General features: G+C 44.4%; 42 protein-coding genes. 18 read left to right on the top strand and 24 right to left on the bottom strand.

Translation table 11 applies throughout. From position 1 onward, the window contains the following. Window positions 1-164: 164 nt before the first annotated feature. Window positions 165-1667 (bottom strand): hypothetical protein, encoded by a 1503-nt coding sequence (locus P5674_RS00170; protein ID WP_014273959.1) that lies wholly within the window; start codon window positions 1665-1667, stop codon window positions 165-167. 73 nt (window positions 1668-1740) lie between these two features. Here P5674_RS00170 and sfsA point away from each other — a divergent pair, with 73 nt between their 5' ends. Next, window positions 1741-2472 carry a DNA/RNA nuclease SfsA gene (gene sfsA, locus P5674_RS00175; protein ID WP_006618568.1) on the top strand — a complete coding sequence of 244 codons (732 nt, stop codon included), beginning with the start codon at window positions 1741-1743 and terminating at the stop codon, window positions 2470-2472. 51 nt (window positions 2473-2523) lie between these two features. Here the strand turns inward: sfsA and P5674_RS00180 are convergent, their stop codons facing one another. From P5674_RS00180 to tilS, 9 genes are all read right to left on the bottom strand, one after another. After that, window positions 2524-5670 carry a HEAT repeat domain-containing protein gene (locus P5674_RS00180; RefSeq protein WP_014273961.1) on the bottom strand — a complete coding sequence of 1049 codons (3147 nt, stop codon included), beginning with the start codon at window positions 5668-5670 and terminating at the stop codon, window positions 2524-2526. 131 nt (window positions 5671-5801) lie between these two features. Then, on the bottom strand, window positions 5802-7064 hold the full coding sequence (locus P5674_RS00185) for an L-lactate MFS transporter (RefSeq protein WP_315669701.1): 1263 nt from the start codon (window positions 7062-7064) through the stop codon (window positions 5802-5804). Between the two features lie 66 nt (window positions 7065-7130). Further along, window positions 7131-8804, bottom strand: a complete 1674-nt coding sequence (locus P5674_RS00190; RefSeq protein WP_014273963.1) for a CocE/NonD family hydrolase — start codon at window positions 8802-8804, stop codon at window positions 7131-7133. Window positions 8805-9255: 451 nt separating this feature from the next. Continuing rightward, window positions 9256-9672 (bottom strand): AbrB family transcriptional regulator, encoded by a 417-nt coding sequence (locus P5674_RS00195; protein ID WP_014273964.1) that lies wholly within the window; start codon window positions 9670-9672, stop codon window positions 9256-9258. A gap of 621 nt (window positions 9673-10293) precedes the next feature. Next, the gene (locus tag P5674_RS00200; protein WP_014273965.1) at window positions 10294-11697 is read right to left on the bottom strand and encodes a protein adenylyltransferase SelO; all 1404 of its coding nucleotides are present in this window, start codon (window positions 11695-11697) and stop codon (window positions 10294-10296) included. A 116-nt stretch (window positions 11698-11813) separates the two neighbouring features. Beyond that, window positions 11814-12665, bottom strand: coding sequence for a mechanosensitive ion channel family protein (locus P5674_RS00205; protein ID WP_014273966.1), 852 nt, complete (start codon window positions 12663-12665; stop codon window positions 11814-11816). Window positions 12666-12667: 2 nt separating this feature from the next. Then, window positions 12668-13945, bottom strand: coding sequence for a MarR family transcriptional regulator (locus P5674_RS00210; protein WP_006618561.1), 1278 nt, complete (start codon window positions 13943-13945; stop codon window positions 12668-12670). Between the two features lie 32 nt (window positions 13946-13977). Beyond that, entirely contained in the window at window positions 13978-16101 is a 2124-nt protein-coding gene (gene glgX / locus P5674_RS00215; protein WP_315669702.1) for a glycogen debranching protein GlgX, read from the bottom strand. Window positions 16102-16126: 25 nt separating this feature from the next. Continuing rightward, window positions 16127-17161 carry a tRNA lysidine(34) synthetase TilS gene (tilS, locus tag P5674_RS00220; protein ID WP_315669703.1) on the bottom strand — a complete coding sequence of 345 codons (1035 nt, stop codon included), beginning with the start codon at window positions 17159-17161 and terminating at the stop codon, window positions 16127-16129. Between the two features lie 101 nt (window positions 17162-17262). Between tilS and P5674_RS00225 the strand changes: the two genes are divergently transcribed. After that, the gene (locus P5674_RS00225; RefSeq protein WP_006618558.1) at window positions 17263-18303 is read left to right on the top strand and encodes a glycosyltransferase family 2 protein; all 1041 of its coding nucleotides are present in this window, start codon (window positions 17263-17265) and stop codon (window positions 18301-18303) included. Between the two features lie 712 nt (window positions 18304-19015). On the opposite strand, the gene P5674_RS00230 is transcribed toward P5674_RS00225, so the two are convergent. The 5 genes from P5674_RS00230 to P5674_RS00250 all read right to left on the bottom strand — a co-directional run bounded on the left by P5674_RS00230 (window position 19016) and on the right by P5674_RS00250 (window position 23677). Beyond that, window positions 19016-19405: a hypothetical protein gene (locus P5674_RS00230; protein WP_006618369.1), complete on the bottom strand. Its 390-nt coding sequence runs from the start codon at window positions 19403-19405 to the stop codon at window positions 19016-19018. 160 nt (window positions 19406-19565) lie between these two features. Then, window positions 19566-21182, bottom strand: coding sequence for a 2-isopropylmalate synthase (locus tag P5674_RS00235; protein WP_006618368.1), 1617 nt, complete (start codon window positions 21180-21182; stop codon window positions 19566-19568). Window positions 21183-21215: 33 nt separating this feature from the next. Then, window positions 21216-21737 (bottom strand): LabA-like NYN domain-containing protein, encoded by a 522-nt coding sequence (locus P5674_RS00240; protein WP_006618367.1) that lies wholly within the window; start codon window positions 21735-21737, stop codon window positions 21216-21218. A 682-nt stretch (window positions 21738-22419) separates the two neighbouring features. Then, complete coding sequence (locus P5674_RS00245; protein ID WP_014273969.1) at window positions 22420-23070, bottom strand: response regulator transcription factor; 651 nt, start codon at window positions 23068-23070, stop codon at window positions 22420-22422. A 154-nt stretch (window positions 23071-23224) separates the two neighbouring features. Next, complete coding sequence (locus tag P5674_RS00250; RefSeq protein ID WP_434475118.1) at window positions 23225-23677, bottom strand: (2Fe-2S) ferredoxin domain-containing protein; 453 nt, start codon at window positions 23675-23677, stop codon at window positions 23225-23227. A gap of 327 nt (window positions 23678-24004) precedes the next feature. On the opposite strand from P5674_RS00250, the gene groES reads away from it, so the two are divergent. The 9 genes from groES (at window position 24005) to P5674_RS00295 (ending at window position 33941) form a co-directional block, all read left to right on the top strand. Next, a complete protein-coding gene (gene groES, locus P5674_RS00255; protein ID WP_006618364.1) occupies window positions 24005-24316 on the top strand; it encodes a co-chaperone GroES in 312 nt (103 codons plus the stop codon). A gap of 110 nt (window positions 24317-24426) precedes the next feature. Next, complete coding sequence (gene groL, locus P5674_RS00260) at window positions 24427-26064, top strand: chaperonin GroEL (RefSeq protein ID WP_006618363.1); 1638 nt, start codon at window positions 24427-24429, stop codon at window positions 26062-26064. Window positions 26065-26403: 339 nt separating this feature from the next. Then, entirely contained in the window at window positions 26404-27432 is a 1029-nt protein-coding gene (locus tag P5674_RS00265) for a chlorophyll a/b binding light-harvesting protein (RefSeq protein WP_006618362.1), read from the top strand. A gap of 341 nt (window positions 27433-27773) precedes the next feature. Beyond that, window positions 27774-28523, top strand: coding sequence for an alpha/beta fold hydrolase (locus P5674_RS00270; protein ID WP_006618361.1), 750 nt, complete (start codon window positions 27774-27776; stop codon window positions 28521-28523). A gap of 84 nt (window positions 28524-28607) precedes the next feature. Further along, entirely contained in the window at window positions 28608-28892 is a 285-nt protein-coding gene (locus P5674_RS00275) for a hypothetical protein (RefSeq protein ID WP_006618360.1), read from the top strand. 280 nt (window positions 28893-29172) lie between these two features. Next, window positions 29173-31734, top strand: coding sequence for an exonuclease domain-containing protein (locus tag P5674_RS00280; RefSeq protein ID WP_035737161.1), 2562 nt, complete (start codon window positions 29173-29175; stop codon window positions 31732-31734). Window positions 31735-31885: 151 nt separating this feature from the next. Continuing rightward, the gene (gene bchI, locus P5674_RS00285; RefSeq protein WP_315669705.1) at window positions 31886-32983 is read left to right on the top strand and encodes a magnesium chelatase ATPase subunit I; all 1098 of its coding nucleotides are present in this window, start codon (window positions 31886-31888) and stop codon (window positions 32981-32983) included. A 45-nt stretch (window positions 32984-33028) separates the two neighbouring features. Continuing rightward, window positions 33029-33541, top strand: coding sequence for a crossover junction endodeoxyribonuclease RuvC (gene ruvC, locus P5674_RS00290; RefSeq protein ID WP_315669715.1), 513 nt, complete (start codon window positions 33029-33031; stop codon window positions 33539-33541). A 16-nt stretch (window positions 33542-33557) separates the two neighbouring features. Continuing rightward, on the top strand, window positions 33558-33941 hold the full coding sequence (locus P5674_RS00295; protein ID WP_006618356.1) for a hypothetical protein: 384 nt from the start codon (window positions 33558-33560) through the stop codon (window positions 33939-33941). Between the two features lie 53 nt (window positions 33942-33994). Here P5674_RS00295 and P5674_RS00300 read toward each other — a convergent pair whose 3' ends face one another. Both P5674_RS00300 and def read right to left on the bottom strand, forming a co-directional pair. Continuing rightward, complete coding sequence (locus P5674_RS00300) at window positions 33995-34195, bottom strand: hypothetical protein (RefSeq protein ID WP_006618355.1); 201 nt, start codon at window positions 34193-34195, stop codon at window positions 33995-33997. A 45-nt stretch (window positions 34196-34240) separates the two neighbouring features. After that, on the bottom strand, window positions 34241-34804 hold the full coding sequence (gene def / locus P5674_RS00305) for a peptide deformylase (protein ID WP_006618354.1): 564 nt from the start codon (window positions 34802-34804) through the stop codon (window positions 34241-34243). Here def and P5674_RS00310 point away from each other — a divergent pair. Then, on the top strand, window positions 34803-34991 hold the full coding sequence (locus P5674_RS00310; protein WP_006618353.1) for a hypothetical protein: 189 nt from the start codon (window positions 34803-34805) through the stop codon (window positions 34989-34991). The two genes, def and P5674_RS00310, sit on opposite strands and share 2 nt — an antisense overlap. A 419-nt stretch (window positions 34992-35410) precedes the next feature. Next, window positions 35411-35737, top strand: a complete 327-nt coding sequence (locus P5674_RS00315; RefSeq protein ID WP_006618352.1) for a hypothetical protein — start codon at window positions 35411-35413, stop codon at window positions 35735-35737. Here P5674_RS00315 and P5674_RS00320 read toward each other — a convergent pair whose 3' ends face one another. After that, on the bottom strand, window positions 35738-36190 hold the full coding sequence (locus P5674_RS00320) for a hypothetical protein (RefSeq protein ID WP_014273973.1): 453 nt from the start codon (window positions 36188-36190) through the stop codon (window positions 35738-35740). 204 nt (window positions 36191-36394) lie between these two features. Between P5674_RS00320 and P5674_RS00325 the strand changes: the two genes are divergently transcribed. The 3 genes from P5674_RS00325 to P5674_RS00335 all read left to right on the top strand — a co-directional run bounded on the left by P5674_RS00325 (window position 36395) and on the right by P5674_RS00335 (window position 38710). Next, the gene (locus P5674_RS00325; protein WP_006617419.1) at window positions 36395-37018 is read left to right on the top strand and encodes an esterase/lipase family protein; all 624 of its coding nucleotides are present in this window, start codon (window positions 36395-36397) and stop codon (window positions 37016-37018) included. Between the two features lie 6 nt (window positions 37019-37024). Continuing rightward, entirely contained in the window at window positions 37025-37822 is a 798-nt protein-coding gene (locus P5674_RS00330) for a TIGR00297 family protein (protein WP_006617418.1), read from the top strand. Between the two features lie 123 nt (window positions 37823-37945). Further along, window positions 37946-38710, top strand: coding sequence for a peptidylprolyl isomerase (locus P5674_RS00335; RefSeq protein WP_014273974.1), 765 nt, complete (start codon window positions 37946-37948; stop codon window positions 38708-38710). Window position 38711: 1 nt separating this feature from the next. Here the strand turns inward: P5674_RS00335 and P5674_RS00340 are convergent, their stop codons facing one another. The 6 genes from P5674_RS00340 to P5674_RS00365 form a co-directional block, all read right to left on the bottom strand. After that, a complete protein-coding gene (locus tag P5674_RS00340; protein ID WP_006617416.1) occupies window positions 38712-40370 on the bottom strand; it encodes an alpha/beta hydrolase in 1659 nt (552 codons plus the stop codon). 367 nt (window positions 40371-40737) lie between these two features. Beyond that, entirely contained in the window at window positions 40738-41088 is a 351-nt protein-coding gene (psb28, locus tag P5674_RS00345) for a photosystem II reaction center protein Psb28 (RefSeq protein WP_006617415.1), read from the bottom strand. An 80-nt stretch (window positions 41089-41168) separates the two neighbouring features. Continuing rightward, a complete protein-coding gene (locus P5674_RS00350; RefSeq protein ID WP_315669706.1) occupies window positions 41169-42428 on the bottom strand; it encodes a hypothetical protein in 1260 nt (419 codons plus the stop codon). A gap of 31 nt (window positions 42429-42459) precedes the next feature. Continuing rightward, complete coding sequence (locus P5674_RS00355; protein ID WP_006617413.1) at window positions 42460-42888, bottom strand: NUDIX hydrolase; 429 nt, start codon at window positions 42886-42888, stop codon at window positions 42460-42462. 38 nt (window positions 42889-42926) lie between these two features. Next, window positions 42927-43385, bottom strand: coding sequence for a DUF3531 family protein (locus P5674_RS00360; RefSeq protein ID WP_006617412.1), 459 nt, complete (start codon window positions 43383-43385; stop codon window positions 42927-42929). 132 nt (window positions 43386-43517) lie between these two features. Then, window positions 43518-44516, bottom strand: a complete 999-nt coding sequence (locus P5674_RS00365; RefSeq protein WP_152088567.1) for a Sll0314/Alr1548 family TPR repeat-containing protein — start codon at window positions 44514-44516, stop codon at window positions 43518-43520. A gap of 137 nt (window positions 44517-44653) precedes the next feature. Between P5674_RS00365 and P5674_RS00370 the strand changes: the two genes are divergently transcribed. Beyond that, window positions 44654-45322 carry an ABC transporter ATP-binding protein gene (locus tag P5674_RS00370; protein WP_008056377.1) on the top strand — a complete coding sequence of 223 codons (669 nt, stop codon included), beginning with the start codon at window positions 44654-44656 and terminating at the stop codon, window positions 45320-45322. Beyond that, window positions 45319-46083 carry a 16S rRNA (guanine(527)-N(7))-methyltransferase RsmG gene (gene rsmG, locus P5674_RS00375; RefSeq protein WP_014273976.1) on the top strand — a complete coding sequence of 255 codons (765 nt, stop codon included), beginning with the start codon at window positions 45319-45321 and terminating at the stop codon, window positions 46081-46083. Before P5674_RS00370 ends, rsmG begins: the two co-directional genes overlap by 4 nt. The last annotated feature ends 131 nt before the right edge of the window (window positions 46084-46214 follow it).

Consider the following 46214-nt stretch of genomic DNA (forward strand, 5'->3'; position numbering starts at 1 on the left):
ACCGTGGAACCCGCCCCTACATATTGGTAATGATAATTGATAATGGTGATAATGGTGGGTGGGGGCGGGTTTATTTATCCCCTGGTGGTCCGATTTAATTGACCGTGGAACCCGCCCCTACATATTGGTAATGGTGGGTTTATTAAATGATAAATGATAAATTATCAATTAACTAACTGTTGACCTCTGTGGTAAATTTCCCTGGCGTAGTCCGTCCACATTCCCTGTCCCCAATAGCGAAAACAACTGGTTTGTAATAGTAGGTTATATAACAAGGCTTGCTGATAGTCTGGTTGGCGGGTTGTGGTGGGGTCTTGCTTAACTAGGGGGTCATATTTGCGGTGAAAATCAGCACTAAGTTGGTTCATGGGTTCCAATACGTTTTCATATCCTTTTACCCAGCTTAGATGATTAGTCCACGATGCACCATCTATATGAAATTGGGGGTCTGTTTCCTGTAAATGAGCGATCGCATTTTCCACAGCTTCCGGCGTAATAGAATCTACCTTTTCCCAAATTCGATGCTGTTGTATCGCCTGACAAGTCGGGTAGTCTTCTGGCTGCACTCCCGCCGCTTCTAACACTTCTAAATATTCCGTACCATTTAAACCTACAACCCCAGGAGTTCCCCGACCATTATTTTTAATCTGAGACCAGAGAGGGATAAAATCCCTAGGGTATTCATTCATCATCACGCCGCCATTTTCCCCGTCAGCAATTTGAGTCACACAACTGGGAACCATGTATTCCCCTAATTTTTGTAATCCCCGACCATTGGCTTCATGATAGGGTTGCATTTGTGCCACTAATTTGGTATCAGAACCCTGGGTTTTAATTAAGGCAATTATACTAACTGTTTCTCCCTGCGAATTGCGGGCGATTAAACGATTGGGAATATATTTATCATCATGATGCAGTGGGGAACCGTCTAGGCGTTCTACCGAATGTTCCTGCACCATTAACCATTTATAACCACATTCTTTGAGGGATTTAATATATTCATAGAGTGTATCAGGATGGTTGGGGAGGTGCATTTCTGGGGGTGAAAAACCTTTGACTCTGGCTAAAGCATCCTTGCCAAAAATAGCGGCAAAATGATGTTGCCAAGCCTGAATATGTAATTTGATATCACGAATTGGAGTGGAGGGAATGACTGCATGACTCCACATAGTGCCCAACCATTCCACATTCACCCAGTATTGGGGGTTACAGGTAATATTTTTGAGGGTGTCTAGGATATCATTTCGCCCGATTTGTTGCAGTCCCCATAGCAAGTTACCGGAATAGTCTAACATAATCCGAGGATGACAGCCATTGGCTACTAATTCGGGGATAAATTCCCCCATACGTTTATAACACCAAGCGAAGGGTTCGGCGTTATGATTATCGCCTTGGTGGGGGTGTTCAAACATATATTGCAGGTTGCTAATTAATGCGCCATTTTCGCCCGCTGGAATGGTGGGTTGGTGCATATGGAGGGCGCAAGCAAATCCGGCGGTAGTTTGGTCTAGGTTGAGGTAGCTAAGGGGTTGAAAAAGGCGATCGCTATGATTCACTACGGCGGTGATATCTGCTTCCCAACCGCAAATATTAGGTAATCCATATCGGATGGCTTCTAAAGTGGGGAAATGATTGGGCTGGGAGGGCGACTGGGCGGTAGTGGTCATATTTGGTCTATCCTAATTTCGCCAATTTACTGTTAAAATTATAACTCAGTTTAGGATTATTTTGCAAGTCATCATGAGCGAATCTTTGATTTATTCATTAGGGGAACTTTATGGAGGGGTGTTAATTAAGCGCTATAAACGACTTATAGCAGATATTAAGTTAAATTCTGGGGAGGTGATTGTCGCCCATTGTCCCAATACTGGCCCGATGACGGGGGTTTGTATTCCCGAAAATCCGGTGATGGTGTCGAAGAGTGATAACCCTAAGCGCAAATTAGCCTACACTTGGGAATTAATCCAAGTGGGAGATCATCAACCTACTTGGGTGGGAATTAATACGAGTCTTCCTAATCGAATTGTGGCGATCGCTTTGCAAAAACACTTATTTTCTCAGTTGGGGGGATATACAAATGTGAGGCGAGAAGTTAAATATGGCGTGGGGGGTAAAAGTCGGGTTGATTTTCTGTTAGAAGGAGACGACCAACTGATTTATCTGGAGGTCAAAAATACTACCTGGTGTCAGGGGGATTTGGCTTTATTTCCTGATACGGTAACTGAGAGAGGACAAAAACATTTAAGGGAGTTAATTGATATTGTGAAGGGTGGCGATCGGGCGGTAATGTTGTATTTTATTAATCGTGGAGATTGTCCGAAATTCGCGCCCGGAGATGCAGCAGACCCGGTTTATGGGAGTTTATTTAAGGAGGCGATCGCGGCGGGAGTCGAAATTCTGCCCTGTCGTTTTGATGTGACTCCCCAAGGGGTTAAATATTTGGGATTAGCGGAGTTATTGACGGCTAATTAAAGGGGATAATTATCAGGGGTTTTGATGTATAATCACCCCTGATAGGGCTATTTAACGGGCGGTTAAGTTGACATCCCGCAGGCGCTGGCTGAGGAATTTACAAATTTCCCAAAGAATTTGGGGGCGCTGGGTTACTAAACTTACAAAACGGGTTTTTTCTAAGGTGAGTAATACACAATGTTCAGCAGCGATCGCATTAGCTGATCGCAAAAAGTCTTCAAACAAAGAAATCTCGCCAAAATGTTGACCTGCTTCTAATAGGGCTAACTCTTTTTCCTCCCCTTCAACTTCTCGGACAATGCGGACTTTTCCCTGGACAATAATATAAAAACGTTCTCCCAAAGTTCCCTCGGAAAAGATAATTTCTCCGGGTAAATATTCGGCGGACTCCAAAGCATTATCAATTAGCAAAATTTCATCTAAGGACAAGGTTTGAAATAGGGAAACATTTTTGAGTAACAGTAAGCGGTCAATCATAAAATTCTCCGAAATTGATAACTGCTGAGGTTTTAATACTAAAGATTGGGCGATTTTACTGATAATCGGGTCAGGGTCAGATTGAGCGATCGCCCCAGGAATACCCGCAAAAGCCATCAAAGCCCCCATTTTTAACCAATGATTGTTGGTCTCTAAAACCTCCAATAAAACCGAGTATTTTTTAATATTAGAAATTCCCTGAGAAGCGGTGAGATTTTCTCCGGTTGCCATTTTTTCTAACAGTGGCATTAGAGGACGAAGAAACCGCCCTTGTTTCAAAGAAACCAAGGTTTCCACGGCATGAGAACGCGCTCTTTTATCAGAACTTGATAACAAAACTTTAGCAGCATTGACAGTTGATTCTTGTCCCAAACTAGAGAGGATATAAAATACTCGTTCAATTATAGAATTTTGGTAGTCTATGATAGCGACTTGCAACATTTCAAAAAGGGAGTTATCAGCATCAATATGTTGTTGCCATATCCGGGTGCGATTAATCAATTTTAAGTCGGACTGGATAAAATTATAAAGAATATTCTCAGCGGTTTTTGTCCGCACCAAACCAATAGCTAAAATCGCGGATTTCACGACTTCAGGACGGGATGATAAAAGGTAATATCGCGATACTGCTAATCCTTGATTACCATAACAACTCAGAGTTTTAGCCGCCTGTTGTCTGACGGCGATATCCTCATCTTCCAAATAGCGAGAAACTGTAATTAACCATTGTTGATCATCAATTTTCTGGAAAACCTGTAAAGCTGCTATCCTCACGGAAGGGCTATTGTGATTAAGTTCATATGCGGCAATTTGTCCGCATTTAAGAGGTTCATAATCGCACAATTCAACCAAAGCCAATAAACCCTTACGCTTAATATCTGGGGGGGCATTTTTCAGGACTTCTGTTAACAGAGGAATTAGTTTAGGGTTACGACTTTCTCCCGCCGCCCTTAATAATGCTCTCCGGGTAGGAATATCGGGTTGAGTGGGACAAACTTGGTGATAAAGTTCTTGAATTGAACCATCAATTTCAATCTGAGAAATAGCCACACAAGCCAAGGCGCGCACTTCGGAACTTTCATCCTGTAATAAGGTTTGTAGGCGACTCGCAGACAGGGGGGAACCTGTGGCGATATACAATTCTAAAGCCATACTGCGGACTTTCGGTTTGGGGGAAGATAGGAGGCTTTTAAATTCCAGGTTATTGCCCATATTTTTAGTGGTAAATAACCGAATGACAGCCCGACGCACTTGGTCATCAGCATTGACCCAAATATTTTCAATATCAGATGAAAAATCCCTGGGGTTTTCGAGATAAGGAAGTAACTCTAATCCTAACACTTGATTTTGCGGGTTCTTATCTTGGAGAAGCTGGCGCACTTCTGGGCGATATTTATTGGAGAGATACAACCCATCTTCCACTCTACTTAGGTTAACTGACCCTGACCGTAACATTCCCAAAAGTGATTGGACATAGCTTTTTCCGGTGAAGTAACCAATAACTACTAAGAAACCACTGAGAATTACTCCTACCCACACGACTTGATAGGGGTTAATCCATCCTAAAAATACCATTAGAATTATGCCAGCTATAGATTGTCCTAATGGGGAAAATAAACCCTCTCCCCACACGCGCAACCTACCGCCAAACCTAGTCGGAACGGCATTATAATTAAGGTTGGTGAGAGGCAGGAAAATACTATAAAATAGGGTTCTATAGGTAAGCTGCATTCCGACGGCGGCGGTGAGATTATAGCTAAATAAGAGTCCGATAAAACTGCCTAATAACATGACAGGATAGACTAAGTTAGTCCGAGGAACTCCTAATTTTTTGATTAGGGGAGTTGTCCCTACAGAAATAATCAGAAATTGAATGGCGGTTAGGGCGGCGGTAATATACCCTAAAAAGGTGGCGAGTTCCTGTTTATCGGGGAATTCTTGTCTATAAATAGTGGAATATTGAAATTCTCCAATACCTCGGACTAGGGCGGTTCCAAATACGTTAGCAATTAGAAAAATAATAATGGGATAGTGGCGGGAGAGTTTGCTTAAAGTCTGCCAGGTTTCTGACCAATTGGAAGTCTGGGTTTTGGGTTTTTGATATTCGGTAGGTAGGGGGTTTTGATGGGATTCTAAATAATAAATTTGACCGATGGATATACCATAACAAATAGGGAGCAATAATAGCTGATTTTCTAGGGTAACTATATCGGATATGAGGGCGACCAAAATACTGCCAAATAAATATCCTGCGGTGGTTCCCAGGTAGATAATAGCTGTGTATTGTTTAAGTTCTAAGTTGGTGAAATAGTCTGATAAAAGTGTCCAAAACTCGATGCGGAATTGCAGAATATAGATTAACCAAATGAAAATGTATAGGGTGAAATAAATGGGGATTAAGTCGAGGTTGATAAATAGCCGAATACCGATGATTAAGACGGCCGCGACGGCTAAGACAATGCGAAACAGTCGCGGACGGTTGAAGCGGTCTATGATGGCGGTAAAACCACCGGAAACTACCATTAAAATTAATGGCATGATGATGAAAAATAAAGGGAGACTTTCGGCGCCGGCTTTGGCTAAAAATAGCGATCGCCCTAAGGTCATACCAATGGCTTGGGCGACCATTATGGTAAATCCTAACAGGACAAAATGGATTAGCAATTCAGTCTGAGACCCGGACTTGATCAGCTTTTGTCTAATTAATCTAATTAGCCTCATATATGACCCGAAGTAGATGCCGATCGCATTTTAGCCTACCCGATTAGTTAATCTGGTTAAATTTAACACAAATTTAACTGCGCTACCCAACCCTCTCCCAGACCGAGAGGGAGTCGGAGGGAGTTTGATTATCAATTATTGGTTGGTTTACTCTTGTCTGGTTTCAGCATAAAAGTAGCTACTATGGTGCCGATAATGGCTAATATTCCCATGGGATAAAAGGCATAAGTATAGCTACCAAACCAGTCGCGAATACTACCGGCTACCAAGGTTCCTAATAAAGCGCCTATACCGTAAGCGGTGAAGACAATACCGTAATTTTGGGCGTAGTCATCAGGGTTAAATAATCGCAGGGTGGTAGTAGGCGCAAGGGCTAACCAACCTCCTAAGCAAAACCAAAATAGACAGAAAGCAATTAAATAGGTAACTATCTGTCCGGACTGGGCATTAACCATTAAAATGCAGGCGATTAAAATCAGGGTATAAGAAGCGATCGCCACATACCGAGGAGGAAAGCGATCGCTTAACCAGCCAAACAGGGGACGACTCACGCCATTAAACAAGGCAAAAAGGGAAACACTCCCCGCAGCCCATCTTGGGTCGATTTCAATAATTTCTTCTCCCACGGGGCTAGAAATACCAATGGCACTCAACCCGACAAAAGCGCCAATAATATAACATATCCATAGCCCATAAAAAGAACGACTTTTCAGCATCTTAGGCGGGTAGACGACGGGGGTGGGAATGACGGATGTTGTGGCTACTTTTTGAGTGGGTTGCCAATCTTGGGGGGGCAATTTCATTATATTAGCAATCGCCAAAATAATCACCATAAAAGCGATACCCAAAACCCGCAAGGTTGGTCGGACGGTATAACTATCAATCAAGGCTTTAGCGAGGGGGGCGGTGATTAATGGAGACAAGCCAAAACCAATAATTGTCAGCCCGACGGCTAATCCTTTTTTATCGGGAAACCAGCGGGCGGAAACGACCATGGGCACTCCGTAAGTAATGCCGACACCAGTCCCAGCAATCACGCCATAGGCGATCGTCATGGTGATGATATTGTCAGCAAAACTAGACAGAATATAACCCAACCCAACAACAAACCCACCAACTGCTGTAATGGCGCGAGTCCCAAATTTAGGTATATAAAAACCTGTAATTGGCATCATCAGGGCATAAAACACTAGCGCCACTGTATAGGGTAATAGGCTTTCGGTGGCGGTGAGGTTTAACTCATTTTCTAGGGGAGTCCTAAAAATACTCCAAGAGTAAACGGTCCCCAAACACAGTAAAACGGTGATTCCCAAAGGAATGAGTAGCCATCTTCCTTGGTCTGATGGTAGTCCTAACACCCGCAATTCTGAATCATTTTGATGGTCAGCTTTCATGAATTTAGGCCAAAATCCGTGCTAAATTTGCGCTAAACTTTTGCGATCGCAATGATAAACCCTATCTCACTCAGCATCAACTGACAAAATGATACGGGACAGAAAACTATTGCCGCTTTTCAGGGATATAGTAATAATGCGACCATCAATGAGTCGAGTTTGACTAGGGGGCTGTCCCGTCCCTGGATTGACAGGATAAGCGGGAAAACAAGCCCCACTCAAACTTAAACGAATTTGGTGGGATTGAGGAATACAAATGCAGGTAGGCTGTAAATTAATTCGGATCGGGGTGGCTGGCTGATTAACTCTGACATAACCCTGAGTAAAATTCCACACACTCCCATCGGGTCGCACTTCTGACAAAATTGCACACAAGTCAAAACTAGGGCTATCAGCTTCACAGTAAACCTCAACAAATACATTTCCGACTAAATGCAAATCCTCATGTAAAGCATCAGAAGTGTAGGTAAGTACATCAGCGCGACAGTCCAAAGCGCGACGATCAAAAGATCCAGGAGTTAATGTAGCATGACCCCCAAGGGCTGGGACTGGACGGAAAGGATCATGAACAAACACATCCACAGTATCGGGTAAAATGTGTTCGTCTTCTTCGTCTTCCTCGTCTTCTTCGGCAGCCATAGAAGCGATTATATCCTCTGGTAAAAGTAAACCAGAATCTGGTCGAATTGCGGCTAGACCTGTACTGGTGAGAAAATAAGATTGACTAGACCCTTGCGGCCATTGGTCAAACTCTCGCCAGCAATTATCCCCCATGGAAAACAGAGTGACAGGTTTTTCCTGCAAAAGTCCGGTATCAATACCTTTAAGAAAATGGTTAAACCAGCGGATCTGTAACTCATCAATGGGATTAACCGCCTCTGGACCATAATCAACACCACCCACCTGTCGGCCCCAGGGTAAATGCGGCCAAGGTCCAATAATCAAATACTGAGGAGATGAACTACGATTAGCCATATCCCGATAGAAATTAACCGTCCCCCGCAGATAGGTGTCAAACCATCCGCCAATGTGCAGCATGGGTAAATCCAGATTATCTGTGGAGGGGGAAAGATCCCGCCAATAGTCTCCCGGCTGATCCTGCTGTAGCCAATCATGATAGAAAGAATCAGCAGCCAGGTTTGTAAAGGTTTCAGGAGAGGCAGGAATTTCGCCGTATAAGGGCAGATGCCGGGAAAGATTATATAAACCCCTATAGGCTGGTTCATCCCGCCGCAAGCGCGCGGTTTCGGTGGCTAATTGAATTCCCCAAGCTAGGTTAACCTGCCAACAAAAAGCCCCCCCTTCATAAGCCCAATCCTGATACAGGTCACAGGCGACCATGGCGGGACAGAGGGTTTTAAGGGCCTGTGGGTAGCCACTGGCAGCATAAATTTGAGTCATCCCCTGATAGGAAAACCCATACATCCCCACATAGCCATTGCTATGGGGTAAATTAGCAGCCCAGTTGACGGTATCAACGCCATCTTCTAATTCATGGGCGAATAGTTGAAACACTCCCTCAGAGGTTCCCCTTCCGCGCACATCTTGAATTACTACGATATAACCCTGTTGGGCGTACCATTGGGGATGGGCGTAAACTACGGTGGATGCGATCGCCCTTCCATAGGGTTGTCGCATTAATAATACCGGAAATTCCCCTGACTGTTCTGGGCGATAAATATCAGCATCCAAACGCACCCCATCTCTGGTTAGCATGGATGCTGTTTCTTGAACTATCATAGATCACAAGAACTCCATAGCAGAACCTGTGGGGTAAGGATGCCCAACACAATATGATTCACCCTATCACTAGGTGAGCAATCCTAAACCACCACATTATCAAAATTAATGAGTCCTTGATGAATTTTCCACTACCTCGAATCAGAACCCGTCGCGATCGCATTCCGTCGAGTTCAAAGAGTGGAAAAGGTTGCCAACTGTCGGCATTATAGAGAAGCCCACAGTGGTGGACTAATACGGATTCCTAGCTAGGTTTTGATCGCCATCTATCTGGTAGGCGATCGATTATGACATTCTTGGCGAACCGCAGGCGGTGATCACTGATGCCAACCGAATTTTACTCCCGCCGCATTGTCTTGATTAAGCCATCCCAGAAACACCACTCGCGCCCATAGACAACCTGAGTCATGCTTCACTGGTGATCAGCAAGACAGATGAGCCTGATATTTATTTATTCTTCGTCATCTTCATCAACCATGCCCTTTGGTTCAACTTGAATCAGGTGAATATGTTTAGATCCCAGGCGAATTTCAAATTGATCACCGGGTTTCAAACCCATTTCCTGGGTATAGTTAGCACCAATTACCAAGGAGCCATTTTTATGAACGCAAGCGCGGTAACTAGCTTCCCGGCCACGTCCATCTTTAGAACGACCCGGATCTAAGGCAATTCCTTTAGCTGCCAGCAGTGCATCATAAAACTCGGTCATGTTCGCACGAGTTTGGTTGTCTTTTGTGCGGGTGTAATAGCCACACTGCTTGGCTGTCTCACGACGAGAGTAGCTGGGTCCGAGTGATTTGACTTTTTGCAGTAAAGTCTTTCCGGTCATCGGTTCTTCAGGAAGTTTTTCTGCTGTAGTTTTTGCCATTGATCTACTCCATTTCTAATTTAGTCAATCCTAACATATTTGTTGGATATTTTATAGATCATATAACTTAAATGTCGCTGAGGAGTAATTTTTTTTATGGGAACTCCTGACATAGACTTGCTGACTGCGATCAAATCAGAACCACTGGACTGAAAATGCCCAGGAAATGGACAAAGCAAATTCCCCAATCTTTCCTTTTCCCTGGGGAAGCCATCTATGACAGAACCTAAGTAGATTTGACTGCTAAGATCCCGACAACCAATAAATATGGTCCCCCCCATCAAGGCAAAATATATTAGTTTTAAATAATACAGTTACCGTGGGTCTGATAACAGTGGAGACAAACCATGACGAGATTTGACATAAACTAGACCAAAACCTATCTGAAAAACGCCATATCCGGTGGTTGTGAGTATCCCCGACTCGGACAATTAAGCGATCGCCAATGGGGGGATGTATAACCTAACCTAATAGCGGATAACAGCGATTTGAGGGGATAGGGTATCATAGACAGGCTGAGGAGATCAACAGCTTTGACGGTCTCCCCCTCCAGCTACCCAGAGACATCTGTTGGCAGTGAGCAAATGCTATAGCTTAAAAGGCGATCGCACCAACCCGAAATTATTCTGATCTGATCTGATTGAGTAATTGATAAAACGCCTCCCAATCATCAGCGGCCGCAATGGGTTCCCAAACCGCCTCAATAGCTGGTCTGAGCAAAATCGTAGTCGGGTTATATTGTTTGAGGGTCTGTTTCATTTGTTCCATTTCGGCCCTCGACTTTGACTGCAAATGGTGATAGTACAGATGTCGCCAGGGGACTAAGTGTTTAAGATCTCCTATATCCTTGAGAATCTCGGTTTCATCATCTCGCCAGAGGGGAGTAAAGCCTTCCCTGAGTTGGGAGAAGAAGTCATGATATCCCACTGTATTGTCTTTGAGCAAATCAATAGTCAACTTAATCAATTCTTCGGGTTCAGAGACCTGTGCTTCTGGAAAGCCCAATTTTTTTAAGATCAATTGCTGGTAAGCCTGACCATAGTAGTCAAAGAAATTGTCTAAAGCCTGTTTGAGGCTATCTGAGTCTGCCACCATTGATAGAGGTTTTTGCAACAACTCGAGATTACCCCGACAAATCAAAGGCTGATTACCATAACAGTAAAGCCTACCATAGTCAAAATAGGCAGCGGTGAAACTCCGATCATAAGTCGGCATAAATGCGTAGGGACCATAATCAAAACTCTCCCCTGTAATCGACATATTATCGGTATTTAAGACACCATGACAAAACCCAGCAGCCATCCACTGAGCGGCTAAAGTGGCTACCCGTTGCACCAATTCCCCATAAAAAGCGACGAAGCGATCGCCAGAGTCTAATAAATGGGGGTAATAAATCTCAACCACATGATCTAAGAGTTTTTTGATCAGATCTGGGCGACCAAAATAGTGCAATCGTTCAAAAGTTCCGAACCGAATATGCGATCGACTCATTCGCACCATTACCGAAGACCGGGTAGGGGAAGGTTCATCCCCCCGCCATAACTTTTCTCCGGTTTCAATTAAACTTAAACATCGAGAAGTCCTCACCCCTTGTCTATGGAGTGCTTCTGCTGCTAATACTTCCCGGACTCCCCCCTTTAAAGTCAGGCGGCCATCGGCATGGCGAGAGTAGGGAGTTGTACCCGATCCTTTAGTACCAAAATCATACAATTCTCCATCTATTCCGCGCACCTGTCCATAGAGAAACCCACGACCATCTCCCAAACCGGGATTATATTCTCCAAACTGATAGCCGTGGTAACGCATCGCCAAAAACCGCGTCACACTTTCAAATTTACCAAAAGCCTCTATAAAATCGAGATCTTGGGTTTCTTGTGGGTCAATTCCCAATTTGAGCAGCAATTCATCATTACGGAAACGCAAAATATGCAGCGGGAAGGAGGCGGCCGCTACGACATCATAATAATCATCCCCCAAGCTCTCAAAAGCGGGTTCATATTCGAGAAACAGAAAAGGATTGGACATGAAGGCTAAAATTCCAATTCTCGATTATTTTATAGGTAAAAATTGGAATTGACAACCCCTTATCCGATCGCATAATCGCCCATCGCCAATTTTCCAGCCTGATAGCTATTTGGGGATTAATCAGTAATTATCGCGGGTAAGACGGGGTAAGGAATGCCTAACTCCCCAAAAGTCTTTTTAGCGCGGCGAATTAGGTCAGTTTTAAAAATAAACTCATCCCTAACATCCATGGGATAGCATCTCAGCTTCACCAAAGTTCCCCAAGGCTTCTCATTTACCACCACCACAATGGGGAGGTTAAGTTGTGTATATTTGCTGGTCTGAGCCACTCTATATAGTATAGGGATAATGCGATCGATATCGGCATCATGGGCAAAATAAAAATCAACCGCCGTCTGTGCTTCTACTTCACCCTTATTAGCATTGATGATCGGCTCTGTCCACATTTTATTATGGGGAATGGTGACAATATCATCATCAGGGCTTTGCAGTTGGATCGCACGGAGTCCATAGCTGATGATTTCCCCATACTGACCATCAATAGTGACGCGATCGCCGACTTGATAAGGTCTTTCAAATAAAGCAATCATCCCAGAGATCACCGAACTGGCATAATCTTTAAAGGCAAAACCCACCGCCACCGCAGCCGTCCCAGTTATCGCCAACAGATTAGTCGAGGATAGGTCCAGAAACAAATTAATCAAGATCACCCCCGCCAACCCAAAAATAAAGGCTCGCCAGAAGGGTACAGACTCTTTGATCAATAAACGAAACCGCAGCGGGACCTGTTCGGAAAACCAGTAAAGAGACTTTTCGGTAACGATAACACCGCCATAGGTCAGCATAAAAATCACCACCCCCAAGACAATTTTCCCAAAGGTGATATCCGCCCAAATTTGATTAGGGTTAGTCGTCGCTTCCCCGTTGGTTTCAGCCAATAACTGATATAGCCAAATGTCGATTAACATTTCTAATCCTCACCCACCATAAATTTATTGTTATCGAGATATCGCTTGAGACGAGGGTAGTAAATACCATTGATCGTAAACCGTGGCGCTGCACCACTGTTTCCCGGACGGCGGACAATTAAGCCATCACGGATGAGTTTCTGAACCTGAGTTTGAGTTGCACTCTCTCCCTCCCCTAAAGTCATACACAAGTGAGGCAAAGAGATGGAACCATGTAATATTAAGGAAAACAGCAAAAAGCGATCGCTTTTAGTCAAACTGGGCAATTCTGGTATACTAGGGCGATCGACCAACCAAGGTTGATCAGGATTTTCTCCGGTCTGGTTTTCCCCTTCTTCCTCCTCTTCCTCTTCTGGCGGCGGGGAAATACCCAAAGAATTTAGCCAAGCGTCAGCAGCGATCGCACGATTACCCTCAGACACATCTTCTAGCTGCTCAAAATATCGTTTTTCCTCACTACAACACCAGTTGTCATCTGGTTTTTCCTCCTCACCCTCGGATTTTTCACCCCATTGTAGATCTACAGTTTCCCATACCGGAGTTAACCATTCCTTGAGTTCGATCGCACTGAGAGGCGGAATTGATGTTTTCACACCCACCAAATTTCCCAGTTGACAAACTCGATCTAAATATAGCCAACTCCAATGGTTACAACCAATCAGCCAAAACCGTGAGCGATCGCTAAAAATCGCATCTGCTAACCTTTCAATTCCCAGCAAACCATCGACACACCGCAAAAAACACCAACTCAAATCAGGAATTACCACCAGCGATCGCTCTTCCTGAGTCGGTTGTAAAATACTCTCTTCTAGTTGTGATATAATAATAGTATGGTTTCCCGGTCGCTCTGACCAAGGCAGCCATTGGCGAGTCAAACCATCCATTGGTTCTGAGGAACTCAAAGTATCCCAAAACACAGTAGATATAGCCTCTACCGGACTAGCCAAAACCACCATAGCATTATCACATTCTGCCCCCTCAGACCAGGAATTAATCGCTTGCGACAATTGTGCGCGCAATAACTCTTGGTGAGGTGATGGTGTCTTTAAATCAGCCACAGCTTGTTTGAGGCGCAGTAAATTCTGGGGTGGAATTGGGTCAAGTTCTATTCCCTTAAATTTGTCCCCCAACTCATCAGCCTGGGCTTTAATTTTTTGATGTGCGCTGGGAAACCAAGCCCCAAACTGTTGAAAAATTTGAGCGATCGCCATTGGGAGTAGTTTAGTAAATCGGGAATTGACTAACAGACAAGGAAAAGACAATTGACAATCATCAATCATCAATTGTCCCTCCCCAAATTTTCCATTAATTCCTAACGCATTTGCATAACGATCACTGATCGCGCTTCAGTTAGGATAGGTTGATTACCAGAGTAATAAGGTCCTTGTGGCAGCAATAAAGATTCTTTGGTATCAATAATAACTTGCCAATGTCGAGCCTGTAAACCTTCTGGTAAAACAAATTCGATTTCCTCATAGTGAGCATTAAATAATAGCATAAAGCTATCATCCATCACCCGTTCACCCTTAGGACCACGGGCGGGAATTTCCTCACCATTAATAAAAACAGCGATCGCCTTAGCATATCCAGCATTCCATTGTTCCTCAGTCATTTCGCCGCCGTCTGGATTAAACCAGCCCAGATCATTAACTCCCGAACCATGAATAGCTTGTCCTTGGAACCACTTACGGCGGCGGAAAACCGGATGTTGGCGGCGGAAATAAATCAACTGACGGGTAAAATCCAACAGAGTCGCATTAGACCCAGGTAGATCCCAATCGAGCCAAGAAATTTCATTATCTTGACAGTAGGCATTATTATTGCCTTTTTGAGTCCGTCCCAACTCATCACCGCTGACCATCATCGGCACCCCTTGGGATAACATTAATGTCACCAAGAAATTACGACGCTGGCGGTTTCGCAACTCTAAAATATCAGGATCATCTGTTTCGCCTTCTTCCCCACAATTCCAAGAGCGGTTATGGCTTTCCCCGTCGTTGTTATCCTCCCCATTCTCTTCGTTGTGTTTTTCGTTGTAACTCACCAAGTCATTGAGAGTAAATCCATCATGGGCGGTGACAAAATTAATACTAGCGTGAGGTTGTCGTCCATTATCCTCATACAGGTCAGAACTCCCAGTAAACCGATAAGCAAATTCCGCCAAAGAACTATCCTCACCGCGCCAGAAGTCCCGCACCGTATCCCTATATTTGCCATTCCATTCCGACCATAACAGGGGGAATTTACCCACCTGATAGCCACCTTCTCCCACGTCCCAAGGTTCAGCGATCAACTTGACATTAGAAAGCACCGGATCTTGGTGGATAATATCAAAAAATGCCGCTAGACTATTGACCTCATAGAGTTCTCGCGCCAAAGCCGAGGCTAGGTCAAAGCGGAAGCCATCAACGTGCATTTCCAAAACCCAATAGCGGAGGCTATCCATAATCAGTTTCAGAACTTGGGGCTGGCTAACATTGAGGGAATTACCGCAGCCAGTAAAGTCCATATAATAGCGGCGATCGTCTTCCACTAACCGATAATAACTAGCATTATCAATCCCCCGCAGGGATAGAGTAGGACCGCAATGGTTGCCTTCTCCGGTGTGGTTATAGACAACATCTAAGATGACCTCGATACCCCCAGCATGGAGGGCTTTTACCATTTCCTTAAATTCCCGGACTTGGTTGCCAGGGGTGGGGTCAGCACTATAGTTATACTGTGGCGCAAAATAGCCAATTGAGTCATAACCCCAATAATTTCTTAACCCCTTATCTACCAAGTGTCCCGGTTGAGATAGGAAATGATGAACAGGCATCAATTCGACTGCTGTAATTCCTAGGGATTGTAAATAGGCGATCGCCGCCGGATGTCCCAAACCCGCATAAGTTCCCCGTAACTCTTCCGGGATATCCGGGTGTAGTTTGGTAAATCCCCGCACGTGCATTTCATAAATAATTGTCTCATGTTGGGGAATATCCAGGGGCTGATCATCTTCCCAGTCGAAGGACTCATCTACAACCACTGCTTTCGGCACTAAATGAGCATCATCCAATTCCGAATAGCCTAAATCTAATTCGGGATCTTCCCATCGATAGCCAAAAATCTCCTCACCATAACCAATTTCACCATCCAAGGCTTTGGCATAGGGATCAATCAGCAGTTTATGAGGATTAAAACGATGCCCTTCATTCGGTGCAAAAGGACCATGCACCCGGAAACCATATCGTTGACCGGGGGCTATTCCCGGTACATAACCATGCCAGACAAAGTTTTCTACTTCGGTTAGGGGAATGCGAGTCTCTTGGTCTTTACTATCAAATAAGCACAGTTCAACTGCTGTGGCATTTTCACTGAATAATGCAAAGTTAGTCCCTTTACCGTCCCAGGTAGCACCATTAGTCTTAGCATTACCCGGCCAAATAGGTATATACATCGTGAAAAATTCCTGTTGTGAATGATTAATTAGCTTCATCACCCACTTGGGGCGGAAATTTTAACCAGATCCATTCTCCCTCAACTTGGGCGATCGCACCACCGGGAAAAGGATCACTTTGCGATCGGTTTGGGGCATAAATTAAGCGGGTCAGTTTTTCGACTTGTTCAAAGTTAGTCCCTTTCCTCAGTACCTCCTCTAAAAACCTTCTCATCACCCGACGTTGCAGGGCTAAAGGGGCTGATTTCAATTTGTGGCGATTTACTCCATAGCTATTATTACACGGCGCAGGAGCCATAGCCAAACTATATAATTCATCAGCTTCTTGTTCCAAATATTCTACATCAGCCCGCAATAATTCAGCCGTTTGGGCTAAGGCTTGTTCAACCTTGGGGTTAAACTTATTTGCCAACTCCGGTATCAGTTGATGTCGAATACGGTTTCTAGCATAACTCACATCTGTATTAGTGCTATCTTCCCAAATTTGCAAATCTCGCTGTTGACAAAATTCTCCCGTTTCCTGACGAGTTATCTCTAGTAAAGGACGCACTAATATTGGCTTTGTTTCTGCCTCCCTCCCGAATATAGGACGACTCCACACTAAAGAAGTTAATCCATCGGCACCACTACCACGAATTAGATTATATAATAACGTCTCAGCCCGATCGCTTTTCGTATGACCTGTTACTACATAACCATAATTATCTGTTTGGGCAATTTCCCCCAACACTTGATAACGCCACTCCCGCGCCGCCGCTTCTGTTTTCGGTATTTGTGGGGCTGTTAATCGGTAACATGGGACCTGCCAAATTTTACCCAACTCCTCAATATAATCAGCATTAGCTACCGAGTCGCGCCGCCACTGATGATCACAATGGGCGATCGCCATTCGCCAATTCCATTTCCCTTGCAAGTCTAATAATAGTCTGATTAAACACATCGAATCTTGACCCCCAGACACAGCCACCAACAGGGCCTCTCCACAGGGTAAAAGATTTCGGCTTCTCAGAGATCTATGTACCTTAGCATGAACATCAGTCCAGGGTGTTTGACTAGCCATCAACCGAACCACGAACCCGCACCAATTGGCTTACTCCCCTGTCAACTATACCCCGAATGTTGTAGGATTTCTAGGAATTGCTAAACGCTCACATATACCACATGGATATTTTACCAGGAAAATCTGGCTGCGTCAGGGTTGATGATAGGTCGGACAAGCACACCAGCTTCACCGTTTCTGTGGTCGTACCTGTTTATAACGAATTAGAAAGTTTACCCACTCTCATCACTTCCATTCACCAGAGTTTCACCGATGCGGCGATCGCCTATGAATTAATTTGCGTCGATGATGGTTCTGTAGACGGTTCCGCCGAATTACTCAAACAACAGGTCTTAACCAATCCTCACCTACGGGTAATTATCCTCCGTCGCAACTACGGTCAAACCCCCGCTATGTCTGCCGGTTTTAACCACGCCAAAGGTCAAGTCATTGTCACCCTCGACGGAGACCTACAAAATGATCCCGCTGATATACCCCATTTATTAGCAGAATTATCTAAGGGTTACGACGTAGTAAGTGGCTGGCGCAAACATCGTCAAGATGACTTCTTAACTCGCCTACTTCCCTCCAAAATTGCTAACTGGTTAATCGGTAAAATTACCGGAGTCCAACTTCATGATTATGGCTGTTCTCTCAAAGCCTATCGTGCAGAAGTAGTCCATGACATGAAACTCTATGGAGAATTACACCGCTTTTTACCCGTTTTGGCTTTTATCGAAGGCGCACGAGTCACTGAATTACCTGTGCGACATCATCCCCGCCGCTATGGTCGCAGTAAGTACGGTTTAGGTCGCACCTTTCGCGTATTAATGGATTTATTTACCATTGCTTTTATCAAAACCTTTCTCACCCGACCTATGCACGTTTTTGGGCTGCTGGGTTTTGTCCTTTTACTATTTGGTATCACCGCCGGAGGGTATCTCAGTTTCCTCCGCTTAGTATTGGGCGCTAGTATCGGACACAGACCTCTCTTAATGTTGGCTGTTTTGCTCACATTAACTGGTATTCAATTATTGTGTTTTGGACTCTTGGCTGAGTTGCTTATGCGGACCTATCATGAGTCTCAGGATCGCCCTATTTATCGGGTACGAGAGTTAATTGAGTCCCCTGATGGTCCTACTTTTGCTACCTTGGACCTATAGCACCATCATAGCCCCTATCCTTAGCAAAAACCTCTATACACAAAAAGTGTATTTTGTCAATACCAGGCTGCGGGGCTAGGATCAATTTACCCCAAAACCCGTGCATCGAATAACTCCAATTTACCCCAACAACTTACCCTAAATCACCAGAGAATCATGGTTCTAGCCGATATTTTGCGAATTTTGCATAAGAACCCCTGGATTATTATTTCTCTAAAACTACCAGAACCCCCATTCTCTCGTCAAGTATTGAGAATAATTTGTAATAAATTTCGCAACAATTATTAACAATTTTTTGAATATTAAAATTATTCCGGCAAAAATATTTGTATCACTTATCTAAAGCCGGGAATTTTCGAGAATTTTTCAGCAGCCAGTTGACAGGTTTAACCAAAACCTGATAAGCTAATGCTATGATGGTTCCTTGTCTTAATGCCAAAATACATGATTTGGCTACAGCCGGAGGGCGGGTTTTTTAATCCTCTCACCCCCAGATGTAGTTAACGGTGGAACCCTCGGTTAAGGGCGGGTTTTTTAATCCTCTCACCCCCACATCTAATTAACGGTGGAACTCTCGGTTAAGGGCGGGTTTTTTAATCCTCTCACCCCCAAATCTAATTAACGGTGGAACTCTCGGTTAAGGGCGGGTTTTTTAATCCTCTCACCCCCATATGTAGTTAACGGTGGAACCCGCCCCTACATAGCGTCCCTATTATTCATTGATCAAGACGGGGAAAATTTTACACATCATGTATTGTGGGTGAGTGTGGGGAGAGCGATCGCTATTAACTTCTGTGGTAGGTTGATCGCTAATGTCTTGTGGGGGATGAATGCAAATAGCAACTTGTCCGACACCTCCCATGAGGTCAGCCACACGGTCGATAATAGTATCAATTTGATGGAGAAGTCGATCGCCAATTAACACAGAGGGAGCAATAATAAAAAAAGTTTTGACTCCCGTTGGACTCGGAGCCATACCTAGGCGACATTCAGTTAAAAGGTCTTGAATTGACTGGTGTAGAGAGTTAGGGAAGCGTTTAATCAGAGTTTGATAAAAGGACTGACTGAGAGAGCGATCGTCAAATATGGGTTGAGATAACATATTAGATTCTTCGATATCAACTTCAATAACGGAACATTGCTCTAGCTTAACATTTACTTACAGACTGGGAAATTTATTTCAGTCGGGATTGAATTAAATCTGTCCACAGATAGGGGGGCTGGGGACAAATCCCCAACCCTCTCCCATGAAAATTAACCCTTTAAACACTAATAACAGATTGGCGATCGCCCACCTGATTAGATTTTGGTTCTAGGGAAGATTGTAGGCGATTGAGAGCATTAATGTAAGCCTGAGCAGAAGCTACGATAATATCAGTATTAGCAGCATGACCAGAAAAGACTCGTCCTTGATAGCGTAAGCGAATAGTAACCTCTCCGATCGCATCAATTCCCGCAGTTACTGACTGTACCGCAAACTCAATCAACTCATTAGGAACATTAACCACCCGGTTAATAGCTTTATAAACCGCATCCACCGGACCAGTTCCCGTAGCCGCGTCAGTCAACTCTTGACCTTCAGGAGTTCTGAGGGTAACAGTCGCCGTCGGACGAGCATTATTTCCACAGGACACCTGTACTAACTCCAGGCGGAACAATTCTGGGGTTTGTTGAATTTCATCATTAACAATGGCTTCAATATCCCAGTTAGTGACTTCTTTTTTCTTGTCAGCCACATCTTTAAATCGGACAAAAGCCTTATTAATCTCATCATCAGACAGGTCAAAACCCAACTCCTGTAGACGATTTTGGAAGGCATGGCGGCCGGAATGTTTACCTAAGACAATCAGGTTATCATTCAATCCAATGGATTGAGCATCCATGATTTCATAGGTTAACTTATTTTTGAGAACTCCATCTTGGTGAATTCCCGACTCGTGAGCGAAGGCATTAGCACCGACAATGGCCTTATTCGGCTGTACTAACATCCCCGTTAGGTTAGATACCAGACGGGAAGTTTTGTAAATCTCACGGGTATTAATATTGGTGATGGGAACTTCTGAGTCAGCCGGACGACCGAAGAAGGGGTTAAAGAATTGTCGGCGCACATGGAGAGCCATAACTAACTCTTCTAGGGCTGCATTTCCGGCACGCTCTCCGATACCATTAATAGTACATTCGAGTTGTCGTGCGCCATTTTTAACGGCTTCTAGGAAGTTAGCCACCGCTAACCCTAGGTCGTTGTGACCGTGGACGGAGATAATGGCTTGATCGATATTGGGGACGTTTTCTTTAATTCCGCGAATTAAACCGCCAAATTCTGAGGGTGTGGTGTAGCCGACAGTATCGGGAATATTAACTGTTGTCGCACCAGCGGCGATCGCTCTTTCTAAAACTTGATAGAGAAATTCGGGGTCAGAGCGTCCAGCGTCCTCTGGAGAAAATTCGATATCCTCACATAACGATTTAGCATAGGCTACCATCTCGCTGGTGATGTCTAGGACTTCCTGGCGAGTCTTTTTGAGTTTGTATTTCAGGTGAATATCAGAGGTAGCAATAAAAGTATGAATGCGGGGATGAGCCGCCGGTTTCAGAGCCTTAGCCGCCGCTTCAATATCAGCCTTGACAGACCGAGCTAGACTACATATAATCGGACCGTTTTCGGTTCCTACGGTTTCCGCAATGCGTTGTACGGCTTCAAAGTCTCCGCTACTGGCGATCGCAAACCCGGCTTCAATTACATCTACTCCTAAACGCGCTAGTTGTCGAGCAATCACTAGCTTTTCATCAACGTTTAAGGTAGCTCCTGGGCATTGTTCTCCGTCCCGTAGGGTAGTATCAAAAATAATTACCCGATCTGGGTGGGGTTGAATAGTCATTGGTGTAAATCCTCCCATAGTCAACAGTTTAACTTAATAGTCGATTTTCTCAATCTGGTCTCGGATGTCGTTAAGATCTATATAGCGATCGGTAGCGTTGCGTAGTTCCCTCGCAATCATTCCTTCTGTGGAAACCACGGTGATATGAGTATTTTTAGAACGTAGCAACTCAATAGCTCGCTCAAAATCACCATCTCCGCTAAACAACACTACGCGATCGTATTGATCTACCGTATTAAACATATCGACCACAATTTCAATGTCCAGATTTGCCTTTTGAGAATACCTACCTGAACTATCATCATAGTATTCTTTTAAAATTTTGGTGCGGACTGTATATCCTAGGCTAATCAAGGCATCCCGAAACCCCCTTTGGTCTTGAGGGTCTTTGAGTCCCGTGTACCAGAAAGCATTAATAAAAATCAGATCGGCTTGTTCATGTTTAAAATAGTCCAAAACCCTTCGGGGATCAAAAAACCAGCCGTTTTTTTGTTGAGCGTAGAACATATTGTTACCGTCTACAAAAATAGATAGACGGTTTCTCAAGTTAGGCATACAAACTAAAGACCTAATATTTGTAGTAAAGAATTTAAACTAGATACTTTATCTTAGCACGTGAATACTCACTAAGTTTAACCCGAATCTCTGACAAGATTGATATGTCATATCAGAGCCTATAATCGAACCTATGCCTAGGTTTTACTATCCTCCAATAGGCTAACAAAACCCTAATTTTCGAGTTGTCAGAACCATATAAAAATATCATATTGGCTGTTCAATATCCTAATTTTACGAGAGTTTTACCTGAGTTTCACCTTTGATTATATTAGCTGCAATTGAAATCACTACTAGCCGATCTTACCCTCCTTTCAATGGCGGTTATGATCTTCAGGAGTTTAGTTAAAGCCAGACCAACAGCGAGCCACAGTAGTATCTTACTGCTAAAGTTAGTCAGCGAGCCATCAAGGTCTAAGATATAGCCAGTGCGACCGAGTGATTTCTGTGGTAGGTAATAATGCCATACTGGACTGATGACTGGACACCACAAACGCCACTAACTGACGAAATACCTAACTGGTACATTCGTAGCATGGGCGGCGCTTTGGCTGAAACTGACTAATAGTAGTGTTTTCTGGTCTCAATTTAAAATATAGAAGTCCGATTATGACCCTCATAATAGTATACAGTGTTGTGCGATCAACTTGCGCCAGCGATCGCCCCACTCAGCAGAAAACCCCTACATTTCTTGACTCTCCAAAGCCCAGCGAGCTAGTTGGGTGCGGTTATGAAGTCCAGTTTTACCTAACATATTACTGATATGGCTTTCAATAGTCCGCTGGCTGACTTCCATAATTTTGGAGATTTCTCGGTTTCCCTTTCCCTTGGCTACCAACTCAACCACCTTTAACTCTGTTGGGGTCAACTCCACCCCAGAGCGAACTTTAATTTTTGGGGAGGTTCCGATGACGGATTTACGATATCGGGTTAGACGTTCAGTTTGTCGCAGAGATGACTCTACCTGAGCCATTAGTTCTTCTGGATCAAAAGGCTTGACCATATACACATCAGCCCCGGTATTGAGGCCTTTAACCCGGTCTTCGCTTTGTCCTTTGGCGGATAGGAAAATTACCGGAATCCAACCAAATTGGGAATTTTCCCGGATTAGCTTGACTAGGGTATAGCCATCCATCTCCGGCATCATAATGTCACAAATTATTAATTCTGGCACTTCTTCTTCCAGTTTTTCGAGGGCTTTTTGACCATTTTCGGCAATGGTGACTTGATACCCTCGCAACTCCAGATAATCGCTGACCAAAATCACGAGGTTAGGATCATCGTCTACTAGCATAAGTCGCCTTGGTTCCGGTGCGACAGTATTTTGGTTCATTGTTCCGTTGGAGATATGATCTAGTTGGGGGACTATTAACAGTTTGGGTGAACTTCCTAGGGGCAGCAGTATACAGGGGGTTTTACCCTATGATATCTTAAAATTCAACCATGCCAGCTAGAATCGGACTCCTTACCCTGTCAGTGACTGATAATCAACTGTTGTTTTCTAGCTCAGATAAACTTAATGGGTGGCTGAGAAAGGCGTACTCCTCTACAACACTAGACCCGATTAGGTGTTCTTGAATAATCCGTTCAATCACTTCGGGAGTGGCGGATCTATACCAAACACCATCGGGATATACTACTAAAATTGGCCCTTGACAACACACCCGCAAACAATTGGCTTTGGTTCTAAATATACAACCGGGATGGTCCGCTGTGGGACGGTCTAGGTTTAGTTCTTTGAGCCGATTTTTGAGATAATTCCAAGATTCGATACTGGCTGGCTTCGAGCAGCATTTCGGGTTGGTTTGGTCAGCGCATAGGAATATGTGACGTTGAATTTGCGATAAACCTAGGTTCTTAACCGTGACTGCTAGAGACCCTCCCTCGCAATACTCGGGGTTGTTAGTTTCCGGTTCTGGGTTTTGGGGATGTTCAATCATAAAGTTACGGATAATATGCTTGGATAATGATACCTGAGACCCAATCATCCATTATACCGAAGACACGGGAAACATTGGCAAGTTCACACTCACCCATAAGTTTTTGGCTATTTTCACTTTTCACTACCGGATCGGTTCGGAAACCCGTACAGTTGATGCTGTTGCGATCGCCTTACTCGATTAGGTAAATTAGCACTCAGAGGTTGAGAGTGCTAAAAACATCAGATGGACATCCGACCGAGATGGGCAAACTTGAGACAGTTTCCCTAAGTGGGGTCTAAATGCTGTTAACTCTCAGCACAGTGTTTGAAAATAGGAGGTAATTGAATGGCTGCTGTCTCTCTTAGTGTTTCTACGGTTAAACCCCTTGGCGAGCGTGTGTTCGTTAAGGTCAGTGCTTCAGAAGAAAAAACTGCAGGCGGAATTCTGCTGCCGGACACCGCTAAAGAAAAACCCCAGGTTGGCGAAATCGTAGCCGCTGGACCGGGACGACGCAATGATGATGGCTCCCGCTGCGAAATGGAAGTCAAAGTCGGCGACAAAGTTCTGTATTCCAAATACGCCGGAACTGATATCAAACTCGGCGGCGATGAATACGTCCTGTTGGCTGAAAAAGACATCCTGGCGATCGTCAACTAAACCGATAACTAATCATTATCCCACATTTTGACTCTTCTGTGGGTCGCTAGCGTGTCAAAACTGATTGACAGTCCTTTGTAGTATCCGAATAGCAACTGAAATAGGAACCTATGGCAAAACGTATTATATACAACGAAAATGCTCGTCGCGCCCTCGAACGTGGTATGGACATCTTGGCTGAGTCCGTAGCCGTTACTCTCGGACCCAAAGGCCGTAACGTAGTCCTAGAAAAGAAATTTGGCGCACCCCAAATCGTTAACGACGGGGTGACGATCGCCAAAGAAATCGAACTCGAAGATAACATTGAGAATACTGGTGTAGCCCTGATTCGTCAAGCGGCTTCTAAAACCAATGATGCGGCGGGAGATGGAACCACCACTGCAACGGTTCTAGCTCATGCCATGGTTAAAGAAGGACTGCGGAACGTAGCAGCCGGAGCTAACCCCATTGAACTGAAACGGGGAATTGATAAGGCGACAGCTTTCTTGGTAGACAGAATTGCTGAACACGCTCGCCCTGTGGAAGATTCTAAAGCGATCGCTCAAGTTGGTACCATCTCTGCTGGTAACGACGAAGAAGTTGGTCAGATGATCGCTGAAGCCATGGACAAAGTGGGTAAAGAGGGTGTGATTTCCCTCGAAGAAGGTAAGTCCATGACTACCGAACTGGAAATCACCGAAGGTATGCGCTTTGATAAGGGCTATATCTCCCCTTACTTCGCTACCGATACCGAGCGCATGGAAGCTATCCTCGATGAGCCTTATATCCTGCTCACCGATAAGAAAATTACCTTGGTTCAGGATTTAGTTCCGGTTCTCGAACAAGTAGCGCGCTCTAGTCGTCCTCTGTTAATCATTGCTGAGGATATCGAAAAAGAAGCCCTGGCTACCCTCGTGGTTAACCGCCTGCGCGGTGTGCTGAATGTGGCTGCTGTTAAAGCTCCTGGTTTTGGCGATCGCCGCAAAGCCATGTTAGAAGATATTGCAGTTCTCACCGGTGGTCAAGTCATCACTGAGGATGCTGGTCTGAAACTGGAAAGCACCAAGATTGATATGCTTGGTAAAGCTCGCCGCATCACCATCACCAAAGACAACACCACCATTGTTGCTGAAGGTAACGAAGCTGGCGTTAAAGCTCGTTGTGAGCAGCTACGCCGTCAAATGGAAGAAACCGAGTCTTCCTATGACAAAGAGAAACTACAAGAGCGTCTGGCTAAATTGGCTGGTGGTGTAGCAGTTATCAAAGTTGGTGCTGCGACAGAAACCGAAATGAAAGACCGCAAACTGCGCCTCGAAGATGCCATCAACGCCACCAAAGCTGCTGTTGAGGAAGGAATTGTGCCCGGTGGTGGTACAACTCTGGCTCACTTGGCTCCCCAGTTGGAAGAGTGGGCGACCAGCAACCAATTGACTGGTGAGGCTCTCACCGGTGCTATGATTGTCGCTCGCGCTCTGTTGTCTCCCCTGAAACGGATCGCTGAAAATGCTGGCGAAAATGGCGCTGTCGTCGCTGAACGGGTGAAAGAAAAATCCTTTGATGTCGGCTACAATGCAGCCAATGGCGAATATGTCAATATGTTCGAGGCTGGTATTGTTGACCCCGCCAAAGTCACTCGCTCTGCTCTCCAAAATGCCGCTTCTATCGCTGGCATGGTCTTAACTACCGAGTGTATCGTCGCTGACAAACCAGAACCCAAAGACAACGCCGCTCCCGCTGGCGCTGGCATGGGTGGCGACTTCGACTACTAAAATTTCAGTTAAGATATCAGTTAAGGTTTGGGGCCGCCTTTGGCTTCGCCCCCCCTTAATCAAAAACCAGGGACTCCGATACCATCGGGGTCTTTTTTTGTGCATGGCCATCTTAATTGATAATTAATACTTGTAGTTTGCGACTGAATTATTGATTATTGATAATAAATTTAGCCAATATCTAGGGGTAATTTGGCTTAAATCATTGATATATATGGCTTTTGGCTATTCGTAACAAAACTTAACTTGCGTTTTATTGAAAGTTATTTACAATAAGTCTTAATAGCTTATTGAGATACTTATGCAATAAGCTGGGAAGATGTATAACGTTGTAGCACTATGCAGACTTACGAAAATCCAAGCGTCAAATATGACTGGTGGGCGGGTAATGCCCGCTTTGCTAACCTGTCTGGGCTATTTATTGCCGCCCACGTTGCTCAATCAGCCTTAATTGCATTTTGGGCCGGAGCCTTTACCCTGTTTGAGGTTTCCTGGTTCGACCCCAGCCTACCAATGGGCGAACAAGGGTTAATTCTGCTACCTCACCTAGCCACCCTGGGATTAGGTGTCGGGGATGGTGGACAAGTGGTAGATACTTACCCTTTCTTTGTGGTGGGAGCCGTTCATTTAATCTCCTCAGCCGTATTAGGTGCCGGAGCGCTATTTCACACCTTTAAAGCACCCGAAGATTTAAAAACCGCCCAGGGTCAAGCCAAGAAATTTCATTTTGATTGGGAAGACCCAAAACAGTTGGGCTTAATTTTAGGGCATCACTTACTGTTTTTAGGTATGGGAGCCTTATTGCTAGTCGCCAAAGCTATGTATTTTGGCGGACTGTATGATGCAGCAACTCAAACCGTCCGTCTGGTAACAGAGCCTACCCTTAACCCCGCAACTATCTATGGCTATCAAACCCATTTTGCCACTATCGATAACCTTGAAGATTTAGTTGGCGGTCATATTTATGTAGGGGTGATGCTCATTGCTGGCGGTGTTTGGCATATCTTGGTTCCCCCCCTCAAATGGGCGAAAAAAGTCCTGATTTTTTCAGGAGAAGCTATCCTCTCTTACTCCTTGGGTGGCATTGCTTTAGCCGGTTTTGTGGCAGCTTATTTCTGCGCTGTGAATACTTTGGCTTATCCTGTGGAGTTCTACGGTCCGCCCCTAGATATTAAACTCGGAATTGCGCCTTACTTTGCAGATACAACCGTCCTACCCATGGGCGCTCATACCCCCCGCTGTTGGTTAGCTAATGCTCATTTCTTCTTAGCATTCTTCTTCCTACAAGGACATCTTTGGCACGCTCTGAGAGCCTTGGGATTTGATTTTCGTCGGGTTGAACGAGCTTTAAACTCTATTGAGGTTTAAGTCTGAGTAAGTCCCCCCTAGACGGGTGGGTGGATGGGTCAGTGTCATCTCTTGATATCTATTGACTCATCCACTACTCGATTAGAGATGACTTACCCCCGCGTCTCATATCCTTTAGCAAATGGGAATAGGTTAAATGAATTGTCCTTGTTGCTCTGGAGAATTACTGCTACATTTTAGCCATCATGGCTTATATTGGCAATGCCAAAATTGTCGCCTGACTTTGCCAGCTTCAGAAAGTGTTGACCGACTCTTATTTGAGGCTAGTTATTCAGAAAAACACTCCCCTACTTGCCCTCATTAATCGATACAATTGCCGGAAATATCATTAGGAGAAATTCATGGCTGTCTTACATGATGCAGTTTGGTTAAATGTCAGCCCAGCTTTACAAGAGTTTAACCAACCCTGCTTAAATTTTTTGTCTCACTCGGCTTATATTAGCCAATATAGGTATTATCTGAGTCTGGATGAACCGCTGTCATTTAATCCGCCGTTAATTTGGCTCCATAACTATCTGAAAAATTGTGATTATCCTGTGCATTTAATTGGGCATGGTATTAGTGGATTGTTGGGGTTATTATATGCTCGTCAACATCCGGAAATGGTGCGATCGCTTACTTTGATTTCTGTGGGTTTTTATCCGTCTGTTGATTGGCAGGCTCATTATTATGTACAACGACAGCTTCTCAATTGTGGTCAAGAAAAACTGTTAAATCAAACGGTTTATAACCTGTTTGGGTTTCAATGTCCTCCCATTACTAAAAAATTGATGGGGATTTTAAAAGAGGATCTGATTAGTTCCCTGTCTCCCCATAGTTTATATAAACGGGTGAGTTTTTCTCCTGGTGGTGTCCCGGTTCCTTTACTGGTATGTAGAGGGGAACATGACCTGGTTATTGACCAGAATTTATGGCAGGGGTGGGAAAGGTTTTTTAAACCATGCGATCGCCTTTGGCAATGTCCAGATAGTCGCTATTTTTGCCATTATTTTTATCCGCAAAAAGTCGGTGAGACTATTGTTAATTTTTGGGATGATCTCCTTGGTTTTTCAGATTATCTCTGCTCCGAAGATGCTCTGATTTATGACTGAATAATATATCCAATAATTCCAACTCATTCCAGTTATAGGAGACCCTTCCTTTGCTAAAAAAATCAATTTTCCCAGGAGATAGTCATGTCTGAAACCGCATTAACGCCAATTAATCTCATCTTTCCATTGTTTATATCCATAACCTTGATGGGATTTATTTACTCATCTATTATCGCCATTAAAGATGGTGTTAAAAACGTTAAAAAACTCCATGATATCCCCTGTAGTCGCTGCGCTTTTTTTACGGGAGACTATCGCTTAAAATGTACCGTTCATCCCTGTAAAGCCTTATCAGAAGAAGCCATTAATTGTAGAGATTTTGAATTAAACACCGGTCCTGCGCCGAACCGACCACCTTTGGTAAAATAACATAGTAGCATAGTCGGGTGTTGAAGATTTTTGGCGATCGCCCCTGACTTAACTCTAGGGGAATGAGACTACTTCTTAGTCTTCATTCCCTTTTTTGCTGTCAGAACGCCAGGTTGGGGATTTTTTGAGCCAACCTTAAACCTGTGGTATCCACACAATCATTAAGAATTGTAAATTGTGATTGCTTAAAATGCCAGTAAATGCCTATAATTTACTTTTGGCTAAAAATAGGAGACTAGGAGAAATGGGTTGGCAAAAAATATAATTATCTATACTTCACATGACCAGGGATAACTACCACCTAAATACAAGTTCGTTTATTGTATTAGATACAGAAGGGAGAGACAGCTTAACGGAAGTGGCGCTGGTGGATAATCAGGGAGCAATTTTGTATCACGCATTTGTCGCCAAAAACCACCCAGAACCGACATTGAGACTGCATCAGGAAACACTGCTAGATATAGTTAAACAAGTCGATAATCTGTGCCATAATCAAGTCATAATCTGCCATCATGCAGAACATGACCAACGGATATTAAAACGCAGCTTTAAACAAGTCGAAATTTCCTATCCAAATTATCAATTTATCTGTACCTGTAAGTTAGCCAAAAAGCAGTTAGCAAACCTTCCCGACTATGGATTAAGTTACTTATGCAAAACCTTAGATTTGCGATTAAACCGCCAGAGATTTGACGATCGCCATGCTCACAGTGCTAGTTATGATGCACAATTTACCTACCAACTTTATAGTTATTTAAACTCCTTAAAATCACCAGTCATGTCTGAAAATATTGCCGAACTATACCAGAATACCCCTAATCCTTTCAGCAGTATTCGAGTCAATACACCCTTTGAATATCACCCGGACTATGGGGATATTTACAGCCATCAATTTGACACCCTAAAAGCCGTCATTCATGAAATCAAACAATCCCCCAACCATCAAAGCCAGGGAGCCATAGTTCTGGGAGAACCAGGTTCTGGTAAAACCCATTTAATGATGCGACTGGCTCAAGAAGTCCTGAAGACAAACCGCCTATTTTTTATCCGCCACCCGACTAATGCTAAGGCGGTGAACTACCATACATATACCAGAATCCTAGAATCTTTTTCCGAAAAAATTCCCCAGAAGAAGCTGACGCAACTCGAACAGTTTTTTGCCAAAAGTTTTGTTAATATTCTGAGCCAAACTGACTGGGTAAATAGCGACAAAGGTAAACTAATGATCGCTAAATTACAGAATGATAACCTCTCGCTATATGAACGGGTAGGAAAGCCAGGAACAGACCGCTATCGGCAAAATTGGGACGCGATAGAAAAGAAAATTTTGGCGTGGTGGCGGGCTAAATATGGACTCTCCACGGACTATAGTTCCCAAGTATTAAAAGGGATTATGCGGTTCTGTCGGTATACGGAAATTAGCCGAAAAAACCTGGTGCGCCATTGGTTATCTGGGAATGGAGATGCTGACTTATCCGAAGAATTAAACCAGGTGGGATTAACACCCTGGGGGGAAGATTTTAACCGAGAAGAATTTGCCCTAGAGGCTATCAAAACCCTAGGTCAACTGTCGCTACTAGATGAACCACTGATCCTAATTTTTGACCAACTGGAGTCCCTATTTGATACACGCCACGAATCAACTTTAGCAAGTTTCGGTTCGACAGTGAAGGAAATTTTAACCCACGTTCCCAATAGCTTAATTATTCTGAATTTATTTCCTGACCGTTGGGAGCGTTTTCAAGAACAATTTGATGGTTCGGTGATAGACCGAGTTTCTCAGTCTGTGGTGACATTGGAAAGACCATCTAAAGCACAACTGCATCAATTACTCAAAACTCTCTGTCAGCTAAAAACTGAAACTAATTCCCCTCACGCTACGGTTGATATTGGACTGCTCTTCACGAAACAGGAACTCGCAGAAATTGTCAATCAACCCTCAATTCGCGCAGTTATTAAACGTGCTTCTGATTACTTCCGCCATAAGGTGCAGGGTGTTCCCCTACCGCGAATTATTCCACCTCGGAACCCTATAGCAGTGGAGGCGGTGCAGTTTAAACAGGAATTACAAGCTATTTATAAAGCGGTAGGAGAGGCGATTAAAAAATTTGATAATCTGACTCTCTCTCCCATTGAAAAGCCATTAGCAGAAACAGATGAACCTGAATTAGATTTTGTGGATTTGCCTAACGAACAAACAGGGGAAGATGCGACGGAAGCACGACCAACAGAGCCGGAACCTGCAATAAAAGCTGATTATGAATCGGAAAAAGTTGTCGATGTTCAATTAGATGAATATTGGAAAAACCTGTTAAACCAATGGGAAAAGGACTATGATAAACCTCGCGTTATCAGTGATATGGATGATGTGGGAAAACTGATGTCGATTGTTTCTGCATTTACTAACCGATATCCGATGAAGGTTGAACAACTGTCATTTGGCAAGCTGACCATCCCAGAGCATTTGTGTATTAAAACAGGTCAACAAACTTATGTGCTGGCATTTTTACACGGTTCAGGGAGTGCGTTTACTGCGAGAATGAAAAATTTTAATCGCTTGGTTCTTGCTCATAAAAAAATGCGGTTTCGGTTAATGCGGGATGCTGTGGAACCGCCGATAAGGGGAGATGTTGGTCTGCGAGAAATTCAGAAACTTGATGCGGTTAACAATGGGGAATATGTGATTATGGAAAGGAGCGATCGCATTATGTTTGAGTGTATATATCAAGCGATTATTGATTGGGAAAATCGCGAGTTTCCTGTGGGGATAACCCTGGAAGATATAGTTGATTTTTTGTCAATGAAACTGCCAGATTATTGGTTAATTAAGTGCCTGAGTTAATGGTAGAATGGGGGAAGCGATCGCCCAGTATCCCCTCAAGAAGTGGTCTGACCAGTTGCGCCTGGTCCGAACCCGTCTTTAATTAGGACTAACGCGATCGCCCCAATATGAGACAATAGAAAACGGTATACCGGAAACTAGAGAAACAATTGTGAGTCCAACAGCCGTCACAACTGATACAGCCAAAACATCCCAGACCAGCCGTCGCGCCGTTTTTCCCTTTACGGCGATCGTTGGTCAAGAAGAAATGAAATTAGCCCTGCTGCTGAACGTGATTGACCCCAAGATCGGCGGCGTAATGATTATGGGCGATCGAGGTACAGGTAAATCGACCACCATTCGCGCCCTAGCTGACCTGCTACCAGAAATAGAGGTCATAGCCGACGACCCCTTTAACAGTCACCCCAGCGATCCTGAACTGATGAGTGATGGGGTCCGAGAACGCATGAGTTTATCCGAAGCCATCCCGGTGACCCGTCGCAAGGTACAAATGATCGACCTACCCCTAGGGGCGACAGAAGATCGGGTTTGTGGAACCATTGACATTGAAAAAGCGTTGGCTGAAGGGGTAAAAGCCTTTGAACCGGGACTATTAGCCAAAGCCAATAGGGGTATCCTCTACGTTGACGAGGTAAACCTTCTCGACGATCACCTAGTCGATGTCCTACTAGACTCCGCCGCCAGTGGTTGGAATACGGTGGAAAGAGAAGGCATTTCTATCCGCCACCCGGCGCGTTTTGTCCTGGTGGGTTCAGGAAACCCAGAAGAAGGGGAATTGCGACCCCAATTATTAGACCGTTTTGGAATGCACGCGGAAATTCGCACGGTGAAAGAACCTAGTCTGCGAGTCAAAATTGTGGAACAGCGGACAGCCTTTGACCAAAACCCGCCGGAGTTCTTAGGAGAGTATCAACTATCCCAGGAAGAACTACAACGGCGCATAGTAGAAGCCCAAGAGAGACTATCGGGGATTAATATTGATTATGATCTGCGGGTGAAAATCTCTCAGGTCTGCTCAGAATTAGATGTAGATGGACTGCGGGGAGATATTGTCACTAACAGGGCGGCGAAGGCTTTAGCTGCGTTTGAAGGGGCTACAGAGGTCACTGTTGACCATATTGGTCGGGTGATTACTTTGTGTCTGCGCCACCGACTACGGAAAGATCCATTGGAGTCTATTGATTCTGGAAACAAAGTCCAGAAGGTGTTTCGCCAAGTGTTTGGATTACCCGAACCGGATCAAAATTAGTTAACAACATCACAGGCAAAGCTGCCTGTGTTACCGTATCGGGTTATGGTGGTTCGGATTATGGGGTTGGACCCCGGTCTAGCAACTTTGGGGTTTGGGATTATTGAATGTCACACTTGCGAAGAAGCTAGGGGAGGGTCTTTGTTCTCGGTGATGGACTTTGGGGCGATTCAAACTGAGGCTAATCAACCCCTGGGCGATCGCCTACAAACTATTTATGCTGACCTCCATACCCTACTCGAACAATGGCAACCGGATCTTGTCGGTGTCGAAAAGTTGTTTTTTTACCGCATGGGAAATACGATCGCAGTGGCTCAAGCTAGGGGGGTTTTGGTGTTGGTTTTGGCTCAACGACACCTTCCTATATTTGAGTTGACCCCGGCTCAGATTAAACAGGCATTGACCGGATATGGTAATGCTAAAAAATATCAGGTGCAAGAAGCCGTAGCTAGGGAGTTAAACTTACAGGCGATACCTAAGCCCGATGATGCGGCGGATGCTTTGGCGATCGCTTTGGCGACTTGGTTTGATCATGATCGGGTTTCCGATTTAATTTAAAGCTGATTGATAATCTATGTCTAATCTCATTCTGACTTCTCAAGAAATTGCTCAATTTCGTTCCCAATTGGCTGAATATTCCTCAGCATTACAAGCCTTAGATATGATTGAAGACTGCGAGGGTGATATCGAAGATGCCGCGATTTCTATGGCGATTAATGTCGGTCAATCCCCCACTACATCAGAAAATTGGCTTGATGGTTTAGCCAAGCGCCACCGAGTTACTATCTGTGAACCTACCTATCAAGAGGATTTATTGCAGTCTAATATAGCCCCGATAGTCGCCCATTTAATTTACCAAAATCAATGCCCGCCCCTACTGGTAACTCCCGTGGTTATTTATGTGTTAAAAACTGGGATTGAACAATTTTGTGAACCTTTAAAATACAAAAAAATTTAACTTGTAAATTCCGACCGTAGAGCCTTAACCCTACGGTCTTTGGGCGTGTTGGTCTACTGATTGGCGCGGGCATCTTGAACCGCTGCCCAAAATAGTATCACAGATAGGGGTATACTCAAGGCTAGAATAATCCCTGTGATTAATCCCCCTAATTCTGGTTCCCCAGAGGAAAGTTCAAAAATTGAACCAACGGCGGCGATCGCTGTAATACACGATCCGGCTAATAATAAACCACTTTTTGGCGTTCCAACCATGATCAGTTTTGACCCCACATTATTTAACTTGTTCAGTAACCGGTGCTATTTAACAGGCTTGACCGCTTTCGGAGAAAACTTATATTTAGCCAATTCCTCATTCAGGGCTAATTGATTGTCAACGCGATCGACAAATAATACCCCCTGTAGGTGGTCAATTTCATGTTGAATGGCGCGACAAAGTAACTCAGTCGCCAATATAGTCCTAGGACGGCCGTTTTCATCCTTAAAGGTAACTTCTACTTCTTCTGGACGCACGACATCCATATAAACCCCTGGAATACTTAAACATCCTTCCTGGAAAGGTGATAACTCCCGGCTTGACTTTTTGATGGTCGGGTTAATCAACACTAGGGGGGGAGTCGCTGCATTATCGGGTTCACAGTCAATCACGATTACCTGTTTGTGTACCCCTACTTGAGGCGCGGCTAGACCAATACCATCGGCACTATACATGGTTTGTAACATCTCGCGCACCAGTTGCCGAATTTCATCGTCAATGCGCGAAACCCGTTTGGCTGGCTGTCGTAAAACGCGATCGCCTAAATAGTGAATATCCAGGGGGGTTTTTTCTAACTTTTGTTTTTCCACCAGAACTTGAGAGGTCATGACATCCTTACTCGCTTTCGTTAACACTTATTCATATTTGATTTTAGATCGCAATCGGGGTTTGGGAGAGCGATCGCTACATATTGGCTCTCAGTATCGTGGCCAATATTCTCAATCACCCCCAAATAAACCCATACAAGCGCCGCCGAAAAATCGACCGGGAGCCCCAAAACTAACCAATAATTAAATTTTTGCTAAGTTTTCCCGTTTTTAGGCCAAATCAGTTTACGTTTTAGTCTTTTATGGCCATAATTGACTCTGGATCAAAAAATCCACCAGCTTGCGGCTGATGGATAACTCACCTATTCGTAGCATCTCAGTTGTTAATGTATCAGTTCCCAGCTATTTTGACATCACCTGACTGGGTGATATTGCGTAACTGAATATGCTTCAAACAGGGGGGATATTCTTGATCTACCCTAAACTAGGGAGTCCCACGGTTTACCTCCTCCTGTTTTTGCCCTCCTAGGTGAACTTTCACCGCTTGACCTAGAAAGTAGACAATTCAGATTCTGGCTGGAGTCCCCATTGACTCCATATCTGTAGTTCTCCATCCTAGGTAATAAGCTCAAAATCTTCCTCAATTCATTCTCAGGAGATTAAGACATGGCATCTCTCACCTATTTGGCTCACCTAAGACAAAAAAGTGATCTCATCAACAGCCCCACCTGTGCATATCCCAACAACCCATCACCAGTTGAACATAAGCAGCACAACTCCCTTAGCTACACCCCTAGTAACCAAGAACTTAAACGCTTTATTGGTTGTAAAGCTGGGGAGGTGATCAAACAGATGAGGGCTTGGGGTTATCACCAAGTTACCCTCAACATTCCCCAAAACTTGATATCAGTCAAGACAGACCAAGGCTCGATCAATTTCCAGCTTTTGTCCTATGACACCATTATTGCCAATGTCAATTGGGACTTATCTTAATTATTTCGAGGACATCTGACGTGCCATATCCCTAAACATATTCATGTTGGGACCGGGACGACGACGATTAGCCGTAGACTTGGGAAGTAAGTAGTCTGTAGCAAATGTCATCCCCTCCGGCGTTTTGCTCATACCACCATTTAGGGGCGCAGAGGATGAGGCTACCTTAGCCACAGCAGCAGGGGCTGGAGTAGCAGCTACATTAGCCTTTGCTGCTTCTGGGGATTTCTTGGCTACAGATTTCTTGGTTTTTTCTGGCTTTTCAGCTTTGGGGGCTTCAGCTTTCGGGGCTTCAGCTTTGGGGGCTTCAGCTTTGGGGGCTTCAGCTTTGGGGGCTTCAGCTTTGGGGGCTACAGTTGGACTCGGTTCTGCTGTGGTTCCCTTAGCCTCATCAAACTCTAAAAAATAATCAGATTTTTTACTACGTCCAAACAGTTTACCAATGGCTAACATTAAACCTACTCCGTTCAGTTTTTAGAAAATTGACACTCATTAGCTAATCACAAGTTAGATTTCAGATTAAAATTATCGGCAAGATTTGTCCACAATTGTTTACAAAACTTTACACAAACCCCATTTATGAGGGTGATTTGTGACAAAAAGAGACAAAATCGACAGAATTATTTACACTGATTCACAAATTCTCATAATTGCCAGATGAACAACAATCAAGCCTGTAATCCGGTTTTACTGATTCATGGTATTTTCGACACGATCGCCATTTTCCGAGTTATGTCTAAGCACCTGAGACAAAAGGGCTGGGAGGTGCATAGCTTCAACCTGTGTCCCAATTACGGATTAAGTAGCATAGAATGCCTAGCAGAGCAAATTGTCGAATATGCTGATCAAAACTTTGCCCCCAATCAACCCTTTGACCTGGTAGGTTTTAGTATGGGGGGAATTGTCAGTCGCTACTATGTACAGAAGCTAGGGGGAATTGAACGAGTCCAAAGGTTAATCACCATTTCTTCCCCCCATAACGGAACTATGACAGCTAACTTCTATCCAACCAAGGCGGCGGCGCAAATGCGCCCCAACAGCCCCCTACTGTTAGATTTGAATAATAATATAGGAATGCTCGATCGCCTCAATTTTACCTCAATCTGGACTAAATTTGATCTGATGATTGTTCCGGCGAACAGTTCACACCTGAATTGGGGGGAGGAAATTATCCTTGATGTCCGACTACACGCTTGGATGGTTAAAGATCCCAACTGTATCACAGCAGTGGAGAAGGCTTTGAGAACTCCCCTAAAATTCCCACAAAGCAAAGTGATTTAAAATCTTATGTATCCACAGCTATCATTATTATCGAATCCACCGGTAGCAGCGATCGCTATTAATACCCTACTATTGGGAATTGTCGCCCTACTACCCAAAAAACTCTTAACCCCCTCTGGTATTGTACACGCTTGGATTTTAGGGGTGTTGGTCTGGGTAAGTCTCCAAGGACCCGGATATATGGTGGTGGGGTTTTATTTCGTTATCGGATCATCCGTGACCCGCATTGGGATGGCTGAAAAAGAGGCGGCGGGTATAGCCGAAAAGCGATCGGGTGCTAGGGGGCCAGAAAATGTCTGGGGATCTGCCTTAACTGCGGCACTTTGTGCTGTGGGAGTTTTGGGGTTAAAGTGGCTGATGGCTGATAGTCCCATAACTGCGATCGCCACACCTTTACTGATGTTAGGATATGTTGCCAGTTTCAGCACTAAACTCTCTGATACCTGTGCCTCAGAGGTCGGTAAAGCCTATGGAAAACGAACTTTCTTAATTACTACCATGCAGCCAGTCCCGCGCGGTACAGAAGGCGCTATCAGCCTAGAAGGAACTGTGGCTGGTGTGGTAGCATCCCTAGCCATGGCTATGGTGGGCTGGTCAGTGGGTTTAATTGATGCCATAGGGCTGTTATGGTGTATAATAGCAGCGTTTATCGCTACTAACCTGGAAAGCCTGATCGGTGCTACTTGGCAGGGTCAGGTTGAATGGCTTACCAATGAAGTTGTCAATTTTATCAATACCCTAATTGGGGCGATCGTTGCTATCCTGTTAGCAGTTGTCTATTTTCAACTCCCGATTCAGTTTTAAACCGCCAGATTAGCCCAGTATATAGCACACCAAAATCTGAGATAATTGCTATATTAGGGGGGGATGAAGTCTGGGGTGTATACTCCAGTTAGATTAACAACCAAGTTCAAATTATTTTTACCTATGTCTCAACCATTTTTGACCATTAATGATAACGACTCTATTACCCTGAGTCAATCATTACAATATCTACAAAATTCGGGAAAATTGCAGGAATTTCTGGCTAATATTCTCAGGCAATATGTAATTGATAAAGAACTGCAATCTCGCGATGACACAAACTCCAATGCAGCCGCCATTGAGCAAGCCGTGATTAATTTCCGCCTGGAACGTAATCTCAGCGACCCCCAAGCCTTCCAAACTTGGCTCGATGAAAACCGCTTGACCTACAAAAGTTTTCATGATCAGGTTTCCAATGGGTTTAAACGGGAAACTCTCAAACTCGCAGTAGTTAAAGAGAATTTGGAGGAATATTTCCAAGAACGCAAACCGTTTTTAGATTCCGTAGTCATGTCACGAATTGTGGTTGATGACTATGAAATGGCTCAAAGTTTAAAAAGCAAAATTGACTCAGGAGAGGGCAGTTTTGAGGCTTTAGCACGGGAATATTCCGTCACCACAGAACGCCGGGTTAATGGCATGATGGGAGCGGTAAGTAAAGCCACATTACCAGATACGTTAAAACCTACGATTGAAGGGGCTAAGGTGGGTCAAATTATCGGACCTTTTGAAGTCGAAGGGCGCTGGTGTTTGTTTAGAATTGAAGAATTTATCGAGGTGACTTTGGAAACCAAAGGCATTAAAAAACAGTTGCAGGATGAATTGTTCGATCGCTGGATGAATGAACAACTCAAAACCCTGACGGTGAAAATGCAAATTGGTGATTAATTTAGGGCTGCTGGAAAGCTCTTTCCAGTTGTTCAGGAGTCAACTCCTCCAAAATGGTCATCTGAAACACGCTGGAACCTATAGTATTTAGATAAGCCTCATTTAAGTAATTGCGGTTATCTAACTCTCGGCGTATATGTAGGTTAAAAAAAGTCAGGCTGAGGGCTTTTAAATAGGGATAGGCGAGGTTAGGGTCAGGACCAATAATTTCTGGGGGGATGGGTACTTGTCCCCCCTCTTCTTGCAAAAAGGAGAAATGAGTCCCTCTCTCAAATAACACTAGGATGTTGTCGGAGTTGGTTAACCAGGTGAAAGGCTTAATTTGTTCTGCAATAGCTGGGGTAATATAATCATTGGTTCCTGATACGATCGCCAGGGGAATATTAATAGCAGCCATTCCACCTTCACCAAAGACTAAGCTGGTAAAGGGGTTAATAGCGATCGCCGCCTTAATTCTAGGGTCCCGAAAGTTCTGACGTTCTAAAGCCACTTCCAAAGCTCGACATTGGAGGATAATTGATAAATTGAGGGTAATGCGCTGATTGGAAAGATCACGACAATACTGGCTGAGTATTTGGGGATTTAATTTCGCTCCCGCTAAGGCTAACACCGTATACCCCCCAAAAGATTGACCAACTACGCCAACATTTTCCAAATCTAAATTTTCTCGCCAAAATGGGTCAGAAGCTGATTTTTCTTCCAGTAAGTCTAGTAAATAGCTAATATCTGTGGGGCGATCGGCAAATTCTGAAGAGTTGGGAGGTTCCTCGAAACCTTGTAAAAATCCTTCAAAACGATTAGCACTGGTGGCGATATGTTCGGGAATGGCTACCGCAAAACCGTGAGAAGCGAGATGTTCGGCTAAATAGTTAAAGGTTTTTGGGTCTGACCCTAACCCGTGGGAAATAATAATTAGGGGTGCGGGTCTGTTTATGTTTTCTGGTAAGTATAAAAACAGTGGCGAAGGGCGATCGCGATTAGGATTGAAAAATACTACCTCTGCTTCTCTCCAGCTATAGGGTCCCATATCGCGAGGGTTAGGAATCGTAAATCTTTGTTGCTCTGTCAGGTTAGCAGTCTTTTCGCCCCTCTCCTGCTGTGATATTTGCTCGATAATTGTCTGATTTCTAAATAACACCTGACTTGTTTCCTGGATCACATGGATACTAAAATCTAAATCAATGCGAATTTGAGCATCAGGAAACTCCTGTAGAATACCCATAATGGTTAGACCTTCTGGACGTTTAGAGGCTTGGGCGATCGCTATTTTTAGAGCCATATAACCATTTTCTCCGCTGACCGTGTTCACCACTCTACCCATGCGCCGCAAAATGGTTTCTCCCGTTGGTGAATTTAAAAACCGATCTATACTCCAAGGACTCGCTTCAAAAGGGGATTTTAAAGCTCTTCTTAATCCTTCGGTATCCTGGATATTCAGTAAATAACCATACACAAATAAAAGCGGTGTACTCTCCCCAGACTCGACAAATTTTTCCAGGTCAGCTATGGCAATTGAGGTGTTCGCTATACCATAGGATATGACCATCTCCTCGGCGCTGTGAGCGGGGCTTAATGATGCGATCGCGCTCAAAACTACAGAAGATAAACCCACCCCAAATATTTGCGATACAGACGAAAACCATTTACCAGTCACAGCCATAAATTTCAATGAATTAATTTTATAATAACTTTCGCTAATATATCAACCCGAATCGATTTAATTTTTAAAAGATTGTTAAGAATTGATACATTTTTATTGAAAATTGCTTGCAAAAAGTTGACGAGATTATAGGGGTTGTGGTATCCTCGAAGAAATCGTTACCAAGGGCTTATTGTGTCTTCATCCCCAAATAAAGCCTACAACCCTTATTCTATCGTAATCCAGAATATTATCTCGGCAAAATTTAAAATTCCCGATGCACGAGTTTTACGAGAAAATCGGAGCGTCATTTTCCACCCTATTGACAAAAACCCAATTTTGTGATATGCAAGCCCCGTCCTCTGAAAAGGGCGGGGTTGTTAACAAATCAATTGGCATTATACTCAAAGCCATGGTCATCAGCGTAGCGATGCAAAAATCTCATCACCCGCCCAAAAATATCCTCAGAATGAACCTCAAAAGTACATTCGGCTTTCGAGAGTTCGTCATCTCCTACATAGAAGAACTTAACACCTGTGGGACTGACGCGGATTTCTCCTTCCTCATCCCGGAGCCATAAATGGCTAATTTGTTTGCGATAAGCCCTGAGTTTTTCGATCGCCTTGAGTTGATTAAAGACTAAAACGACAATCTTGGTGTTGCTGTCTCGGCGTTTGCGGAGGCTAACCCCACCGAGTTCCTCGTCAAGTCCATCGATAAACTGGATAGATGTAGACACAGCCTATTCCTCCATAGACTTTAGTCCGAGTTTAACTCTGAATTAAGTACAAACACTCAAAACCTCATAAAACTTAACTCTTAGGGGTTAGAGAAACTGTTGATTCTACCACCACCAATCACGCGACCGGGAGTGCTGCGAGGAGCAGTAAAGGGGGCCTGTTGCTGAATCACTTGATTTTGATTATTTGGGTTTAAATTGGTGGGACCTACCACATAGTTATTGGGATTAGGGGTGGCAGGCTGAAAGTTGGAAAAACCAGAATTGTCCGTCTGAGGCTGATTACGCCCAAAAGGATTAGTTCCGGTGTAGTTATATTGTCCGTGGGGGTTAGCGCGGTTGGGGGGTAGCACAGGGGCTGGTGGTACACCACCTGGCTGGGTTCCAGATAATGGCTGAGGTAGGGAACGGTTAGTTTGATATGGGTTGGGGGCTACATCAACAGTGGCTGCATTAGTTCCATCAATAGGAGCTACAGTTCTGGGAACCACCCAACTCGCTTCGGGAATTTGAACTGGGGGTGCGTATGCGGGTAGAGGAATACCAGAGGCGGTGTTGGTGTTATTATCCCCATTTGTCGATGATGGGGTAGCCACCTGACTATTGCTGCTTCCAGTGACTATCAGAGGGTTGAACATCCCTTGAGTTGGGGTTTGGGTTTCGCCTTCGGATTCACTTGTCGATGATGAGAAAGACTGACCCATCGCCGCCTGTAGTGGGGTGGGTGCTAAGGGGGAGTTAGTTAGGGTTTCTTGATTGTCCTGGTCAGTTGAGTTTCCCCACCCTAATAAACCAAAGGATCCGGGTCTATTATTTTGGGTATTTTGGGTATTTTGCAGAGCCTGGCTGGTAGCATTAAAGGGACTGGTGGCTGTGGGTTCGGGGAATGGTTCAGGTAGGGTGCTGGTTATTTCAGTGGGTCGTGAGTTTCTGGAACTCTCAGTTTGGGTATTTTGATCAGACCTAGAGTTACGGCGGCGAACTTCCTCGAATACGTCTTCTCCGCCTTGGATAGGATTGTTAAATAGGCTAACATCCTCAGGGGAGTTTCGGCGTAATTCTTCGATTAGTAAGCCTGAACTGTCAATTTCGGCAGCGATCGCCAATTCTTCGGGAGATAGTCCACTTTCGGAGGTTTCCGATTCCCAGTCAATCCGATAGAGTTCGGGATTTTCTGAGACTTCCCATACAAATATACTCACTAGGGAAATCACACCAATGGGTCCCCACACCCTCGGCTGGGCGATCGCCTTGAGTTTGGCAATGATCGGGTTAACTGGTTTTTCAACTTGATCGTGGTTGTGATCGTGATGTTGATGATGGTGTTGTTGATGTGACATGATGGATCACCTATTGAGTACAAGGACAGGACTACCCCAGGAATTTGATAAAGCCTTCAGGAACAAGTTGAGCTTCTCCTGACTTAAATCTCTCCACCCGAACCCAGAGGGCTAATTTTTGGCGATCGCCTTCCTTAAAGGGGATTTGCTCCTGTTGATAAAATTGGCGATCAACAAATTTACATCTATACAGTTGAATAATTTCATGCCCCTGACTACCATTATAAACGAAAATGCTTTCCAGGCAATCTAGGTATTCTATATCAGTAATTTCCGCGTTGAGTTCTTCGAGAAATTCCCTTTGGAGTGCATCTCGACTATGTTCGCCAAAATCTACACCTCCTCCTAAAGCACGATAAAAGGTTATTTGTTTTTCCTGGTCGTATCCCTGAGACACCAAAATGCGATCGTTATCCTCAATTAATCCTAGTGCAATTACCCTGATTTTCTGTTTAGCCATGATTCGATTGTACTCTAATGAGATTTGAGGGGAACAATTCAAGAGATGCGATCGTTAGCAAAATCAGGATCATGACGATCATTGGAAACGGGCCAATCTTGATTTTGTCCGCCAATAATGAACTCTTCTATGGTGACATAATCATCACTCAGTTGTTCCAAAGAATTAATCAAAACATCCAAAGCGAAAGCATCACTGGTTCCCAAATCAAACCAACAACGCGCCCACAGTCCCTCATATTCTACTTCCCCCATATTGTGCATTAGTGCCATCATAGCATCACGATTTCTTTCATTTTCATAGGTCATATAATTGAGGTCAACACCAACTTCTTGCACCTGCATTTTTTCGGCATTAAATCCCCCCAATTTACCCAACAAAAACCAGGAATTCAGAACCTCCTCAATATACTGTCTTTCTACCATGGAAGGAATCGTGCTAAACCTTAACCAAATCCAGATATCAAATTGATTAAACTCTCGAAACTTTACATCCATGAGACCAGATTAAACCTCTCTATTTTTGGTGATGATTAAGGTAGATAACCCCCCAGTCTGCCATTATATTACCGGAAATAACCGGAAATTATCGGGGATGACAGATAAATTGAGGGGGTGTTGATCAGCCTGTTATAAAGGCGGTAACTGAGTGGGTCCCCATAAGCCATTAGTATCTCTGATGGTATTGCGTAGGGGATGACAAGGGCGGTCTAGGCTATCAATATTATTAAGAGTTTTGCACTGCTCATAAAAAATCTGAGCCACGGTCAGCTTAGGAAGTTGATCAGGTTGTGATAATGCTACATTAAAGCTCTGGTAAGCAGCATCCAATAGCTGAGGGTTATTTTTCTGCCTACCCATAGAGGCGAGAATCTGAGCTTTGAGATAGAACAATTCTGGATGAAAAGGCACTTCTTCTAAGGCTTGGTTAACCATAGTTAAAGCCCGGTCTAATTGGTCAAGATCTCGATAGGCGATCGCAATTCCCCAAAGGGCGAGATAACGAGGACCAGCGTAACGTTCCAGGCGCTCTACAGCAGCCATGGGGTCAGAAAAGGGCAAATTTAAACCCAGAAATAAATCCATATATCCCTTGAGCAAATTTAGCTCTGGGTCTTGAGGATCAATTTGTTCGGCGGCGTTCATCAATCGTAGCACAGTTTGCAGCTTATTTAAAGCCTGGGGAGCCCCCTTAATAGTTCCTTGAGTTTGGACAATATAAGCACCCTCTAAAAAATGACCCACCGCCATATAAAGATTTCCCCGTAGAGGGTCAGAAACCATAAGAGATTGAGCAGTTTGCAGAGTTAGGTCGGCGTAGCGTTTCATAGCATCCCAGTCTTGAGCCTGATAAGCTAGAGAGGCTTGGAGAGCAAAAACCATTGGTTCATTAGTACCAAGCTGTTCAGCCTGTTTGAGGTACTTTTGCGCCTCAACATAGTGTCCTCGCTCAAACATAGCCCGAAAGGCGGCTTCGGTTTGCTCACCCATAACCCTAGGATTATTAGTGCGGAAGGGGTCAGCCGCAGTAGCAGTTAAAGATAACAGAGCGATCGCAATAGGGGTAATACCAAACAGGGTGATAGTTTTGGGGTGAATGGATTTTATAAGATTTGATAAGCTAATCATAGGGATCTTTCCTTGAAAATGCTAATGGGCTGGAGTTTTACCAAAATTTAGCCCCTAGGGGAATCGAGGGATACTATCATCTGCACCTAGTTTGTGCCAGGATTGATAGGTTTGAGTAACATTTAGAATTGCTCCAAATGCTATATATCAGAAATTTGCTTTATCATCCGGCCGCCTGCAATGCTCCCATTCTGAATAATATTAATTTAGAACTGCCTCCGCAACAGTTAGGCTTGATTGTGGGTAGTAGCGGTTCTGGTAAAAGTACATTACTAGAAATTTTAGCGGGTCTGGCTCAAAAAACCAAAGGGGATATTCGCTGGCGTGAACAGGAGTTAACCTCTGAACAACTACCGCAACTGGCGGGTTTAGTGTTTCAGTTTCCAGAGCGACATTTCTGCGGCGGCTCGATTTTGGAAGAGTTGCGACTGGGACACCCAGAAATCAGACTCGATATGATGCAAAATGCTTTGGGGGAAGTGGGGCTAGAGAGTCTATCCTTAGAAAAGGCTCCCCATTCCCTCAGTGGCGGACAGCAGCGACGGTTAGCCTTAGCGGTACAATTAATCAGACAACCTCATTTATTGATGTTAGATGAGCCGACAGCGGGCTTAGATTGGTCAATGCGGCGGCAGTTGGTGGCTTTGCTGGACAAGTTAAAATCTCACTGGACTTTATTGGTTGTTACCCATGATGCGGGGGATCTGTTGGAAATTGCCGATTGTTGTTGGCGACTTGATCATGGCAATTTGCAACCTGCTGATCCGCAAACTTTGCTGAAAAATGTTGATCCGGCTGTGGTGTGACGATAGTTTTGGAGGAATTGGGTTTGGGGGAAATTCAGTCGGAAGGTTGGGAAACTCTGGGTTGGATACCTAGCGATCGCCAACTGCAAATATTTAATGTACTCTATGAGCAGATTTTGGCGGGTAATCAACGGCTTAATTTAACCCGCATTACTGATCCGGTGGGGTTTTGGGAAAAGCATTTATGGGATTCTTTGCGGGGGGTCGCACCCTGGTTGTCCGGGGATAAATTGCCTTTGCGGGTGATTGATATTGGTACTGGGGCGGGTTTTCCTGGTATTCCGATCGCGATCGCTATTCCCCAAGCAGAAGTCACATTGCTTGATAGTACCGGTAAGAAAATTGCTTTTTTACAAACTCTAGTCCCTCGTTTGGGTCTGGAAAATGCTATCCCCTATTTGGGACGGGTAGAAGCGATCGCCCAACAGTCTGACCATCGCCAAACTTATGATTTGGTCGTATTACGGGCTGTAGCGGCGGCTACGGTGGCGGCTGAATATAGTTTACCCCTATTGAAAATTGGCGGGGTGGCGGTACTATATCGCGGTCAATGGACCCCACAGGAACAGCAGGATTTAGAAAATGCGATCGCTCCCTTGGGCGGTAAACTAGACTCCGTGGAAGCCTTTGTCACTCCTGTAACCGAAAGTGTCCGCCACTGCGTCTATTTACGGAAAATTAAACCCACACCCGATCGCTTTCCCCGTCCTGTTGGTATTCCCACCCAAAAACCCCTAGGGTCTCCCGAATCCAACTCGTAGGGTGCGTCAGACCCCCGAAATCGCCATGAAAAGCCGGTGATAAACAACTGACGCACCATTTCCCCCGGTCTGTATGGTAGGGTGCGTCAGACCCCCGAAATCGCCATGAAAAGCCGGTGATAAACAACTGA

Origin of the sequence: Limnospira sp. PMC 289.06, from assembly GCF_032350395.1 — a bacterium.
GTDB lineage: Bacteria > Cyanobacteriota > Cyanobacteriia > Cyanobacteriales > Microcoleaceae > Limnospira > Limnospira platensis.

Coding starts and splice junctions, on each gene's coding strand:
- sfsA (WP_006618568.1), top strand. CDS start 1,741: ATGAGCGAATCTTTGATTTATTCATTAGGGGAACTTTATGGAGGGGTG.
- P5674_RS00245 (WP_014273969.1), bottom strand. CDS start 23,070: ATGAACCAAAATACTGTCGCACCGGAACCAAGGCGACTTATGCTAGTA.
- P5674_RS00355 (WP_006617413.1), bottom strand. CDS start 42,888: ATGGCTAAACAGAAAATCAGGGTAATTGCACTAGGATTAATTGAGGAT.
- P5674_RS00300 (WP_006618355.1), bottom strand. CDS start 34,195: ATGGTTGGAACGCCAAAAAGTGGTTTATTATTAGCCGGATCGTGTATT.
- P5674_RS00185 (WP_315669701.1), bottom strand. CDS start 7,064: ATGAAAGCTGACCATCAAAATGATTCAGAATTGCGGGTGTTAGGACTA.
- P5674_RS00225 (WP_006618558.1), top strand. CDS start 17,263: ATGGATATTTTACCAGGAAAATCTGGCTGCGTCAGGGTTGATGATAGG.
- def (WP_006618354.1), bottom strand. CDS start 34,804: ATGACCTCTCAAGTTCTGGTGGAAAAACAAAAGTTAGAAAAAACCCCC.
- P5674_RS00205 (WP_014273966.1), bottom strand. CDS start 12,665: ATGTTAATCGACATTTGGCTATATCAGTTATTGGCTGAAACCAACGGG.
- groL (WP_006618363.1), top strand. CDS start 24,427: ATGGCAAAACGTATTATATACAACGAAAATGCTCGTCGCGCCCTCGAA.
- P5674_RS00190 (WP_014273963.1), bottom strand. CDS start 8,804: ATGATAGTTCAAGAAACAGCATCCATGCTAACCAGAGATGGGGTGCGT.
- P5674_RS00235 (WP_006618368.1), bottom strand. CDS start 21,182: ATGACTATTCAACCCCACCCAGATCGGGTAATTATTTTTGATACTACC.
- P5674_RS00295 (WP_006618356.1), top strand. CDS start 33,558: ATGTCTAATCTCATTCTGACTTCTCAAGAAATTGCTCAATTTCGTTCC.
- P5674_RS00270 (WP_006618361.1), top strand. CDS start 27,774: ATGGCTGTCTTACATGATGCAGTTTGGTTAAATGTCAGCCCAGCTTTA.
- tilS (WP_315669703.1), bottom strand. CDS start 17,161: ATGGCTAGTCAAACACCCTGGACTGATGTTCATGCTAAGGTACATAGA.
- P5674_RS00325 (WP_006617419.1), top strand. CDS start 36,395: ATGAACAACAATCAAGCCTGTAATCCGGTTTTACTGATTCATGGTATT.
- P5674_RS00360 (WP_006617412.1), bottom strand. CDS start 43,385: ATGGATGTAAAGTTTCGAGAGTTTAATCAATTTGATATCTGGATTTGG.
- P5674_RS00350 (WP_315669706.1), bottom strand. CDS start 42,428: ATGTCACATCAACAACACCATCATCAACATCACGATCACAACCACGAT.
- P5674_RS00365 (WP_152088567.1), bottom strand. CDS start 44,516: ATGATTAGCTTATCAAATCTTATAAAATCCATTCACCCCAAAACTATC.
- glgX (WP_315669702.1), bottom strand. CDS start 16,101: ATGTATATACCTATTTGGCCGGGTAATGCTAAGACTAATGGTGCTACC.
- P5674_RS00200 (WP_014273965.1), bottom strand. CDS start 11,697: ATGTCCAATCCTTTTCTGTTTCTCGAATATGAACCCGCTTTTGAGAGC.
- P5674_RS00340 (WP_006617416.1), bottom strand. CDS start 40,370: ATGGCTGTGACTGGTAAATGGTTTTCGTCTGTATCGCAAATATTTGGG.
- P5674_RS00315 (WP_006618352.1), top strand. CDS start 35,411: ATGGCATCTCTCACCTATTTGGCTCACCTAAGACAAAAAAGTGATCTC.
- groES (WP_006618364.1), top strand. CDS start 24,005: ATGGCTGCTGTCTCTCTTAGTGTTTCTACGGTTAAACCCCTTGGCGAG.
- ruvC (WP_315669715.1), top strand. CDS start 33,029: ATGGTGGTTCGGATTATGGGGTTGGACCCCGGTCTAGCAACTTTGGGG.
- P5674_RS00280 (WP_035737161.1), top strand. CDS start 29,173: ATGACCAGGGATAACTACCACCTAAATACAAGTTCGTTTATTGTATTA.
- P5674_RS00335 (WP_014273974.1), top strand. CDS start 37,946: ATGTCTCAACCATTTTTGACCATTAATGATAACGACTCTATTACCCTG.
- P5674_RS00370 (WP_008056377.1), top strand. CDS start 44,654: ATGCTATATATCAGAAATTTGCTTTATCATCCGGCCGCCTGCAATGCT.
- P5674_RS00275 (WP_006618360.1), top strand. CDS start 28,608: ATGTCTGAAACCGCATTAACGCCAATTAATCTCATCTTTCCATTGTTT.
- P5674_RS00230 (WP_006618369.1), bottom strand. CDS start 19,405: ATGTTATCTCAACCCATATTTGACGATCGCTCTCTCAGTCAGTCCTTT.
- P5674_RS00170 (WP_014273959.1), bottom strand. CDS start 1,667: ATGACCACTACCGCCCAGTCGCCCTCCCAGCCCAATCATTTCCCCACT.
- P5674_RS00210 (WP_006618561.1), bottom strand. CDS start 13,945: ATGATTGATGATTGTCAATTGTCTTTTCCTTGTCTGTTAGTCAATTCC.
- P5674_RS00330 (WP_006617418.1), top strand. CDS start 37,025: ATGTATCCACAGCTATCATTATTATCGAATCCACCGGTAGCAGCGATC.
- P5674_RS00310 (WP_006618353.1), top strand. CDS start 34,803: ATGACATCCTTACTCGCTTTCGTTAACACTTATTCATATTTGATTTTA.
- P5674_RS00180 (WP_014273961.1), bottom strand. CDS start 5,670: ATGAGGCTAATTAGATTAATTAGACAAAAGCTGATCAAGTCCGGGTCT.
- P5674_RS00265 (WP_006618362.1), top strand. CDS start 26,404: ATGCAGACTTACGAAAATCCAAGCGTCAAATATGACTGGTGGGCGGGT.
- P5674_RS00240 (WP_006618367.1), bottom strand. CDS start 21,737: ATGCCTAACTTGAGAAACCGTCTATCTATTTTTGTAGACGGTAACAAT.
- P5674_RS00250 (WP_434475118.1), bottom strand. CDS start 23,677: ATGATTGAACATCCCCAAAACCCAGAACCGGAAACTAACAACCCCGAG.
- P5674_RS00320 (WP_014273973.1), bottom strand. CDS start 36,190: ATGTTAGCCATTGGTAAACTGTTTGGACGTAGTAAAAAATCTGATTAT.
- P5674_RS00195 (WP_014273964.1), bottom strand. CDS start 9,672: ATGGCAAAAACTACAGCAGAAAAACTTCCTGAAGAACCGATGACCGGA.